Raw genomic sequence first — 56183 nt, 5'->3', positions numbered from 1 at the left:
GTTGACTAAATTCAACTCGTGACCATACTTGTGACGCCCGGCGTGAACGCAGAAGTGCGGATTCTCCAGACGCGGCAGAGGGCGACCCGATGACCTCGCCGAGTGGTGGTGCTGATCCTGCGACCGAGCCGATCGGTGTCGTGCGCGAAGAATCCGGCCGGGGCGACGTCTTACTCGAAGCCCGCGGGATGGGCGTCAAGGCGTCCTGGGGACACATCTTCGGTCCGACGGACCTCACGGTGCGTGCAGGTGGCGTCACCGTGCTGGTCGGTTCCGGAGGGCGGGGCCGCACCGCCCTGCTTCTGACGCTTGCGGGCCGGATGAAGCCGACGTCGGGCACATTGCACGCATTCGGGCGGGAGAACAACGCCCAGTACCTCTTCAATCGGGCCGGCTTGGCGTGGATCGACGAGGTCGACGGCATCGAGCAGACAATCCGGGTCCATGACGTGGTGACCGAGCAGATCCGCTGGGCGGCGAAGTGGTACAAGTGGGTGCCGCAATCCACGGAGGCAGATCTGGAACGGATCTGCCGGCCGGTCTTCGGCCCGTACTCGCTTCCCACCATGGACGCGTATATCGAGGAACTGCCCGAATTCACCGCTGCGTTGTTTCGGATTGCCGTCGCCAACATTCGCAAGCCGCCACTCCTCGTGGTCGGTGGAGTCGATCGTCTCACCCGGGTGGAAAGCGCCCACAAACTCCTCAATCGCCTGGTGGAAATCGGCCGTGAGCAGACGATCATCACCGCCGACGTCAACGGTGTGTTTCCCGACACCGGCGTGAGAGATGTTGTCCGAGTGCACAACTTGACAGACAACGAGTTCGTTCAACTCGAGACCGAGGATCGGATCTGACATGCTCGCAGCGTTCTCCCCAGGCAGCGATTTCAAGCGCTACTACCGGGGCCGGATGCCCCGGCTCGCCCTCATCGTGATCATTCTGATGCCACTCATGTACGGCGCCCTGTACCTGTGGGCCTTCTGGAACCCGTTCAACGCCGTCGACAAGCTTCCGGTGGCGCTGGTGAATGCCGACGTAGGCGCCACTGTGCAGGGCCAGCCCCTCAAAGCGGGTGAGCAGGTCGCGCAGGGGCTGATCGACTCGAAGCAACTCGACCTGCACCTCGTCTCGGAAGAGCAAGCAGCCGAAGGCGTCAGGGACGGAAAATACTACTTCTCCATCACTCTGCCCAAGGACTTCAGCGAGGCGGTCGCCTCACCGACGGGTGACAACCCCCGCTCCGCGCCGCTGATCTTCACCTACAACGACGCGAACAACTACCTGTCCACCGTGATGGGCCAGGATGCGGCGTTGCAGATCGTGAATACCGTCGGAGCCCAGGTGGGGGCGCAGACCTTCGACATCGTGCTCAGCGACGTGTCCAAACTGATTCCGCAGATCAAACAGGCACAAGCCGGTGTGAACCAGCTGAACACCGGCATGAAGCAGGCCAACACCGGTGCCCAGGAACTCGCCACGAACCTGGTGACCGCCAAGGACGGCGCGGCGCAACTCGCGGGTGGACTCGATCAACTCGACACCGCGCTCACCGGCGCCACGGCGCCGTTGCTGCAGGCCCTGAACAATTCCGGTACCAACGGGGTCAGTCCGGCGCAGCTCAACGCGACCGCTCAGAGGCTCGGTAACAACACCCAGGTGGTGACCAATCAGCTGACCGTCGCCGCCAACGCGCAGTCACAGGCGAGCCAGATCGTCGACAGCGTCGTGGCCCAACTGCTCGCCAGTCCCGACCCGAACATCCAGAACATCGGAAACGCTCTCGCACCCGTGCGCAGCTACTTCCGCACGCAGGGCCTCGGCCCGGATGCGAACAATCAGCTCACCCAGGTGAGATCCGACGTCGAGGTGCTGTCGGCGCAGGTCAACAATCCGCAGAGTCCGCTACGACAGGCTCTTGCTCTGTTCGAGAGCGGAAAGCTCAAGAGCGACATCCTGGCCGCCCAGGGTGCGGCCAACGAACTCAGCTCGGGTGCCAACCAGCTCAGCACCGGTCTGGTGGAACTCAGTAACGGCGCCGATCAGCTTGCCACCGGCACCACACAGTTGGCCGCGGGCACACAGCAGTTGGCCAACGGCGTCAACGACGGAGTGAAGGACATCCCGAAGTGGTCGAGCAAGCAGAAGGAACAGTTCGCCAATGCTCTGGCGAAACCCGTTGCGCTGCAGGAGAACACGCTCAATGAAGCGAAGACGTTCGGCACCGGTTTCACCCCGTTCTTCTTCGGGCTGGCGCTCTTCGTGGGCAGCATCATCGCGTGGATGCTCTTCACGCCGCTGCAGGCGCGCCCGATCGCGCAGGGCCTCAACTCCGTGCGCGTCGTACTCGCCTCGTACGCGCCGACATTCTTCGTCGGAGTGCTGCAGGCGCTGATCCTCTACCTGGTGGTGGTTTTCGCGATCGGGCTGCGGCCGACACATCCGGTGGGCACATTTGCCTTCATGTTGTTGATGGTGGCGATGTTCCTGGCGATGATCCAGATGTTCAACGCCTTGTTCGGGCCCGCGGTGGGCCGAGTGGTGACCCTGGCGTTCCTCATGATCATGCTCACCTCCGCGGGTGGAATCTATCCGGTACCCACCACGACAAAACCGTTCCAATACATCCACTGGGTGGACCCGATGACGTACACGGTGACCGGGTTGCGCCAACTCACCGTGGGCGGCATCGATTCCAGATTCTGGATAGCCCTATCCGTGGTCGCGGCCATGACGCTGGTCTTCCTCGCGATCACCACCTGGGCCGCCCGAAGAAACCGGCAATACACCATGGATCGGCTCTATCCGCCGGTCGAAGTCTAAGGGGCGCTGAGCCCTTGCCCTTCCGCTACGACGAAACGTCCATGACCACATCACGCCCAGAAAACCGAACAGTTCATTCACAACACTCCTGAGGAGGAGAGCATGACCGAGCGTAAGCATACGAATGCGCGAGCGACCACGAACACATCCGAGTCAGTCATTCTCAACCCTGTATTCGTCCGGCCGGGCGAGGCGACCGAGTATCCGAAGTTCACCATCCCGGACTCGATGAGCCTGCCGGAGACCGCGTATCAGATCGTCCACGACGAGGCGATGCTCGACGGAAACGCGCGTCTGAATCTCGCGACATTCGTGTCGACGTGGATGGATGACGAAGCGCGCAAGCTGTATTCGGAAACCTACGACAAGAACATGATCGACAAGGACGAGTATCCGCAGACCGCGGCCATCGAGGACCGCTGCTGGAAGATCATCGCCGATCTGTGGCACGTTCCCGACGTGGACAATGCGATCGGTACCTCGACGATCGGATCGTCGGAGGCAGCCATGCTCGGCGGCCTGGCCCTCAAGCGTCACTGGCAGCAGCGTCGCAAGGCCGAGGGCAAGCCCATCGACAAGCCCAACCTCGTGCTGTCGACCGCGGTCCAGGTGTGCTGGGAGAAGTTCCTCAACTACTTCGAGGTCGAACCGCGCTGGGTACCGGTCTCGGAGGAGCATTTCGTCTTCGACGGCCACGAGCTCGAAAAGTACGTCGACGAGAACACCATCGGCGTCGTCGCGATCGTCGGTGTCACCTATAACGGTCTCTACGAGCCGGTGAAGGCGATCTCCGAGAAGCTCGACGAGATCCAGGCGAATACCAGCCTCGACATCAAGATCCACGTCGACGGTGCATCCGGTGCCATGGTGGCCCCGTTCTGTCAGCCGGAACTGGAGTGGGACTTCCGCGTTCCGCGCGTGGTCTCGATCAACACCTCCGGCCACAAGTACGGCCTCGTCTATCCCGGATTGGGCTGGATCATCTGGCGCGATGTGGAAGCGCTGCCGGAGAGCATGGTGTTCCACTGCAGCTACCTCGGTGGGAACATGCCCACCCTGGCGCTGAACTTCTCGCGTCCCGGCGCACAGGTTCTGTTGCAGTACTACAACTTCCTGCGTTTGGGTCGCGACGGATACCGGGCCATCCAGCAGGGGTCGATCGACGTCGCGACGTATCTCTCCTCGTCGATCGCCAAGCTCGGTCCGTTCGAGTTGGTCAGTCACGGTGACACCATTCCGGTGTTCGCGTGGAAGCTGAAGGCGGGCTACACCGACAAGTGGAACCTGTACGACCTTTCCGATCGGCTGCGGCTCAAGGGATGGCTGGTGCCGGCGTATCCGATGGCCGACGGCCTGGCGGACTGGACGCTGCAGCGCATCGTGGTCCGTGCCGGTCTGAGCCACGATCTGGCGACCGCGCTGCTCGCCGACCTCGAGAGCGAGGTGGCCTTCCTCGACGCGTTGGAGTCGCCGTTGCCGCGCGAAGGCACCGGATCGCACTTCCACCACTGACCGGCCGGCCACCGACCGGGTGGGCGACGGGGAGCCCACCCGCTCGGGCCGGTGGTCGAATGACGCCGCACTTCAAGGAAGCCGTACTTCAAGGAATAGGAAGCGATCAGGTGAGCACAACCACCGCCCGGGAGCCATCCTGGCATCGTGCGTTGCTGACCCCCACACTGAACAAGCAGTGCTGGGGATTCATGATCGGTTCTGCACTGTTCGCGCTGGGATCGGCGCCATGGATCGGTATCTGGATGGGCGCGGCCAACGCGAACATCTGCTACTTCATCGGCGCGTGGTTCTTCACCGCCGCGGGTCTGGTGCAACTGTTGCTGAGCGGGGCGATGACCGTTCCCGTCGACTATGCCCCGGGAACCATGGTGCGCGCAGAATGGCTTGCCGCGGCAACCCAGTCCTTCGGCACCCTGATGTTCAACGTCAGTACCTCCGCAGCGTTGGCGGCGCACACCGTGCCCGCGGAGAAGCACCTCGTCTGGGCGCCGGATGCGGGCGGTTCGGTGGCGTTCCTCATCAGCGGCGCCTTCGCGATCGTCGCCTACTGGCGGGTGAAGAAGCTATGGAATCCGAGTGATTCCGGCTGGTGGGCCACCCAGATCAACATGCTCGGCTGTATCGCCTTCGGCGTGAGCGCGGTAGCCGCCTACATCACCCCCGACGGCAACACCATCGACAACGTGCTCGCCAACAGCTGCACCTTCGTCGGTGCTGTCTGCTTCTTCCTCTCGTCCCTGATCGTGCTGCCGCGACGTTCCGCTGTACCGGGTGCGACCTCATGACCGCCGTCTCCGTCGACCAGGCCCCAGAGGAAGGGCTGACCCCGCAGATCGTCGCCGATTGGCGCAGGCGTATCGGCTCCTCGATGACGCCCGGACCCAACCCGACCCGACACTTTCATCGGGTCGGTGACCGAGGCGTGGCGAACTACATTCCCGCGCTGCAGGTGACTCCGTACGGTGACACCCCATTCGAGGAATACGTCTACTGGCGACCCTTGTCGGTGATCCTCGTTCACGCACTGCTCCGAACTCCGTGTACCACCAGTCGCACGCCCTCGGTGGTCGACGAGTTCCCCTCGGATTTTCTGCTGGTCAACACGTATTCGATGCCGGGTAACAGTCTGGTTCGACAGGACGGCGTCGATCACTTCTTCAACAACCAGCAGCACCTGGCGATGGCCGACAACCGAGCGGTCTACGACCAGACGTCGTTCACCGTCAATGATCCGGTCGGCATCTGGATTCCGACCGAACTGCTGGCGAATGAGCTGCCCGAGGGCAGTTCCGCACTTCCGCCCGTCGTGTCGGATTCCCCGCTGGCGCGTGCGACCGCGGCCTTCATCAGGGGTTTCGCCTGCGAAGCCGCCGTGCGGGGGATGGATGTCGACATGGAAACCGAGCTGGCGGCAGTCGACTTGGTGCGCAACGTCATTCGTCAGCAGGATCTGCGCTCGCTGCGCTCCGGTGACAACGCGGTCTTCGTGCGGGAAGCGTCCAGACGGCTCGTCGAACAGCACTTCCGCGACCCGGACTTCACCGCGGATTCGATTGCGCGCCATCTGCACCTGAGTCGCCGTCAGCTCTACCGCCAGCTCGCCGGATTCGGGTTGTCGCCGGCCGCGATGATCGCCGACCGCCGGCTGCGGCGCGCGGCGCGGCTACTCTCCGGACCGGATCAACTCAGTCTCGAACGGGTCGCGGAGGCATCGGGGTTTGCGACCGTGGCCACGTTACGCAACCGATTCAAGGCGCAGTTCGGGATGACGCCCGACCAGTATCGCCGCGTACGTCCCGCAACGCCGACAACTGAGAACGGGACGGTATAGCGATGTATGTGGTGAGCAGGGAAGACGGACTGGACCCGGCACGAGTTGCGCAGTGGCAGAATCGAATCGGAATCGATCCACATTCTCCCGGTGCAGACAACAGGATCGTGTTCCGCGGCCGGGAAGGCCTCGCCACCTATTCGCAACAGTTCTCCCGTGTCACGGTGCGTGACCCCGACGCCTTTGAGTGCATCATGTACCACCGCAGTCTGTCCATGATCCGGGCGCACTGCGAATTGTGCACTCCGCGCCGCTCCGAGCGTTCCGCCGCCCGAGCGGAGGCCGAGGTGGACACCCCCTATCTCATGGTCGCGGCGCACCGGCTCAACGGGCAATTCCGTGTCACCCAGTTCGGCCGCCAACACACCTACGAGTCCGGGCAGTTCATGGTGCTCACGACGGCCAGCCCGTTCACTGCCGAGATCACATCGGTCTGCGAGACCGCGATGCTCCTGTTTCCCCAAGACGTGCTCGGCGGTGACGTGGTGAGTAATCGGCTCCTTCTGCCGATGGCCGCGGACTCCACGTTCGCCAGGGCCACCGCTCAGTTCCTGTTCCGGTTCACCTACGACGCCGCGGGCCGCAACCTGGACATCGACCCCGAGGCGGAGATGGCCGCCATCGAACTGGTGCGAGCTGCCCTCGGACACTTCACCTACTCCACGCGCCGGTTGGCGAACAATGCCATGTTCATCCGCGAAGCGGTCCGCGATCTCATCGAGCATCACTACGCCGACCCGGATTTCTCGGCGCATTCCATGGCCGACATCCTGCACATGAGCCGTCGCCACCTGTACCGGCGGTTTGCCGACGCAGAAGAGTCTCCGACCGACCTGATCAACGCCCGGCGCCTCGTCCACGCCCGCGAGCTGCTGAGTGCGCAGAACTCGATCCCGCTCGACGAGGTGGCGCGGCAGTCGGGTTTTCGCTCGGTGGCCACGTTGCGCAACCGTTTTCGCGCCGAGTACGGCACCACACCGAGTGCGTTCCGTGCGGAGGCAGGCTTGACGCGGTGATGTCCCCATTTCAGCGGCCGGGATGACAGGTGGTGGCCGATATGCGTTACTCGAACTGTGGATGACACCGCCGACACCGACACCCTGGCCGCCCGCGTCGCGAACCTGATGCCGCAGGCCCGCACCGACCTCGCGGAGATGGTCGCCTTCCGTTCGGTCTTCGATCCAGGTGGCAAGCCTCCCGAAGACTGCGACGCCATGGTGGACTGGCTGATCAACGCGTTCACCGAGGTCGGGTTGCACGACGTGGCCGCACATGTGACGTCCGACGGCAGCAAGTCGGTGACCGGGCACATCGACGGCCCGCCCGGCGCCCCGACTGTGTTGCTGTACTGCCATCACGACGTCCAGCCGCCGATGGACGAGCAGGCGTGGACATCACCGCCCTGGACGCTCACCGAACGCGACGGACGCTGGTACGGGCGCGGCGCCGCCGACTGCAAGGGCAACATCGCGGTGCACCTCACCGCGCTGCGCGCGTTGGCCGGTACCGCTGGTGTGAACATCAAGATCGTCGCCGAGGGCTCCGAGGAACTCGGCCTGGGTGGGCTCGAGCACCTGGTTCCCGAACGGCCCGAACTGTTCGCCGCCGACGCCATCCTCATCGCGGATTCCGGAAATTTCCAGGTGGGCACACCCACGTTGACCACCAGCCTGCGCGGCGTCGCCGACGTGGTGGTGAGCGTCGAAACCCTCGAGTCGGCGATGCACTCCGGCATGTTCGGCGGGGCAGCGCCCGACGCTCTGGCCGCGCTGATCGCGATGCTGGCCTCGCTGCGTGATGAGGCGGGCAACACAACGGTCCGCGGCCTTGCCAACGATGCGGTGTGGCCGGGAATCGATTATCCCGCAGACAGATTCCGCCGTGACGCCACCGTTCTCGACGGCGTCGACGTCATCGGGTCCGGCCGCGTGTCGGACATGGTGTGGGCGCGCCCCACGGCCACGGTCCTCGGGATCGATTGCTCCCCGGTGGCCGGGTCGACGGCGTCGGTGACGCCGCGGGCGCGGGCGCGGATCAATCTGCGGGTTCCGCCGGGCATGGATCCGGTGGCCGCGCAGGACGCGCTGATCGAGCATCTGCGTGCCGTGGCGCGGTGGAATGTGCGGGTCGCCATCGAGCGAGAGGCGATCGGGGCGCCGTTCTCCGGTTCCACCGGCGGACCCGCTTTCGATGCGATCGTGGCGTCGATGGGCACGGCCTACGGCAACGACGTGGTGTTGCAGGGTCAGGGCGGTTCGATCCCCCTGTGCACCGTGCTGCAGGACACCTTCCCCGACGCGGAGATCATGCTCTTCGGTGTGGAGGAGCCGCAGTGCCTCATCCACGCGCCCAACGAGAGCGTCGATCCCGGCGAGATCGAGCACATCGCCCTTGCCGAGGCGCTCTTCCTCCGTGACTACCAGCGGCCGTGACCGCGCGCTCTGCGGTCGTGTGCCGGGCTGCGGTATCAGGGCCGGGGAGCGTGCAGATCCGCGGCAGTGCCGCTGAATCGTTGCAGCAGTAGGCCTTTGAGTTCGGGGCGGCTGGCCGCGACGAGGGTGAACATGGCCTCGCGCGCCAGCCGGTCGGCGTCGCTGCCCCGGATCAGGGCGCGCCCTCCGTCGGCGGCGACAAGTGCGGCGGCGGCGTCGACCGCGAGTTGCGCGCCATCGGCACGTGCCGACAGCAGGTGCCCGGAGTCATCGAGTGATCGATCGAGCCGGGCCCGGATCTCACCGGCGCGTTCCCGCAGCCGTCGGGCCTCTGCCACGTCGCCGGCCCGCTCGATGAGGGCGGTGCAGCGGCGAACGAGGCCGAAGGGCAGGCTGCCGTTGAGTCGAATCCCGGTGTTCTGGGTGGCGAAGAATTTGTCGAGCGGGGTCCGGCCGACGACGAACGCGTCCGGCACGGTGAGGTTGTCCACCCGCACACTCACCGTGTGAGTGGCGTTTCCCGCCGTCAGCGCGAGCGGGGACACCGAGATCGCCGCCGACATGGGATGGGTCGGCACGATCACCGCGATCACGTCGTCGGTCTCCACGTCACGCGCCGAGATCTGCAGGATGTCGATGTACCCCCAGCCGCTGACGAACGGGGCATACCCCGACAGCGACCAGCCGTCGGCAGTGCGCGTGGCCCGCATCCGCGGCGGCGTGGGCACCGCACCCGCGTACGCGACGCCGGCGCGCAACCGTCCGGCGATCGCGTCGTCGAGCAACTCTGCGCGCAGCGGCTCGTTGTCGGTGGACGACAACGAGATCACCACCCCGTGATGCTGGAGCCAGGTGAAGGCGGTGGACAGGCAGCCGCTGGTGAGGACCTCGATGATCTCGATGACCTGCGCGAGGTCGAGGCCGCAATCCGGGGCGGCGATGCCGAAGAGGCCGGCATCGGCCAGCGCCGACCAGTGGGTGACGGGGATCTCGCCGGTGCGGTCCACCTCGGCGGCGTCGCCGAACAGCATATCGTCGGCGATGCGGTAGGCGGACTCCACGAGCACGGCCGGGTCGGGTGTCCTCGTCACCCAACCCAGCCTAGTGCCGTCGCATCGATACCCCGGGCCGGAGGGCCCGACGACTCAGACGGTGCAGAGCGGCGAGTAGTCGCTTCGTCCGCCCGTGGTGGGTGAGATCAGGAAGGTGCACGAATTGAAGCCGAGCTTCTCGGTCTGCGTCTTGAGCATCCGGAGGTCCTCGGTGGTCAGCACCTGCTTGCGGGAGAGCACGAAGCCGGAGACGCGGAAGGGGTCACCCACGATCGCGTACTCGTACGGGCCCTTCGGGTCCTTGCCGTCGGCAACCCACGCGATCACGTAGTTCGGGAAGTTGCCCGAGTTGATCGTGTTGGGGACACCGGGGAACGAGACGGCCAGCGCTGCGTTGCTCTTCTCGGGGTCGACGACGGTGGCCTTGCCCTTGATGCCGTCGGGTTGCCGGGTGAAGCTGGTGCACCGATTGTCGACGCTGACAGTGGTGGGGTTGATCAGGCCGTAGGTGGCGTTCGTGTCCTTGGCGCAGCGGATGCCGTAGAAGGACGGAATAGTGGCCTGCTGCCACCAGGTTCCGAGGTACCGCGCAACCTCGAAGTTCTTCACCGGCTGCAGCGAGGTGTCGGCGCGTGCCGGTGCGGTGGTGGCGACGAGGCCGGTGACGACGAACAGCGCAGCCGCGAGTGCGGCCAGGATTCTTCTCGAGTGGGGCATGGTGCCTTCCTGACGGTCGACTCGGTCACCGGGTGACCGGTCATAGGGGATCAGTCGTGTGAACGCACAGCCATTCGGTCCCGGCCGCCTCGCGGATGGGCGGTCAGTCCCGCGCGTAGGTGATCGCCGGCTGCCAGGTGGCGACCGCCCAGATCACGATGAGGTCGACGACGATGATCAGGATCGCCCACGCCGGGTAGTACGGCAGCCACAGGAACTGGGCGATGATCGACAGTGAGGCGATGATGATCGCGGCGATGCGCGCCCAGTCGGCGCCCACTGCCAGCGCACCCGCGACGATGATCGCGATGATGCCGATGATCAGGTGAATCCAGCCCCACGTGGTGAGGTTGAACTTGTAGATGTAGTCGCCGTCGAGGACGAAGAGCTGGTCATTGGCGATCGCGGAGATGCCGGTGAAGATGCCCACGATTCCGGCGGTGAACAGCAGCGCGGCTGCGACGAGGGAGATGCCGAACGCGAATCCCTGTTTCGCGGAACTCTCGGCTGCCGCGTCATCGAACTGTGTGCTCATCGTGGTGCGCCTTTCTGACCGGTTGTCAATGTGTGATGCCTCCAACACTATCGACATCCGATGGCGGCACCGGCCATATGGCCACGTCGGATGAAAAGCGTCCCGAAATCGTGGCACGGGAGCTCAAATCCGCAGTCGGTGTTGATCGCGTCGCGGTGTGACCAGCCGATTTAGTTCGCGCACGGTGGTGGGGGTAAGCTATCGCAGGTTGCACACGGGGTGTGGCGCAGCTTGGTAGCGCGCTTCGTTCGGGACGAAGAGGTCGTGGGTTCGAATCCCGCCACCCCGACTCGTTGGTTGAGACGACAGCAGGGCCCCTGATCGGCAGGAATGCAGGTCAGGGGCCTTACTTGTGCCGCGGCCACCCGATTCTTCTCTGTGGTCTCGAGGCCGGTGGTGGCCGGTGTCCACCGATTGGGGGAGGTGGGATTCACCCGGTTGATCGGCTTGTCGGGGGAGTTCGGAAAGGGTGTTGGAGCGGCAAAGTCAGTGGTGTCAGAAGGAAGTCCCCGGCCCGCCCGGACCGGATCACCCAAGGAGTCACCATGAGCACCATCACCTCGAAGATCACCTCCCGCCGGGTTGCCGCTGCGGTGGCCGGAGTCGCCATCGCCGGCGGACTGGCCACGGCCGGTGTCGGCGCCGCACATGCGGGCACGATGCCGATCAACCGTCCCGGCGAACCCACCACGGCGATGACCATCACCAATCACACCGACCGCTACGAGTGGCTGGTCAGTTCCACCCCGGGTAGCGGGCAGTGGGTCAACGCCCCCCAGCAGGTGCTGGCGCCGGGGGCGACCGAGGTGGTCACCGCGAACGCGCCGATGTCCCCCTACCTGACCAGCTTCGTCAACTACCGCGTGGGTGCCTTCGGTCCGATCGCGACCTACAACGTCGCGAACATCCGCGGTGACGTGAACACGGCCATGACCGGGGTCAACGGGCAGGGATCGGGTCAGTACTGGATCAACGCCAACGTCGCCACCGGCCACCCGAACGTCAACGTCTCCTACAACCTGTGGTGAGACACCCCTGATATGCCACAACTCCGCCTCGGGCAAGACGTCCTCCGACGACGTCTTGCCCGAGGCCTGTGTCGCCCGAGGCCTGTGTCGATCGCCTGTTGTGGATGCTCAGACGCCGAGCCTGTCGGCGAGGTCGAGGACGTCGCCGGCGTGCACGTCGTTCGCCGGTGAGCCGGAATCGTCCTTTGCCGCGCCGCCCCATTCGTCCGGGCGCGCGACGAAGGCGGTGCGCAGACCGTTCGATCTCGCTGCGTCGAGATCACTTTGGTGGGTGGCCACCATCATCACCTGTGCAGGCTCCACCTGCATCAGGCGTGCCAGTCCCAGATAGGTTTCGGGTGACGGCTTGTAGTGCTGCCACAGATCCGCGCCGGCGGCGAGATCCCACCCGAAGTCGTTGTGGCGGGCCAGATCCACCAGGAGCCGGACGTCGCCGTTGCTGAGCGCGCAGACGACGAAGCGCGTGCGGAGTCTGCGGATACCCGGGGTCGCGTCCGGCCAGGCGGGGAGCTCGTGCCAGGCCCGAACCAAGCTCGCGGCGGCGTCGTCATCAACCTCGACGCCGAAGTGGTGGGCCGTATCGCGCAGCGTGATGTGGTGCAGCGCATCGAGATTCGCCCACGGCAGTTCACCCGACTCGACCCGGGCCAGTATCGGGGCGTAGCGGCTGCGCCAGTCGCGTGTGAACTCGGCGGGATCGACGCCCAACCCCGAGCGGGCCACGGCATCGCTGATTCCGGTGAACCAGTCGGTGAGTGTGCCGAAGGTGTCGAAGGCCAGGACGCGGACGCCGTCGGCGGTCACCTGTTCTCGGTGGCCAACTGCGGCAGCGAGTGCTCCTCGTCGAACTCCGCATCGCCGTGGGACACCGGCGTCAGGGTCAGCAGGTTGGCCTCGGGACGACAGCAGAACCGTGCGGGCGCCCATGGTGAGGTGCCCAGACCGGCGCTCACGTGCAGTTTCATCGTCGAGCCCCAGGCCGACGGGCCCTTGACCCGGGATCGGTCGATCTCACAGTTGGTGACGAGCGCTCCCACGAACGGCAGGCACAGCTGACCGCCGTGGGTGTGACCCGCCATCACCAGGTCGTAGCCGTCGGCGGCGAACCGGTCGAGCACGCGGGGTTCGGGGGAGTGGGTGAGGCCCAACCGCAGATGTGCGAGCGGGTTGGGCCGTCCGGCGATGGTCTCGTAGCGGTCGCGTTCGATGTGCGGGTCGTCGACTCCGGCGGCCACCACGCGCACGCCACCGACCTCGAGTTCACGCACGGTGTGCGTCGCATCCAGCCAACCGCGCTCGATGAACGCCGCGCGTAGGTCTTGCCACGGCAACGGGGCGCCGTGGGTGCGTTCATGGTGGCTGTCGAAGTACTGGAACGGATTCTTGGGGCGCGGGCCGAAGTAGTCGTTGGACCCGAACACGAACAGTCCGGGCCGCGACAGCAGGCCGCCGAGTGACTGGATCACCGCCGGTACCGCCGCCGGGTGGGCGAGGTTGTCGCCGGTGTTGACCACCAGGTCGGGTTCGAGTGATTCCAGCTCGGACACCCACGCCTGCTTGACGCGCTGGTTCGGTGTCATGTGGAGATCGCTGATGTGCAGCACACGCAGCGGCGTCGCGCCGGGTTCGAGAACCGCCATTGTGGTGTGCCGCAACGTGAATGCGTTGCGTTCGATGACCGTCGAGTAGAACAGGCCGGCGGCCGCGACGCCCGCGGCGGCGCCGAGCGAGCGGGCGACACCGGTGGAGGTCAGGTCGGCGCGGCTCGGGCGCCACGCGGATCCGGAGTCGGCTTTGTGCATCTCACCAGGATACCCGCAGCCCGCCGCCGGTCACGGCGGTGAGCGAAACGGGCGACGACGTCAGCCGGGAAGCTGGATCACCACCGGCCCGACGCCGGGCACCTGCACCGTGGTCTGGGTGGGACCGTTGCTGTCGCCGCCGGATTGCTGTCGGCCATTGCTCACATAGATCGTGATCACGCTGCCGGGCATCGCCGCATCCGAGGGAGCGGTGAACACCACGGTGCCCTGCGGACGGCTGCTGTCCACTTCGAGCTGGTTGACCTTGAACCCGGCCGACTGCAGCCGGGCGGTGGCATCACTTGCCTGCAGACCGCTCACCTGGGGTATCCGGCCCCGGTCGTTTCCGTTGAGGTAACGCGGGTCGGTGGGCGGCAGACTGATCGGACCGTACTTGGTGGCCACCGGCATCACGGCCTGATACCAGGTGCGCGCCGGTTCCATGCCGCCGTAGATGTCGCCCTCGCCGCACAGCCGGGCCGGACCCGAGCACACCCCGGACGGGTTGGGGCCGTCGGAGTAGACGTAGGCGGCGCCGGCGAGTTCGTTGGTGAAGCCGACGAAGGCGGCCGACCGGTGGGCCTCGGTGGTGCCGGTCTTGCCGGACATGGGGTAGCTCCAGCCCACCGACCCGGCGGCACCGGCCGACGTGCCGCCGCCCTTGTCGTCCTGGCTCATCGCATTGGCGAGGGTGTTGGCCAATCCGGCCTCGACCACCCGCTCGCACTTGGGTGCGTTGAACGGGATGGCGCTCACGGCCGGCTTGCCGTCCGGACCCATCACCGGGTTGCCGTACTGATCACGCTTGATCTTGCTGATCGACTTGATGGGGTTGGGCGGGCACCACACGCCACCCGACGCCAGGGTGGCAGCGACGTTCGACAGCTCGAGCGGGTTGATGGGCCACGGTCCGAGAGTGAACGAACCGAGGTTGCCGTCCTTGACGTACTGGGCGACGCTCTTGTCGCCGTAACCCGACGAGCCGGGCACGGTGTAGGACCGCATCCCCAGCCGCACCGCCATGTCGACGGTCGGTTTGACGCCCACCTGCTGCAGCAATTTGACGAACGCGGTGTTCGGGGACTGCGCCAGCGCCTGGGTGACCGACATCGACGCCGGATACTTGCCGTCGTTCTTGACGCAGTAGTAGTTGGCGGGACAGCCATACGCGCCGCCGCTGTCGCCCATGCCTTCGACCGCGATCGAGCCGGGCACGGGGATGTTGGAGTTGATCGGGAGGCCCTTCTCCATGCCCGCGGCGACGGTGAAGATCTTGAACACCGACCCCGCGCCGTCGCCGACCAGCGAGAACGGTTGTGGCTGGACGGTCTGGTTCGCGTTCGCGTTGAGGCCGTAGTTGCGGCTCGACGCCATCGAGACCACGTCATGCGAGTTGGTGCCGGGCCGGATGGTGCTCATCACGTCGGCCACGCCGTCGGCGTCGGGGCTCGCGTTGTTCTTGACCGCCCGCACCGTGGTGCGCTGGACGTCGGGGTCCAGGGTTGTCTGGATGATGTAGCCGCCACGCATCACCGTGTTGCGGGACATGCCGTTCTCGGCGAGGAACTGCATGGCGTAGTCGCAGAAGAAGCCGTTGTTGTCGGCGGCGATGCAGCCCTGCGTGGGTATCCGCGGCGACGGCACCACCCCGAGGGGGGTCTTCTTGGCGGCGACGAGTTCGTCTCGACGATTGGGGAAGTTCTCGATCATCGTGTCGAGCACGACGTTGCGGCGTGACAGCGCGGCTTCGGGATTGGTGTAGGGATCGAGCGCGGAACTCGACTGGACCATGCCCGCCAGCAACGCGGCCTCCTGCACCTGCAGGTCCTTGGCGGGCTTGCCGAAGTAGGTCTGCGCCGCGGCCTCGATGCCGTACGAGTTGTTTCCGAAGGGCACCACGTTGAGATAGCGGGTGACGATTTCCTTCTTGGCCTCCTGCTTGGCGGCGGCGTCGTCGAGACCCTTGCGTTTGGCCTGATCGGTGAGCGACTGCTCCATGGTCAGCGCCATCCGCACCTCGCGCAGCTTGCGGGCGGGGGTGGTCTCGATGGCCGCCTGCCGGTCGGCCTCGGTACGCGCGAGCACGAGCAACTGATAGTTCTTGATGTACTGCTGGTCGAGGGTGGACGCGCCCTGCTGCACCTCTCCCGACGACGAGTTCTTCAGGGCCGCACGGATGGTGCCCTTCCAGTCGACGCCGTCGTGCTCGAGGAAACGGCGGTCTTCGATGGAGATGATGGCCCGGATCATGTCGGGCGCGATGTCGTTGTAGCCCACCTGGTAGCGGTACTGGTCGAAGAGCTGCGCGATCGGCTTACCCGACACGTCGGTCATCGTGGTGACCTCGGGCAGAGTTCCGGTCAGCAGATCCGACGAGACGTTCTCCACCGCGGAGGCCGCGCGGTTGGACGCGAGACCGACGCCGCTGGCCACGGGATAGAGCAATCCGGCGACGAGCACGCCGGCCAATGCGCATGCACCGGCGAGCGGACCCAGCTTCTTCGACATCGGCACAACGGACAGGATACGGGTGATTCCTGAGACGCAGCTCAGCCCCGCCGCAGAGGGTGTTGCGAATCGGTGACGCCGCGCGATTCGACGGAGATCGCGGCCCGATCTCGGTGTCTGCACGATGGTGCCACTTTTTTCGGGCCGGGGGTTGCGTCGCAATGCACATAACCCTAGATTGAGGGCTGAATGTGACTCAGTTAACATTCCTCAGATGAAGTGGCCGGGATATCTCGGTGACGACAGAACAGGGGTCGGAACATGGCAACAGCGGCGGTATCGACCAACGAAGCGCGATTGACCTGGGTGTCCAACGCGCGCTGTCGCGGCGAGAACCCCGACGATCTGTTTGTTCGGGGGGCCGCGCAACGCAAGGCCGCGACCATTTGCCGTCATTGCCCGGTGCAACTGGAATGCGGAGCCGATGCTCTCGACAATCGTGTCGAGTTCGGGGTGTGGGGTGGGATGACGGAGCGTCAGCGGCGTGCGCTGCTGCGTCAGCACCCGGAGGTGACCTCGTGGGCGGCGTTCTTCGCCGCGCAGCGTCGTCGCCAGCAGGCCAGCGCTGTCTGATCAGCGCCACAGCGGTGGCGGAAAGCCGTTCGGTAAGAACGAGATCAGCAGCGCGTTGACGGCGTCGGGCTGCTCTGCCGGAATCATGTGAGAACCCGGCAGCACGGCCAGTCGGGCCCGCGGGATCGCCGCCACCACCTCTTGGCTGTGCTCGAGGGTGACCTCGTCATGGTCGCCCTGCATCACCATCGTGTCGGCGGCCACCGAACGCAGCGTCGTGAGGTCGATCTCGGGTCCGACGTCGAACATCGCGATCATCTTCTCGTGGAACACCGGGAAATGGTCGGGTCCGTCGGGGGAGAGTGCTCCGTACTGCGCGCGCAGCGACGCCGTGACCTGCGGCGACGACAGTGCCGAACGCAGTGGGCCGCCGGTGGCGCGGCCGGAGGAGTTGTAGTACTGCCCGATCAGCACCAGACGTGACACCAGGTCGGGGCGATCGCGGGCGGTGAGCAGTGCCACCGCCGCACCGTCGCTCCAGCCGACGAGATGGGCCGGCTTGCCGACGTGCCGCTGCAGATAGGCGATGGTGTCGTCGGCCATCGCCGCGTAGGTGATGGGTCCGGCGACATCGGGAGTGCGGGCGTGGCCACGACGTTCGGGCACGTGCACCTCGAATCCGGACTCCGCCAACCGCGGCGCGGTGAGCGCCCAGGACGCCGCGCCACCGAATCCGCCGTGTAACAACACAACCGGCGGCCCGGTGCCGGCCACCTCACGCCATTCGCGGTGTCCGGCGACGTCGACGTAGCCGCCGTCGAAGCCACGCAGCCTCGGTGCGGGCGTGCCCGCCGGGCGCATCGTCGGGTCAGCCCCGGCCGGTGATCTGCTCGGCCACCGCGCGCAGCGCCTCCATGTCGGCCACCTCGAACGGCAGCGACGGCACGCCGACGATCGGCACCGTCGGGTGCGACGCGGTGAAGCGCTGCAGCAGGTGCAGTTCGCGTTTACCGGTCTCCGCGCGATCGGCGTGCACGTGCAGCACGCCGCGGGTCAGCTCGTCGGACACGCGCGTGAGCGCCACCTGGGCCACCTCCTCGGAGATGGAGGTGAGATTGGGATGTGTTCGGTTGAGGATGAGTCCGGCCAGCGGCATCCTCTCCTCGCTGAGCCGGTCGACGAAAAACGCCGCCTCGCGCAGCGCATCCGGCTCGGCGGCCGCCACCACCGCGAACCGGGTGCCCGGCTGCTTGAGCAGCTCGTAGGTCTTGAGCGCCCGTTCCTGGAAGCCGCCGAACATCGAGTCGAGGGATTGGACGAAAGTGGCCACGTCGCGCAGCATCTCGCCCCCGATGATGGTGGACACCCCGCGCATCGCCAGACTCATCGCACCGGTTACCATGCGGCCCACGCCGCGGCCGCCGCCGACGAGCACCTTCATCAGCCGCCCGGACAGAAACGAACCGAGACGCGCGGGAGCGTCGAGAAAATCCAGCGCGTTGCGCGACGGCGGGGTGTCGACGACGATGAGATCCCACCGTTTCTGTTCGAGGAGTTTGCCGAGCTTCTCCATCGCCATGTACTCCTGCGTGCCGGAGAACGACGAGGCGACGGTCTGGTAGAAGGAGTTCTCCATGATCGCCTCGGCGCGTTCGGGAGTGGAGTACTCGAGCACCATCTCGTCGAACGTGCGCCGCATGTCGAGCATCATCGCGTCGAGCGTGCCGGGGCCGTCCATGGGCACCGGCTGCGGATCGTTGGTCAGTTCGCTCATCCCCAGTGACTGCGCGAGGCGGCGGGCCGGGTCGATGGTCAGCACCGCCACCGTGCGCCCGTGTTCGGCCGCGTAGAGCGCCATCGCGGCGGCGGTGGTGGTCTTGCCCACTCCACCTGAGCCACAACAGATCACGACGCGGGTCTCGGGGTCGGTGAGGACCGAACCCATCTTGAGATCGAGTGGCATCACGCCCCCGCCTTCTGCAGCAGATCGGCCAGTTCGTAGAGCGAGCCCAGGTCGATGCCGTCGCCGAGGGCGGGAAGTTCGAGCGTGGGGATCTCGACCTCGTCGAGCTGCGCCTTGGCCACCTGCTGCGCCTGCAGCCGTGTCGCGTGCTCGATGGTCTCGGTGAGCAGCCCGGCCAGGTCGGCGTCCGACACCGGCACCCCGGCCTCGGCCAGACTCGACGCGACGCGGGGGGCGTCGATGTTGCCTTCGGCGATGGCGTCGATCTGATCGGCGGGTAGGTGAACGGGGCTGACCCGGTTGATGATCAGGCTGCCGATGCTGACGTTGTTGCCGCGCAGTTCGTCGACCGCTTCGATCGTCTCGGTGATCGGCATCGCCTCCAGCAGGGTCACCAGGTGAACCACCGTCTCCTCTGAGTGCAGCAGTCGCGCCACCGACTCGCTCTGGTTGCGGATCGGGCCGGTCTTGGCGAGGTCGGCCATGGCGGTGGTGACGTCGAGGAAGCTGCCGATCCGGCCGGTGGGCGGGGAGTCGACCACCACCGCGTCGTACACCCGGTTGCCGCGCCTGTCGGTGTGGATGATGCGTTCCTTGATCTTTCCGGTGATCAGCACGTCACGTAGTCCCGGCGCCACCGTGGTGACGAAGTCGATGGCGCCGATCCGCTTCATCGCCCGGCCGGCGAAGCCGAGGTTGTAGAACATGTCGAGGTATTCCAGGAGTGCGTGCTCGATGTCGATCGCAAGTGCCGACACCTCACCGCCGCCCTCGGCGGTCGCGATGCGGGTGTCCTGCGGCGGCAGCGGCGGCATGTCGAAGAGTCCGGCGATCCCCTGACGGCCCTCGCACTCCACCAGCAATACCCGTTTGCCGTCGGCGGCCAGCGCCAGGGCGAGGGCGGCTGCGACCGTGGTTTTCCCGGTGCCACCCTTTCCGGAGACGAAGTGCAGGCGCGCCCGTGCCGCGCTCTCGGGCCAGACGTTGTCCGTTAGACCGTCGGTGTCTGAGACGGGGCTTGTGTCCACCACAGGTTCACATTAGCCATCCGGAGCCACCAGATAGTCTGGGTCCATGACTGAAGTGACCGTGTGGGAGTACGCGACGGTGCCTCTCCTGACGCATGCAACCAAGCAGATCCTCGACACCTGGGGCGCCGACGGCTGGGAACTCGTGAGCGTTCTGCCCGGTCCCACCGGCGAGCAGCACGTCGCGTACCTCAAGCGACCGAAGGGATGACGGGAGCAGCCATGACCTGGACACAACGTCTCGCCGACCTCGGCATCGCGCTGCCGCCGGCGCCGAAGCCGGTGGCCAACTACGTACCCGCGGTCCGCGTGGGCAACCTCGTGTACACCTCGGGACAGTTGCCCTTCGTGGGCGGCCAACTCGAGATCCACGGCAAGGTCTGTCACGGGGCAGAGGGAGTGGTGAAACCGCCGGAGGCCGAAACCGCCGCCCGGCATTGCACGATCAACGCGCTCGCCGCGATCGACGGGCTGGTCGGCATCGACTCGGTGACCCGGATCGTGAAGGTCGTGGGCTTCGTGGCATCGGCACCCGGCTTCACCGATCAGCCGCTCGTGCTCAACGGCGCATCGGATCTGCTCGGCGAGATCTTCGGCGAGGCCGGTGTGCACGCGCGGTCGGCGGTCGGCGTCGCGGAGTTGCCGCTCGGGTCCCCGGTCGAGATCGAACTCATCGTCGAGGTGACCCCGGAGTCCTGACGTGACCACTTCGCCCGGCACTCCCGACCCGGTGGCCGTGCACCCGGCCTACGGCGTGCTGCGGGAGGTGACGCCATTCGCCTCGGTGTTGCTGTGCGACAACCCCGGGATGATGGAACTCGACGGCACCAACACCTACGTGTTGCGCGCTCCGGGGAACCCCGAGTGCGTGATCGTGGACCCCGGTCCGCGCAAGGCCAAGGATCACGTGGGTCGGATCGCAGAGCAGCCCGGGATTGCGCTGACACTCATCACCCACCGGCACTTCGACCACACCGGGGCCATCAAGGCGCTGCACAAGAAGACGGGGGCGCCCACCCGGGCCCGGCTGCGGGAGTTCTGCCGGGGCGGGGGGCAACCGCTGGCCGATCGTGAGGTGATCGAGGCCGCCGGACTGCGGATCACCGTGTTCCACACGCCCGGGCACACCGGGGATTCGGTGAGCTTCCTCGTCGAGTGCGACGGTGCGGTCGAGGGCGATCGGGGTCGCGCGATGCTCACCGGCGACACGATCCTGGGTAGCGGGACAACCGTCCTCGACCCGTCCGACGGCGGTCTGCGCGACTACCTGAACTCCCTCAACAGGCTCATCGTCGAAGGGGCCGATGCGGCGCTGCTACCCGCGCACGGGCCCGACCATCCCGAACTCGAACCCGTGGCGCGCTTCTACAAGACGCACCGCGAGGAACGCATCGACCAGATCACCGCCGCCCTCGAGAAGATGGGTGTCACCGCCGGCGACGCCAAGCCGATGAAGGTGGTCCGCACCGTGTACGCCGACGTCGACAAGAAACTGTGGCCTGCCGCGCGGATGTCGGTGAAGGCCCAACTGGCCTACCTGCGCGGCGAGTGATCTCGACAGGCTCGATCAGCGGGAAAACAGCCGCTGGTTGAGCTGCTCTTCGCTGGTTGAGCTTGTCGAAACCACCCCTCCGAGGGCCGAAAACCTAGCGTGCGCGGCGGGCGAGGCGTTCCGAGTCGGCGATCAGCACGCTCTTGCCCTCCAACCGGAGCCACCCGCGCTGCGCGAAATCGGCCAGGGCCTTGTTCACGGTCTCACGCGAGGCGCCCACGAGTTGAGCGATCTCCTCCTGGGTGAGGTCGTGGGTGACGCGCAGCGCGCCGCCCTCCTGGGTGCCGAAACGCTGCGCGAGCTGCAGCAGCTGCTTGGCTACACGACCGGGCACGTCGGTGAAGATCAGGTCGGCGAGGTTGTTGTTGGTGCGGCGCAGGCGGCGGGCCAACACGCGCAGCAACTGCTCGGCGATCTCGGGACGGTCCTTGATCCAGGCGCGCAGCGCGTCGCGATCCATGGACACGGCGCGGACCTCGGTAACCGTGGTCGCCGACGAGGTACGGGGGCCCGGGTCGAAGATCGACAGCTCACCGAACATGTCCGACGGCCCCATGATCGTCAGCAGATTCTCGCGACCGTCCGGGGAGCGGCGGCCCACCTTCACCTTGCCCGACAGGATGATGTACAGCCGGTCGCCCGGCTCTCCCTCGTGGAAGATGACGTGTCCGCGCGGAAAATCCACGGGCTGGAGCTGATTGGTGAGCGCCGCGACGGCAGTGGGCTCGACGCCCTGGAAAATTCCCGCCCTCGCCAGTACTTCCTCCACCTGGGAACCTTTCTGATCCTTGCGCACGCGAACCCCACGCGCACCACACAACTCTAGTCTGCCGCCCAGCATATGTGTTGAGTGCGTCACTGGCGGACCTTTGGGTGCGCGAGCGTGTTCGCGGCACAACGGCCGTCTCAGGAAGGGAGCACGGCGTCCGCGGAGTGGAATGTCAGCCGGCGCGGCGTTCCCGCAGTTCGTCGAGTGCCGCCGGGAAACCGTCCCTGGCGAGGGTGTCGACGTTGTGGGCGTCGGCGGACTGCAAGAATTCCTCGACGTTGTCCCGGGTGACGCTGAGCCGGTCGGTGCGGGCCTGGACCCGCTCCATGCCGAGTGCGAAGAGCATCAACACGGCCGGGAAGAGCAGCACGGCGAGTCCTTGCATAGCCAACAGTAAACACCGGGCGTCGACGGACGGCCTAACCGGAACGGCCGCCTTGATGGAGTTGTTACCAACCGTCTGCGACCTGTCCACTGCGCCCGATGGCTAACCTGAAACAGATGAACGCACGTAAGGCCGCCACCGATAACGGTGGACCCGCCGCGGTCGGCCGGCAAGAAACCCGTCTCGGCCTGGTGCGGCGTGCACGCCGGATGAACCGGACGCTCAAGGTGGCGTTCCCTCACGTGTATTGCGAGCTCGACTTCACCACGCCGCTCGAGTTGTCGGTGGCCACCATCCTCTCCGCGCAGTGCACCGACGTGCGGGTGAACCAGGTCACCCCGGCGGTGTTCGCCCGATACCGCACCGCCGCCGACTATGCCGCCGCCGACCGCGTCGAGTTGGAGGAACTGATCCGTTCGACCGGCTTCTACCGCAACAAGGCGAACTCGATCATCGGACTCGGTCAGGCGCTGCTCGAACGCTTCGACGGACAGGTGCCGCACACGCTGCCCGAACTGGTCAGCCTGCCCGGCTTCGGCCGCAAGACGGCGAATGTGGTGCTGGGAAACGCGTTCGGCGTGCCCGGCATCACCGTCGACACCCATTTCGGCAGACTGGTGCGGCGGTGGGAATGGACGTCGGAAACCGATCCGGTCAAGGTGGAGCACGCGGTCGGGGAGCTGATCGAACGCAAGGAGTGGACCGACCTGTCGCATCGGGTGATCTTCCACGGCCGTCGGGTGTGCCACTCCCGCAGACCGGCGTGCGGTGTGTGCGTGCTGGCCAAGGACTGCCCGTCGGTGGGTCTGGGGCCGATGGACAAAGCGGAGGCCGCCAAGCTCGTCAAGGGGCCCGAGACCGACCATCTGCTGGAGTTGGCAGGGATTTCCGCGTAGTGGACGCACCGTCGACGACACCCGCACCCGGGTCGGATACCCCGCGTCCCGACCCGTCCGCGGAGACCACCTCCCCGCGATCTCCCCGATTTCCGCCGGCCGCGCGGTGGACTCTGGTGTTCGTCGTCGTGATGCTCGCCCTGATCGTCGCGATCTGGCCGCGCGGCGGTTCCGACCCGTCGTCGGGCACCGGGATCGCACCGCCGTCGGGGGTCCCCGCAGTGCCCAGCGCGCAGGTCGGCGACGAGCAGCTCGCGCAGGCCCGCGCCGCCGCCGCTATCGAACCGTGCCCGCAGACGGGCCTGCCGGAGGTCGCCGCAGCGGCGCTGCGAGGCGTCGTCGCCCCGTGTCTGGCGACGGGTGCGCCGTACGATCTGGGAGTCGGTACCGCGGGAAAGCCGCTGGTGGTGAACATGTGGGCGGTGTGGTGTCTGCCGTGTCGCCGGGAGTTGCCGGTGTTGGCCGACTATGCGCGCCGCGCCGGCGACAAGGTGACCGTTCTGACGGTGCACGACCGTCAGGGCGCCACGAATCCCTACCTGGTGTTGCAGTTTCTGCAGGAGGTGGGCGTGCATCTGCCGGTCGTGCTCGACGTGGACGGCGCGGTGGCCGCGGCGCTGCGGGCCCCGCGTGTGTATCCGTCGACGATCCTGATCCGGCCGGACGGGTCGGTTGCCGCGGTGGAGCCGCGAGTGTTCGACGATCCCGACGAGGTGGCCGCCACGGTCCGCGAGCATTTGGGCGTGACCACGTGACCCCCGATCACCGGGTGGGACCGTTGGTCCCCGAGGACCGGATCCCGCCCTGGCTGCGCCGGCTCACCGGGGATGTGGGTGCGGTCTCCGACGCCGTGTTGAACCGGGGCGGTGATCGCACGCGGTGGGCGGCGATGCTCGGCAGCAACCGCAGAGACGCCGCCGTGCTCGTGTTGTTCGGTGGCGCCTGGACTTTCGACCCCACCTACCCCGGAGGCCTGCCCACCGACGCGGATGTGCTGCTCACCGAGCGCGCGTCGACCCTGCGTCAGCACAGCGGACAGGTGGCGTTCCCGGGCGGCGCCGCCGACCCCGGCGACGACTACCCGGTGGGTACCGCACTGCGCGAGGCGACCGAAGAGACCGGGCTGCTCGATTCCGGTGTCGACGTGGTGGCCACCCTGCCGAGTTTTCCGGTGCCGGTGTCGGGTTTCGACGTGGCGCCGGTGGTGGGGCACTGGCGGGAACCGGGACCGGTGCGGGTGATGGACCCCGGGGAGACCTCACGCGTGGTGCGGGTCAATCTGCGCCGGATGCTGGCCCCCGAGAACCGATTCCAGGTGCGCCGATCGGTGCTCGGCGCCAAGGCGTATCAGGGTCCGGCGTTCCTGGTGGACGGGCTGCTGGTCTGGGGTTTCACCGGAGGGCTGATCGACGCCATCAGCCAGACCGCCGGGTGGGACGTGCCCTGGGATCGCTCCGACGTGCGCCCCCTCGAGGAGACGATCGAACTCGCCGGTTCCCCGCAACGCAGCGGCTTTCCGTTCTCGGGCGGTGACCGGTGAGCGGATCCACCTGGGTCGACCTGATCGTCATCGGGATCGCGCTGCTCGCCGCGGTCAGTGGCTGGCGGCAGGGAGCCGTCTCGTCGGCACTGGCCATGATCGGGGTGATCCTCGGCGCGGTAGCCGGAATTCTGCTTGCGCCCCACATCATTTCGCGCTTCAGCGATCGCGAGACCCGACTGCTGGTCGGGGTGGGTCTGGTGGTGGCGCTCGTCGTGGTGGGCGAGGTGTCGGGGATGGTCCTCGGGCGCGCGGCGCGCGGCGGCATCCGCTCGTCGGGGTTGCGGCACGTGGACAGCGTGATCGGTCTGATGCTCCAGGTGGTGGCGGTGTTGGTGGCGGCCTGGCTGCTCGCCATCCCGCTGCAACGTGCGACCTCGCCGGAGATCGCCAGTGCGGTACGGGGTTCGGCCGTGCTCGGCGGGGTGGACTCGATGGCACCTACCTGGTTGCGGGATCTGCCGCGAAAGCAACTCGGTCCGCTGCTCGACGATTCGGGTCTGCCGGAGGTGATCGGTCCGTATGTTCAGACGCCGGTGACCTCCGTGGGTCCACCCGACCCCGGTCTGATCGGCCTCCCGGTGGTGGCGCAGGTCCGTCCGAGCGTGGTCAAGATCGAGGGCGTGGCACCGAGTTGTCAGCAGGCGCTCGAGGGCAGCGGATTCGTGGTGTCGCCCGAGCGGGTGATGACCAATGCGCACGTGGTGGCCGGTACGCGACGGCTCCAGGTGGAGACCACCTCCGGTGTGGTGCGGGCCGCCAAGGTGGTGCTCTTCGACAGCCGCAACGACGTCGCGGTGCTCGACGTACCGGGCCTACGTGCCCCCGCTCTGCAGTTCGCCGCCACCCCGGCGTCGAGTGGTGCCGACGCCATCGTGCTCGGCTACCCGGAGGCGGGCCCGTTCACCGCCACCGCCGTGCGCGTCCGCGAGGTGATCAACCTGTCGGGACCCGACATCTATCGCGGGCAGCAGGTACTGCGCGAGGTGTACACCGTGCGTGGTCAGATCCGTCAGGGCAACTCGGGCGGGCCGATGATCAATGCCGGTGGCGAGGTGCTCGGCGTGGTGTTCGGTGCGGCCGAGGATACGGCCGACGACACCGGGTTCGTGCTGACCGCCAAACAGGTACAGACCGATTTCGACGTCTCCGAGAAGCGCACCGCGCGCGCGAGTACCGGAGAGTGCGTGCATTCGTGACGACCGTGCACCGTGACGACCGTGCACAGTGATGGGGCGACGCCGGTCGGCGGAGGTGCCGACCGGCGTCGTGGTGTCCGGTGATCAGCGATGTGCGCCGCTGCCGGTGGGGATGGCTGCGTGCGCTCCGACCTCCGCAGGAGTGAGGTTCGCCGCCACCACCGCCTGATACGAGGCATGGTCGGTGTAGAGCTCCTGGGTCAGCGGATTGAGCTTGCGGCTGACGATCCGGTACACCTGGTAGACCGCCACCGCCACGTTCACCGCGAGCGAGACCAGCGACACCGTCCACAGCGCGGCCGGATCATGCGAGGCCTGCACCGAGAACGACGATGTGCTGACGAACGCCGGCACCGCCATGGTGAACATCATCCACAGCGCCAAGGTGGAGGCGCGGAACTGCATCCACCCGCCACGCTTGATCAAGAACGCCGGGATGGTGCACGAGATCAGAAGTGCCGCACCGGCATAGAACGAGTGGTCCCCGACGCAGTTGTAGACGTAGGCAAAGTTCCACAGGTCGTAGGCGATGATCCAGAACCACATCATGTCCGGCCAGATCATGTCTCGGCTCTTGTCGCGTGAGACGAAGATTCCCATCCACCCGCAGATGGTGAGCAGGTTCAGCAGACCGGCGATGCCGTTGAGGTAATTCCACGGTCCCGACACCATGAACACACCGTCGACCACACCGTCGGCGTGCATCGCTCCCACCTGGAAGTCGCGGATGCATGCCTCGAGGATGTTGATCGCCAGGATCGCGGGCGGGAACATCAGCCACCACCGGTTGGCGGCGAAACGCGGCACGTACCGGATCGCCATGAAGCCGAGCACACCGGCGAGCGACGAGTACACCTTCACCCAGTGAAACCACGTTCCGGTGGACGTTCCCGCGGCCGAGGTGACCGGCCAGACGAAGATGGTCAGGACGATCGGCAGCGCCACGAAGAACGCCATTCCCACCCACTTCCATCGGCGGGTGACCTCGTTGAGTCCGATCAGTGCGCCGAGAACGACGAACCAGGCGATCCACGAATACCAGGGGATCGATTCGTAGAGGAACATCTTCATCACATCCCGCGCCGTCGTCGAGGAACTGTTTGGCCCTGCGACCGGCGATACTTGTGATGGTAGGTCCGGCGCGGACCACCACACCATGGACAGATCGGCCGATGTGTCAGGGCCGGGGCGGACGGGAGAGGTGCGGTGACCCAGGACGCGCGGCGTACCGAGGAGTTGCTGGCCGCCGCCCTCACAATTGCACTGGAAACCACTCCGTTGGCCAAGGTCACCGTCTCGGGTCTGGCAACAGCGGCCGGGGTGTCGCGGCAGACCTTCTACGCACACTTCTCCGACGTCTACGACCTGGCGGCGTGGATGTTCCGGGTGGAGGTCGCCGATCAGATCATGGCCCGTGCCCACTACGACAGCTGGGCCGACGGATTGCTCGAGATGTTGAGATACATGTGCAGCCACCGCGAACAGGTGCATGCGGTGCTGCGCTCGTTGCGGTTGGCCGAAACCGAACACTTCCTCTTCGGACAGCTACGACAGATGATGAGCGCGATCGTCGACGAGGTGCAGGGCGATCTGGTGCTCTCGCCCGCCGACCGCGACTTCGCGATCGACCATTACACCCTCACGGTGCTGGGTCATGTGCTGCATTGGCTGGCGCGCGACATGCGCGACGATCCGGGCCGATTGGTCGCCGACCTCGAGTACGTTCTGCACGGGTCGGTGCGAGAAACCTTGACGCGCTTGGCCGCCCGCCCGATCTGGGATTGAGTTGGGTGGACCGCGCTGCGTGTACCGGTCGCCGGGTCAGTCCGCCGGCGGCCGTTCGAGGAGCTCGGCGACGAGGTCGGTGACCTGCTCGGGCTGCTCCTGATGCGCGAAGTGGGCGCTGCCGTCGATGTCGCGGTACCGCAATTCCGGAGCCCACCGGGCGCTCGACGTCATGACGTCGGAGGTGATGAACGCGTCGTCGGCTCCGCGCAGGGCCAGGACCGGAATGTGCAGCGGCCGATCCATCAACTCCATGAACCGGTACCCGTCCGGGCGGAACTGTGACCGAAACGCCCAGCGGCGGTATTCCAGACTGGAGTGGGCCACACCGGGAATCTGGATCGCGGACCGGTTGTGTGCCACCGCGGTGGCGTAATCGTCTGTGCGCTGCCATGATTCGCCCGCACGCCGGGCGAAGTAGTCGGCCACGAAGGCGCCGTCGTGGCGGGTCAGTTGCCGCTCGCCCAGCCGCGGCAGCTGATTGCGCAGGAACCCGCCGAGAAAGGCGTCACGCTGTGGCCGGTCCCGCACCACGTCGTGGCGTAGTGCCCGCGGGTGAGGTGACGCGATCACCGCGATCGCCCGCACCACACGCGGATGCAAGGTGGCGGTGGCCCAGCACACCAGGCCGCCGTCGGCGTGGCCGACAAGGGTCGCGTCGGTGTGCCCGAGCGCCCGGATGAGGCCATTGGCGTCACCGGCCAGGGTCCATCCGTCGTAGCCCCGCGGCGGTTTGTCGGAGTCGCCGTATCCGCGCAGATCGACTGCGACGGCCCGATATCCGGCTGCCGCCAGGTCGGTGATCTGGTTACGCCAGCTCCACCAGAACTCGCCGAACCCGTGTAGCAGCAGCACGAGCGGGCGGTCGACGTGTGCGGGGGAGTCGGAGCTTTCCACTGCGTGGAATCTGACCCCGTTCGCGCGGACGTCGAAATGCCGCCATGGTCCGGGCAGCCGGACACTCGACGGATCAATCCCGACCGCCAACCCTCACCCCTCGCGAGCCGGCGGAATCTTCGGGTGATCACTCAATGGGTCGGTGGCGGCACCCGAGCGCACCGGGGCGGCGAGATCGTTGTGACGACCGGGGAGCACGGTCTGCACATCCTTGACGCTCTCAATGGTCTTCTTGGGCCCACGCACCCGCTTGAAGAAGAGATACCCGACGAACGCGGCGATCAGCGTGACGAGCACCAGCAGCAGGAACACGATGAGGAAGGCCAGCCACCGCGACACCCAGGTGTCGAGGAGTTCGGCGAGAAAGATGAAGAAGAACAGGCTCGCGTACAGCGCCATGACGCCGGCGACCGCGAGCAGGCCGGTGCCGGCACCGGCCTTCTTCGCCTCCTGCACCACCTCGGCCTTGGCCAGGGCGACCTCGGACCGGAACAAGGTGGACACGCTCGTCGTCGCGTCCTTGACCAGGGCACCGATGCTCGGCTCCGCGCCCGACGGCCGGTCGGCATCGGTGAGCGGAATCGACGGAACCGCGCCGGTCGACCCCTTTCCCGCGGAACTACCGTTGATGGTCTGGCCGGGTTCGCTCACTGCATCCTCCGTGTCTGACGGTCTCCCCGGCTATGTTGCCATGCGGCGCGTCCGGGGGTGGCGGGCCACCCGCAGATCTGCGGGTGGCGCCGATGTCAGGCCTTGCGTGCGCGGATCGCCTCGAACACCGACGGATCGACAAGTGTCGAGGTGTCGCCGAGGTCACGGCCCTCGGCCACGTCCTTGAGCAGGCGCCGCATGATCTTGCCCGAGCGGGTCTTTGGGAGTTCGGGCACCACATTGATCTCGCGGGGTTTCGCGATCGGGGAGATCTCCACCGACACCTGTTCGCGCAGCTCGGCGATCAGCTGATCGCCGGAATCGATGATGCCCTCCCGCAGGATCACGAAGGCCACGATGCCCTGCCCGGTGGTCTCGTCGGCGGCGCCGATCACCGCGGCCTCGGCCACCCCGGAGTGACCCACCAGTGCCGACTCCACCTCGGCCGTGGAGATCCGGTGGCCCGACACGTTCATGACGTCGTCGACGCGGCCGAGCACCCACAGCGCGTGGTCGTCGTCGTAACGAGCACCGTCGCCGGCGAAGTACCAGCCCTGCTCGGCGAAGCGCGACCAGTAGGTCTCGCGGAACCGGTCGTCGTCGCCCCAGATGCCGCGCAGCATCGACGGCCACGGCTTGTCGAGCACCAGGTAACCCTGCTCGCCGGCGCCCACGGGGGTGCCGTTGTCGTCGACGATGTTGGCGCTGATGCCGGGCAGCGGCGCCATCGCCGACCCGGGCTTGGTGGCGGTGACACCGGGCAGCGGGGAGATCATGATCGCGCCGGTCTCGGTCTGCCACCAGGTGTCGACGATGGGACAGCGGTCGCCGCCGATCACCTCGCGATACCACTTCCAGGCTTCCGGGTTGATCGGCTCACCGACCGAACCGAGCAGCCGCAGCGTACTCAGATCGTGTGCATCGGGAATGGCACGACCCCACTTCATGAAGGTGCGGATCAGTGTGGGCGCGATGTAGTAGATGGTGACGCCGTAGCGTTCGATGATCTGGAAATGACGGTGCTCGTCGGGTGAGTTCGGGGTGCCCTCGTAGACCACCTCGGTGGCGCCGTTGGAGAGCGGGCCGTAGACGAGGTAGGAGTGTCCGGTCACCCAGCCGATGTCGGCGCCGCACCAGAAGACGTCGCGCCCCTCTTTGTGATCGAAGACGTAGTGGAACGTGTAGCTGGCCTGGGTGAGGTAGCCACCCGACGAATGCACGATGCCCTTGGGTTTGCCGGTGGTGCCCGAGGTGTAGAGCAGAAACAGCGGATGCTCCGCGTCGAAGGCCTCGGGTTCGTGGTGATCCGAGGACTCGCCGACGCTGTCCTCCCACCACACGTCGCGCCCCTGCACCCAGTTGAGATCGGGGTCGTGATTGGTGCGGCGCACCACCAGCACCTTCTCCACCGACGCCGCGGCGTCGGCCCCGGTGCCGAGCGCCTCGTCGACGGCCGTCTTGAGAGGGGCCGGCTTGCCGCGGCGGAACTGGCCGTCGGTGGTGATGACGAGTTTGGCCTCGGCGTCGTCGACCCGCGAGCGCAGCGCGCCCGCGGAGAATCCGGCGAACACCACCGAATGGGTGAGGCCCAGACGCGCGCAGGCCAGCATCGAGATGATGGCCTCGGGCACCATCGGCATGTAGATGGCCACGCGATCGCCGGCCTGCAGGCCGATCTCGGTGAAGTAGTTGGCCGCCTTGGACACCTCGGCGAGCAATTGGTTGTAGGTGAGGTCGCGGGTGTCTCCGGGTTCGCCCACCCAGTGGATGGCCACTCTGTCGCCCTTGCCCGCCGCGACGTGGCGGTCGACGCAGTTCACCGACACGTTGAGCTTGCCGCCGACGAACCATCGCGCGAACGGTGCGTCCGACCAGTCGAGTACCTCGCCGAAGTCGGTGTCCCAGTCGAGACGCCGGGCCTGCTCGGCCCAGAACTCGAGACGGTCGGCGTCGGCGTGTGCGTACATCTCTTCGGTGGCGTTGGCCTGGGCGACGAAGTCGGGCGACGGGGGATACGACTGGGCGGGGTGGGTGGTGGTGGACATCTGGTGCACAGGCCTTTCACTCTCGACGACTCCGGTTCACCGGTGGTGACGCGACCGGATGCGGGCTCTCATTGTGAGGGTAGTCACGTTGGAAAGCGGTTGCAGACACCTCCTCCCGGTCCCTGCGGGGAGTGGCTGTTCTGGCGCGACGAACGGTACGGCTACCGTTGCACGAGTGACCGACGATCCGCTGGCGCCCCTGCTCGACCTGCCCGGCGTCGTCGCAGCCGCCGGCGAGGCGCGCGATGCGGTGACCGCCGTCCACCGGCATCCGGCGAACTTGCGGGGGTGGGACAAAACCGCCACCGAGGCGTCGTGGCGGGCCGGGCGTTCGTCGGCGGCGATCGACGGCGGCAGTGTGGAACTACGACGTGACGGTGACTTCGACGATCCGATCCTGGCCGGTGCCATGCGGGTTGCGCAGGCGCTCGATGGTGAGGCGCTGGAGTCGCTGACGTCGGTGTTCCGCCGCGCCCCCGCGCAGGCGTTCGCGCGGCTGCACGTACTCGCGGCCGCCGACCTCGTCGACGATCCGGAGGCCCTCGGACGTCCGCGACCGGGCGCGGACGTGGCCGCCCGCCTGGACCTGTTGGGTCAGCTCATCACCGGGGCCACGAGTGCGCCGGCGCCCGTTCTGGCCGCTGTGGTCCACGGTGAATTGTTGAGCCTGAACGCCTTTGAGACGGCGAACGGTGTGGTTGCCCGGGCCGCGTCACGGCTGACCAGCGCGGCGACGGGCCTCGATCCGCACAATCTCGGCGTGCCCGAGGTGACCTGGCTCAAACGGGTCGGCGAGTATCGCGAATTGTCGGCGGCATTCGGCACCGGCGACCCCGACGCCCTTCGGCGCTGGATCATCTTCTGCTGTGAGGCGTTTGTGGCCGGCGCCGCCGAGGCCCGGTCGATTGCGGACGCGGCGCGTTCCGCCTGACTGGCAGCACTGAGGTTTTTGAGTGCACAGCACTGAGGTTTTGGGTGCACAGCACTGAGCTTTTTTGAGTGCACAGCACTGCGGGCGGCCGGCCTGCCATGTGGCAGGTCTGCCGCCCGCGTAGCACGGACCCAAGTTACCAAGCGTGCTCAGGTGGGTTGTGGTCACCGCCTCGGCGATTGACCGCGATTCCGTCCGTTGGTCTCCTTCGTCGCGCTGCCACTTTCGGCCCAGTCACGACTCCCGTCGACGACGGTTGTCGGACAACATGGTGGGGCGCGGGGGCGCTGCCGTGTCCGGAGATACTCGATGGATTCGCGATGTCGCAGGCGCACAACACTTCTGCCTTATTGCGGCGCGCTCCGCGTGGGTGCTTGCCGCCCGTGCTGGGAAGTGCTCGGTTGGGGGCTCGGCCCTTCTCTTCCGGATCGAACTTTGCCTTCCGAGGTTTCCTGATTCTGTTGTACACCGTGATGCGCGTCACAATCAAGGGGCGAATGGCCCGGTTTCGTTTTCTCGCTTCGGAGGGTGGATCGGGATTGTTAGTGCAGCTTGCAACTACTTAGGGGCGGTGTATAATTCTTGGTGACTGGCTTTTATGTCGGTCCCCTTTCAGCCCGACCCCCCGGGGCTGAAAGCAGACAACCCCGGCCTCCTCCCCCCCTGGCCGGGGTTGTCCTCTGTCTGGGGCCAAAACCGTCGAGCGTGCCCACTTCCGGGTTGAGCGTGCCCACTTCCGGGTTGAGCGTGCCCACTTCCGGGTTGAGCGTGTCCACTTCCGAGTTGAGCGTGCCCAGCGGCCGCGGTTTGGGCACGGTCGACGGGATTGTGGGCACGCTCGACGGGATTGTGGGCACGCTCGACGGTGGCGTTTGGCGCGATGCACAGACTCCGATTGGTCCCCAGATTCGCGGCGGCGACCGGTCGCGGAGAGCCCACGACGGCCTCCCGGTCCGATGCTGGTGGCATGTCCGACGACTTGCTGGCGCTGGTGAGCGCCGATCTTCACGACGATGTGGCGCGATGCGCCGCCGCTGCCGGCTATCGAATGCTGGTCGGCGACGCGCATGCATGCCGTGGTGAGTGGTTGCGGGCGCGCGCGGTGACGCTCGATGCCGAGGCGGTGGAGGTTCTGCTCGATTCGGCGCTTCCCCGTCGTCCGGGTGTGGTGCTCGTGTCCGACGGCGAGCCCGCCGCGCCGGTGTGGCGGGCAGCGATGGATCTCGGCGCCACCGATGCCGCGGTGCTGCCTGTTGACGACGAACATCTGGTGCGCACGCTGAGCGACATCCGGTTGCCGCGCATGCATCCCGGTGGCGTCCTCGCTGTGATCGGCGCCCATGGCGGGGCGGGTGCCTCGGTTCTCGCGTCGGCTGTCGCGCTCACCGCGATCGACGACGGTTCCCACGTGCTGCTGCTCGACCTCGACGAGCTCGGTGCGGGGATCGACCTGCTCTTCGGCATCGAATCGAGACCCGGACTGCGCTGGCAGGATCTCGCTCTCGAAGGTGGGACGGTCAGTGGCGCAGCCCTGCGCAACGCGCTCCCGCGGGTCGACGATCGGCTGTCGGTGCTCACCGGACGCCGCGACGACGTGCGTCCGATCGCACCCGATGCGGTGCTGGCCACAATGGATGCCGGCAGGGCCCACGGCGACCTGGTCATCGTCGACCTCCCGCGCGCGGACACACCCGTCATCCGCGCGGTCGCCGAGTCGGCCGATCTCACCGTAGTGGTCACCACCCCGACCGTCGCCGGGTGCGCCGCTGCCCGCCTCGTCGTCGATCGAGTCCTGAACTCTTGTGCCGCAGTCGAATTGGCGGTGCGTGGACCGGCGCCCGGAGGTCTGCGGGCCAGTCAGATCGCGTCGGCGGTGGGAGTGCCGCTGCTGGCTGCGTATCGCCCCGACCCGCGTCTGCCCGCACGGCTCGAGGTGGGCAAACTGAACATCGGTTCACGCACTCCGCTGGGTCGGGCGGCTCGTGCCGTGCATCGTGGGTTCACTCGCAGCCGATCGGTGGCGGCATGACCGGCCTCGGCGGCGAGGACGCGTTGATCGACCGGGTCAGGGATCGGCTCGCCGCCGATTCCGCCGAGCCCACCGCGGCCGTGATCGCCGACGCCATTCGCGCCGAGTCCGGAGGCGTCCTCGGCGACACCGACCTGCTCTCGGCGTTACGACGCCTGCAGACCGAACTCACCGGCGCGGGACGGCTCGAGGAACTGCTCGCCGAACCCGACATCGCCGACGTCCTCGTCGTCGGCCCGCATCGGGTCTGGGTGGATCGTGGTCGCGGGCTGCGGCCCACCGGCATCACCTTCGACGACGATGCCGCGGTACGACGGCTCGCCGGTCGCCTCGCGTTGGGCGCGGGCCGTCGCCTCGACGATGCGCAGCCGTGGGTCGACGCGCAGCTCACAAACCTCGGTCGCCGGGGTTACACCGTTCGCCTGCACGCGGTCATCCCGCCGCTGGCCGCCGACGGGACCTGTATCTCGCTGCGCGTACTACGCACCGCGGGAAAGGATCTCGATGCACTCATCGCATCCGGCGCCATTCCCGACGAGGTGGTCGACACGGTGGCCACCATCCTGTCGGCTCGGCTGGCGTTCCTGATCGTCGGCGGTACCGGATCGGGAAAGACGACGCTGCTCAATGCGATGATCGGCGCGATGGACCCGGCGCATCGGGTGCTGTGCGTGGAGGACGCGCTGGAATTGACCCCGAACCACCCGCACGTGGTGCGCCTTGTGGCCCGAACCGCGAACGTTGAAGGCGCAGGCGAGGTTCCGGTGCGGGTGCTGGTGCGTCAGGCACTGCGTATGCGACCCGACCGCATCATCGTCGGCGAGGTGCGTGGTGCGGAGGTGATCGATCTGCTGACCGCGCTCAACACCGGACACGAGGGCAGCGGCGGCACGCTGCACGCGAACTCCACTGCCGAGGTTCCGGCGCGAATGGAAGCACTTGCCGCGCTGGGTGGCATGAATCGGGTGGCCCTGCATTCGCAACTGGGTGCCGCGGTCCAGGTGGTGCTCGGGGTTACCCGCACCGCCGACGGGACGCGTGGACTCGGTGAGATCGGTCTGCTCGTCCGTGATCCGGAAGGGCAGGTACACGTGGTGCCGATGTGGTTGCGGGACAGTGGTTTCACACATCACCGTGTTGCTTTCGACGAGATGGTGGCGGGCCGGTGATCGCGCTGGTCCCGCTGACGCTCGCCGTCGCGGTGCTGTGGTGGCCGCGCAGCCGGGTGGAACACCGCCTCGGCGCTCCGGCGAACCGCGATGACCGGCGCGGCAGCACCGGTCTCCGGTGGATGCTCGCGGGCGCGGCGCCGGTGGCCGCGCTCGTGCTCAGTGGCCTGGCCGCTGCGGTGTCGGCGTCGATCGTGGCGGGCGTGATCGGTTGGCGAATGCGTCGGCGTCGCGCCCTCGCCCGAGACGACCGCGAGCGCGACGACCTGCTCACCGCACTCGCGCTGATGATCGCGGAGTTGTCGGTGGGGACTCCGCCGGCACGTGCATGTGCCGTGGCCGCGTCCGAGATCGTTGCGCGCGAGGATGATGGCGCCGAGATCTCCGGCGCTCTCCTGATGCTCGCGGGGCGCGCGGAGCTCGGCGGTGATGTCATGGGTGGTCTGGCGGCCACCACGGGCGGTGAATCCCACACGGGCGGTGAATCCCACACGGGCGGTGAATCCCACACTGGCGACGACGCGGGGGACCGATCCTGGCAGCGGATCGCGGTGGCATGGCACACCGCCGACCGACACGGCGTGCCGATGGCCGAACTGCTCGCGGCTGTCCGTGACGATCTCGCGGCGCGGCGCGCATTCGTCGATCGCACCCGCGCCGGACTGGCCGGGCCGCGGGCGACGGCCACGGTGCTGGCCGGGCTACCGCTGCTGGGCATCGCATTGGGACAGGCGACCGGCGCGAACCCGCTTCGGGTGCTGCTTGGCGGCGGGTTGGGCGGAATCCTGCTGGTGGTGGGCACCGCTCTTGCTGCGGCGGGCCTTGTGTGGACCGAACGCATCACCGACAAGGTGCTCTCCGGATGACCTCTCTGTCAGCAGCTTTCACGCTCGTGGCCGCCGCACTGCTGGTGCTTCCGGCGCCTCGATGGACGATGTACCGGGTGATTGATCCACCCGCGTCGCCGCCGCGCAAAGCGCGCTGGCTGGGTGTTCGGCGTCGCGACGATCCCTTTGCCGTTGCTGCAGCTCTCGACCTCTTCGCGGTGTGTTTGCGTGCAGGGTTGCCGGTACCCGGTGCGGCGCGTGCGGTTGCCGCGACGGCGCCCACCTCGCTTGCTGCGCCGTTGGCGGCCGCCGCCGAGCTTCTCGAACTCGGTGCGGAACCGCAGCGAGCCTGGACGGCGGCACTCACCGACCACGCGTCTGATCCGAACGGCCTGGGCGCAAACCATTTTGACGATCTGGCGATGCTTGCGCGACGCTCGGCACGTTCCGGCGCGGCACTCTCGGCGGGGGTCGCCGAGTTGGCCACCGACACCAGACGCGCGGCCCACGACGACGCGCTCGCCCGCGCCGAGCGAGCGGGCGTCTTGGTCAGCGGTCCGCTCGGGTTGTGCTTTCTCCCGGCCTTCGTGTGCCTCGGCATCGTGCCCGTGGTGATCGGGCTCGCTCGCGTCACCCTCGGCGGACTGTGAGATCCGGCATCGATGAGCTCGAGCGCGGATCCTTTCGCCGTTCCGGCACGTCCAAGTATTCACCGACACCCCCGATGAGGAAGGTCAGAAACCATGACACACAACACGAATGACATCATTAGTCGGATCCGGTCCGGGCTGGACTCGGTCACCGAGGCCACCGCCCGTCTCGTGGCCGACGACGAAGGCATGAGCACCGCAGAGTACGCCATCGGCACCATTGCGGCGGCCGCGTTCGGTGCCGTCCTCTACACGGTGATCAGCGGCGACAACATCGTCAGCGCGCTCACCGGCATCATCAACAAGGCGCTCAACACGTCGGTGGGCTGAGGTGCGCGTGCTGCGGCGTCTCGCGGCCGACGACGAGGGCATGGTCACCGTCGAAGGCGCGTACGCCATTGCCGCAATCGTCATCACGGTGGTGCTCGCGGTGGCCGCGATCACCGCGGTGACCACGCAGATCCGATGCACCGACGCCGCGCGTGAGGTGGCCCGACTCGCTGCCGCGGGCGACGCGGCACCCGGGTCGGCGGGGCAGCGGATCGCCGGCGACGATGCGCAGATCTCGATCTCCGAGCAGCCCGACCGGATCGTGGTGCAGGTGCGGCGGGCGGCACCGCTGTTGCCGGGACTGACTCTCTCGGCGCGTGCCGTCGCGGCCCCCGAACCCGACGCCGACGATCAGGTCGACTTCGCTCCGGGAGTGCACCGATGACGGCGGGCGCCGCACTCGTCCGCGACGAGCGCGGGTATGCGACGGTGGCGGCGGCAGGCGTCATCGCGGGTCTCGCCGCCATCCTCGTGCTGGTGATCTACGTCGGCGCCGCCGTCCTGGCGCGACATCGCGCTCAGTCGGCTGCCGATCTGGCGGCACTGGCCGCGGCTGTCCAACACGTTGCGGCCCAACCAGATCCGTGTTTGGCGGCGCAGGAGGTCACCCGGGCGCAGCGCCCCGAGGTGATCCTCACGCGGTGCCGGATCACGGGCGAGGATGTGGTGGTGACGGTGCGCGCACCGGTGAGCCTCGGGGCGCTCGGGCAGCGATATGCCACCGCCGACGCCCGGGCGGGTCCGGTCGAGTAGTCGCGGTGCCGGGGGAGGTTCGGCCGGTGGCCGGAATCAGCCGGCGCTCTCCTCGTCGAGCATGATCGGGCGCGGATAGACGCGAGCGGAGTGCATCGGCGCGAACCACAGCCGATGGAAATGCACGGCCGTGTCGCCGCGGTATGCCAGTGTCAGGGCATCGCTGTGACGTCCTCCCAACACCATCGGCGCCACGGCGTGCACGAACGGCGACCAGTGCGTCAGTTCGCCTTCGGTGAGGAAACCGCCCGCCGCCGCCCAGGTCTCGTTGGTGCCGCGGTCGGTGGCGGCAAGGTAGACCTCGCCGAGTGCGGGGGCGAGTCGTGGCCCCACCATCGCGCTCTGCAGATACCACTGCGCGGACTCGACGGCGCTGCCCAACTCGGCGACCCGCGCGTGGCACCACGCGAAGTGCACGTCGAGCGCGTCGAGGGCCTCTTCCTCGCTGAAGAACACGTCGGGCTCACCGATCGTGGCCGGAAACCGGTCGGGCGTCTCGGTGGGCCGGGCCAGGATGAAGAAGGCGGCTCGGGCCGTACTGATGTCCCGGACGGGCCGTGCGCGTCCGGAAAACGCGTCATGCATCGTTTCAGTATCGCTCAGCGAGTAGGGAAAGCACGGTTTCCGCGCCGGGTTTGTCGAGAGGATCGTTGCCGTTGCCACACTTGGGTGACTGCACGCACGAAGGGCACCCGCTCTCACACCGGCAGTCGGCCACCGCGGCTCGGGTGGCGTCGATCCAGGTGGCGAAGGCCTCGAAGCCACGCTCGGCGAACCCCGCACCGCCCAGATATCCGTCGTAGACGAATACGGTGGGCAGTCCGGTGTCGGGGTGCAGGTTGGTCGACAGGCCCCCGATATCCCACCGATCGCAGGTCGCCACCAGTCCGAGCATGCCGATCGCGGCGTGCTCGGCGGCGTGCAGCGATCCGGGCATCCGCACAGCGTCGATGCCGACCTCCGCGAGCACCTCGGGGGTGAGCGTGTACATCACCGCGCGGGTGGGCAACGTCTGCCGCGGCATGTCGAGTTCCACCGCGTCGAGCACTTCACCGGTGAGCAACGTGCGCAGATACCCCACCACCTGGTGGGTCACGTCCACCTCCACCAGCGACACGGTCAGCGGACCCCGATCGACGGATTCGATCACCCGGGTGATCGCGATCTCGGTGGTCTCCCGAGCCGACGTGGTCCAGTCCGGCTCCTCCGGATGCGTCAGCGCCAGGCCGTCGTCGAGATCGAGTTCGTCAACCACATACGACTCACCCTGATGGATGTGCACCGCCCCGGGATGGACGGTCGACGGCGCACGCCCGGCGTCGACCGTGCCCAGCAGGCGCGACGACGTGTGGTCGACGATCAGCACCTGCGCGCCGGACCCGCCACGGATGTCGACGTCGGCGTACGGGTCCACACCCGCCGCCGGATACCAGCCGGCCTTGCGACGTTTGAGTAGCCCGTCGGCGGCCAGCGCGGCCACCGCATCATGTGCTCGCCATGCCTCGATCTCGTTGTCGCGCAACGGCAACTCCGATGCCGCGCATAGCAGATGGGGGCGCAATACGTACGGATTGGTCGGATCGATCACCGTCGCCTCGACCGGGGTGGCCAGCAGCGCCTCGGGATGATTCACCAGGTAGGTGTCGAGCGGATCGTCGCGGGCGACGAGCACCACCAGGGCATCGCCCGACTCCCGTTGGCGGCCCGCCCTTCCCGCCTGCTGCCAAAACGACGCGACGGTCCCCGGGTAGCCGCCCACGATCACCGCATCGAGCCCACTGATGTCCACCCCGAGTTCGAGCGCGTTGGTGGTGGCCACGCCGACCAGTTCGCCGGTGGAGATCGACGCCTCCAACCGGCGACGATCGTCGGCGAGATACCCGGCGCGATAGGCGGCCACCTTCTCGACCAAATCGGGAGCGCTGTGCGACAACAGGTTACGGGCACTGAGCGCTGTCACCTCCACGCCGCGACGACTGCGACCGAAGCACAGGGTACGGGCCCCCTCGATGACGAAATCGGCCAGCAGCCGCGCCGATTCGGCACCCGCCGACCGTCGTACCGGCGCACCGTGCTCGCCGGTGATTCCGGGCACGAAAGGTGGCTCCCACAGTGCCACAGTGCGTTCGCCGCGCGGTGCGCCGTCATCGGTCACCGCGACGGCAGGCTCGCCGATGAGTCGGGTCAGGGTGGCCGCGGGGTCTGCGGAGGTGGCGCTCGCGGCGATGACGGTGGGGTCGGCGCCCGCAGCGCGCGCCAGGCGCAGCAGTCGGCGCAGGATCAGCGCTGTGTGCGAGCCGAATACACCACGGTAATGATGTGATTCGTCGACCACCACATATCGCAGATGCCGGAAGAACTGGCGCCATCGTCCCGGAACCGCGGCCCCGCCGGTGAAGCCGGCGCCGGGCGTGGTTGCGCCGGAGAGAATACCGACGTGCAGCATGTCGGGATTGGTGAAGATCCAGCGGGAATGAGCGCGCGCCCACTGCCGTAGATCCGGATCGGTGTCACCGTCGTAGGCGCACGGCTGCAGATGCGAGAACGCCGGACGACCGGAGATGATCGACGCCACCGCCTTGATCTGATCACTGCCGAGCGCCTTGGTCGGCGAGATGTAGAGGGCCGTCGCGTGTGGGTCGTCGAGAAGTGTGGTCAGAATCGGCATCTGGTACGACAACGACTTGCCGGACGCTGTTCCGGTGGAGATCGCGACGTGGTGACCGGCGAAGGCGAGATCGGCCGCGGTGGCCTGGTGGCTCCACGGCCGCTCGATGCCCGTTGCGGCGAACGCGTCGCGCACCGGATCGGGCACCCAGGTTGGCCATTGGGTGAAAGTTGCTGCGCGAGAACTGATCACCGACACATGGGTGAGCGGACTCAAGTCCGGATCGGTGCCGGCGAGGGAGCGCTGGAGGAGGTCGGTGCCAAAGGTGTGAGGATGCATCGTGAATTGATCCGAACGGACGACACCGGCTCCGCCGGGGTGGCGCATGGTGAGGGGTTGTCCGAGCTCAGGTGATGTTACCTGCCGATGTCGTTCGGCTGAAATCTGCGAGGCTTTCATTCAGTGTGGTTGCAGTGACTATCCTTTGCGGCTCGAACGTGATTGACTGATCTGGGCCGCAGCTCCCGGGTGGCCATCGCTCTACGCGGTGATCGTGCGGGATCGGGTTGCAGCCGTGGTACTGAAGTTGTCAGGCGGAGCGGTGTTCGTCCACGAACTCTCCCATCGGCGTTCTCCGAGGTATGGCGGTAAGACCGGCCACGACACGTGACCAGCGTGTCGGGACAGTTTGAATGTATGAAAAGGATTGCAGGAATGGCACAGGGAACTGTGAAGTGGTTCAACGCGGAGAAGGGCTTCGGCTTTATTGCTCCCGACGAGGGCAATGACGACGTGTTCGTCCACTACTCGGAAATCCAGGGCAATGGATTCCGTACCCTCGAGGAGAACCAGCGGGTCGAGTTCGAGGTCGGTCAGGGCACCAAGGGACCGCAGGCGACGGGCGTCCGCGCCGTCTGAGACCACGCGGCTCCTCACAGAGCTTGAACACACCGCTCCCGCCCTCACGAGGGCGGGAGCGGTGTGTTGTCGGGGGGTGTTCTCGCTCGCGTGAGCACCCGCCGTGTTTGCCGCCCGGCGGGTGTGCGGGCAAGTAGTCTCGTTGCGTGGCGCAGTTGGCGTTCTTCTCCGCGGAGATCGACGAGCCGGCGATCGACGACCTCACCGGTCTGCTCGCCGCGCACGGTCAGTCGTCGGTGTCCGACGCGGGTTCCCGCATCTCCATCGTTGTCGGCGACGCGTGGCGGGCCGAGGCGATCGTCGAGGCGATCCGGCAGTGTGGGCTCGTCGCCGAACTGACCGCGTCCGACGAGGGCACCCCGCTCGCGAGAACCGAAGCCACCCCACGGCTCACCGCGCTGCATCGAGCCTGGTCACGGGGTGCGGTCAAGGCCATGCCCGCCACCTGGGTGCCCACCGGCCGGGCACTGCGGATGTGGGTGCTGGCCTCGGGACGCCGCGACGGCGATCGCTACCTGCTCGGTCTCGACCCGCACGCCCCCGAATCCCATGCTCCGCTGGCCACGGCGTTGATGCGGGCGGGTATCGCCCCCACTCTCGTGGGCACACGCACCCATTCCCATGCCTTGCGTATCGCCGGCCGCAGGCGCCTGGCCCGTCTGCTGGAATATGTCGGTGAACCGCCGGAATACGCCGACGCGGCGTCGGCGTGGCCGCATGCAGACGAATTCTGATCCCCGGACCTGCGCTTTTGTCCTCCGGTCAGCGGAATATGTCACAGTCGGGGTGGTTGACCGAAATCAGAATGTGCACGGGACGCTATACATAAGGTACAAACCTCAGACGAGAACAGATCTCGCTCCGGCGTGCGAAAACCGCGCGCGGGGCAGGTCAGAGACGAAGGACACCCGTTGGCCGACACCAGCACCACAGCACCCGCGGGGGGTAAGTCGATTCGACGATTGGTGATCGTCGAGTCGCCGACCAAGGCGCGCAAGATCGCCGGATACCTGGGGTCGAACTACGTGGTGGAGTCCTCGCGCGGACACATCCGCGACCTGCCCCGAGGTGCGGCCGACGTGCCGGCCAAGTACAAGGGACAGCCCTGGGCGCGCCTCGGGGTCAACGTCGACGACAACTTCGAACCGCTCTACGTGGTGTCGCCGGACAAGAAGTCGACGGTGTCCGAACTCAAGTCGCTGATGAAGGATGTCGACGAGCTCTACCTGGCCACCGACGGTGACCGCGAGGGTGAGGCGATCGCCTGGCATCTGCTGGAGACGCTGAAACCGAAGATCCCGGTCAAGCGGATGGTGTTCCACGAGATCACCGAACCCGCCATCCGGGCCGCCGCCGAAAACCCCCGTGACCTCGACATCGACCTGGTGGATGCGCAGGAGACCCGCCGCATCCTGGACCGCCTCTACGGCTACGAGGTGAGTCCGGTGCTGTGGAAGAAGGTCATGCCGAAGTTGTCGGCGGGCCGCGTCCAGTCGGTGGCCACCCGCATCATCGTCGAACGTGAGCGTGAGCGGATGGCGTTCGTCTCCGCCGAGTACTGGGACATCGACGCCACTCTCGACGCCGGACCCGACGTGTCGCCGCGCTCGTTCACCGCACGCCTCGTGGGTGTCGACGACGCGCGCGTTGCCACCGGCCGCGACTTCGACGCCCGGGGTGCCCTCAAGCGCGCCGACGGTGTCGTGGTGCTCGACGCCGCCCGGGCCGGTGCGCTCGCCGAGGCGCTCGACGGCGCCGGCATGACCGTGACGTCGGTGGAGGAAAAGCCCTACACACGTCGGCCCTACGCGCCGTTCATGACGTCGACCCTGCAGCAGGAGGCGGGGCGCAAACTGCGCTTCTCGTCGGACCGCACCATGCGCATCGCGCAGCGGCTCTACGAGAACGGCTACATCACCTACATGCGTACCGACTCCACCACGCTGAGCGAGTCGGCGATCAACGCGGCCCGTGCTCAGGCGCGTGAACTCTACGGCGACAACTTCGTCCACCCCACCCCGCGCCAGTACAACCGCAAGGTCAAGAACGCGCAGGAAGCACACGAGGCGATCCGCCCGGCGGGCGAGTCGTTCCGCACTCCCGGCCAGGTGGCCGCGCAACTGCAGGCCGACGAGTTCCGGCTCTACGAACTGATCTGGCAGCGGACGGTGGCCTCCCAGATGGCCGACGCCCGCGGCACCACGTTGAGCCTGCGGATCGCGGGTACCGCGAGCAGCGGCGAGCGATGCACGTTCGCCGCATCGGGCCGCACCATCACGTTCCCGGGATTCCTGTCGGCGTACGTGGAGACGGTCGACGAGAACACCGGTGGCCAGGCCGACGACGCCGAGACGCGGTTGCCGCAACTGCGTGAGGGTCAGGAGCTCACCGCCACCGACCTGTCCGCGGACGGTCACTCCACCAACCCGCCGGCCCGCTACACCGAGGCGTCGCTGGTCAAGGTGCTCGAGGAACTCGGCATCGGGCGGCCGTCGACGTATGCGTCGATCATCGGCACCATCCAGGACCGCGGTTACGTGGTCAAGAAGGGCAACGCCCTGGTGCCGTCGTGGATCGCGTTCGCGGTGGTGGGCCTCATGGAGGCGTACTTCCGCAACCTCGTCGACTACGACTTCACCGCGGCGCTCGAGGACGACCTCGACCAGATCGCGAGTGGCAACGAGAATCGCACCCGCTGGCTGACGGAGTTCTACTTCGGCGACGAGGCGCCCGGCGCGGAAACCGATGCGGAGATCGAGAATTCCGACATCGCCAAGCACGGTGGCCTCAAGAAGCTCGTCGGGCTGAATCTGGAGGAGATCGATGCCCGCGAGGTGAACTCGATCCGCCTCTTCGACGACGAGCAGGGGCGCCCGGTCTATGTGCGCGTGGGTCGGTTCGGGCCCTACCTCGAACGTAACGTTGCCGACGACGGCGCCGAACCGGATCTGCAGCGTGCCAACCTGCCCGCCGACATCACTCCCGACGAGTTGACTCTCGCGGTGGCGGAGAAGCTGTTCGCCACCCCGCAAGAGGGCCGCACCCTCGGTACAGACCCGGCGACGGGCCACGAGATCGTCGTCAAGGAGGGCCGGTTCGGGCCATACGTGACCGAAATCCTGCCCGACGAGGACGACGAGGACGGGTCGGGTGGTGCACCCGCGACGATCCCGGCCGGACCCACTCCTCGTGACGGGGATGCCGGCGGCGGGGTGGTTCCGCTGGACGAGACCCCGGCAGGTGGCGGGGCCGCCACCAAGACCGTCGCGAAGAAGACAGCGAAAAAGGCGGCCAAGAAGGCCGGACCCAAGCCTCGCACCGGCTCGCTGTTCAAGTCGATGGACATCGCGACGGTCACCCTCGACGATGCGCTGAAGTTGTTGTCGCTGCCGCGGGTTGTCGGCGTCGACCCGGAGTCGGGTGACGAGATCACCGCGCAGAACGGACGGTACGGGCCGTATCTGAAGAAGGGCACCGACTCGCGGTCGCTGACCGGCGAGGACCAGCTGTTCACCATCACTCTCGATGACGCGCTGAAGATCTATGCCGAGCCCAAGCGTCGCGGCAGGCAGGCCGCCGCGCCGCCGCTGCGCGAGCTGGGCAACGACGAGGTCAGCGAGAAGCCGATGGTGATCAAGGACGGCCGTTTCGGTCCGTACGTCACCGACGGTGAGACCAACGCCAGCCTGCGCAAGGGCGACGAGGTCGCGACCATCACGCCCGAGCGTGCGATGGAGCTGCTCGCCGACCGTCGTGCCCGGGGACCGGTCAAGAAGAAGGCGGCGGCGAAGAAGGCTCCGGCCAAGAAGACCACAGCGAAAAAGACAGCTGCCAAGAAGACTGCAGCGAAGAAGACTGCGGCGAAAAAGACAGCTGCCAAGAAGACCACAGCCAAAAAGACCACCGCGAAGAAGACACCGGCGACGAAGGCCCCGGCCAAGGAAACCGCTGCCGCAGACCCTCCGTGGGACTCTGAGGACTAGACTCTGAGGATTAGTTGACAGCGATGGAGTCCGGCCGCGCACTGATCGGTTTTTTGGCGGTGTGGGCTGCCGCGCTGACCTCCCCGCTGACGGCGTCACTGATGCCGGTCCCAGCGTCGGATCTGGTGTTCACCGGGCTCCTGATCCTGACCGCGGTGGCAGCGGTGCTCGCGGTTCGGGCACATCGTCGAATCCCGGTCTCGCTGTACCGCAGCGGAATCAGGTTGCCTCGGCCGCCGACCGTCGTACTCGACGTTCTGGATCCGGATCATCCCGACGGCTCCGGCCGTCCGCGTCCGCGTGCACCGACAGTGCCGGCGTGAGTCGCCCCTCCACTGTCACTTTTCACGTTGAGGACCCTTTGTCATGTCCACGTGTTCATCCACGCTTGACTACATTCGCTCGACCTATGCCCGAATCGCCGGATATGTCACGTATCTCGGGGTGGTGCTGACCGCGCTGAGTTGGCGCATCTACCTCAGCGCCAGCGCCTTCATCGGTGTCGAGGTGATGCTCGGTCTGTTGTCGTTCACCGCGATGCTGCCGTCGATACCGTTCATCATCGTCGGCCTGGGGCTCGTCGGGTTCGTTTGGCAGAAGTACCGTTCGCGTCGCAGCGACTGATGGGCCACACTCGATGAGGTGACCGCAGTCGACGTCCCGTTGACGTTGCAGACCGCACTCACCTCGTGGCGGTGGGACCTGCCGTCGATCCTGTTGCCGTGTGCCGCTTTTGCCGCATATGCGCTCCTGTGGCGTCGGACGCCGACACCGGTGGCCCGCCTGGCGCTGTTCGGTGCGGGAAGCGCGATGTGGGTGGTGGCGGGATCGTCCTTCGTCGGCGTCTACAGCGACGTCTTGTTCTGGGTCCGTGCACTGCAGTTCGTGTTGCTGCTGATGGTTGCACCCCTACTCCTCGCCCTCGGCACCCCGGTCGCGGTGCTTCGCGACGCGTCGCCGGGGTATCTCCGCGCGGCCGGCGCCCGAGTGTTCGCGAGCAGACGTGTTCGTGTGTTGGCGCACCCGATCACCACGTCGGCGGGTCTGCTCGTCACACCGTGGCTGACTTACCTCACGCCGTGGTATCCCGCGCTGCTCGCCCACCACGGGGCGATGCGGTGACCCGAATCCTGTTGATCATCATCGGCTTCGGGTACTTCTATGCGCGCCTGCAGATCGATCCGGTGCCGCGGCGTTACCCACAGGTGACGTCGCTGCTGGTGACGCTCGTCGAAACCCTGGGTGACGGTGTGCTGGGCGTGGTGCTCTGGCAGGGATCAGTGGTCGCTGCGTCGTATTACGAAGGGCTGCACCGTACCTGGGGACCCTCGATCCGCACCGATCAGACCATCGGAGCAGGCGTGTTCTGGATTCTCGGTGACGTCGTCGGGCTGCCGTTCCTGATGCTGCTGCTGGGTCGGTTCCGCGCCGACGAGCGTGACATCGAAGCCAGGGTCGACGCGGAGCTCGACGTCGCCGAATCCCGCGCGCACTCACGTCGGACCGTTGATGAACCCGACGACGGACTGTGGTGGCAGCGCGATCCGCGGTTCGAGAACCGCTTCCGCTGACGGTGACCAAGCGCAAACGGTGAACGATTCGGCACACGGTGGCGCTACACCATCACCGTTTGCCGAATCGTTCACCGTTCTCGATGCCCGGCGACGGTAAGGACGACACGGCGGGCACGGGATCCGGTCGGGCCAACAGGGTTTCGATGCCGCGCCCGCGCAACTCGACGCCTTCGCCGATCTCCCAGTGCTCGGCCTCGGCGGTCGACGCGAGGAACACCGCGCGAGCCGATCCGAGTACTCGTCCTGGCTCGTCCTTGGCGAGTTCGGTCAGTCGGGCCGCCTCGTTCACCGGGTCGCCGATGACGGTGTACTCGAGCCGCTTCTCCGAACCGATGTGCCCGGCGATCGCCTTGCCCGCCGACACCCCGATGCCGATGTCGGTGTCGCCGAGCACTTCGTAGAGCTCCTGTCGCATCTCGCGCGCCGCGGCCAGGGCCTTGCCGGCGAAGTCGTCGAGATCGAGCGGCGCACCGAAGATCGCCAGCGCGGCGTCGCCCTGGAACTTGTTGACGAAGCCGCCGTGGCGACCCACGATGGCCACCACGACGCGGAAGAACTCGTTGAGCAGTTCCACCACCTCGCGGGGAGGGCGGTTGACGGCCAGTCGCGTCGACCCGACGATATCGACGAACAGCACCCCGACGTAGCGTTCCTGTCCGCCGAGTTCGGTGCCCGTCTCGATCGCCTTGCGGGCGACGTCCTCGCCGACATAGCGGCCGAAGAGGTTGCGGAGCGTCTGGCGTTCGCGCAGGTCGGCGACCATGTCGTTGAACCCGGCCTGCAACAGTCCGATGTCGCTGCCGTCGTAGATCTTGACCGCGACGTCCAGATCGCCCTCGCTGACCTTGGCCTGGGCGCGCCGCAGCTGCTTGATGGGGTCGTTGATGGCGCGGACCACCCGCACGATGGCCAGCAGGCTGAACGCCAGCGCCGACAGCGACATCCACAGGATGGGCCGCATCAGGCCCTCGGCGTCGGTCTCGATGAAATGGATGCGCTGCAGGGTGATCAGCCCGACGATCACCGCCATCGGCGCCACCACGCTGATCACCCAGAACACCGCGATGCGCGTGGTCACGCCGGGTGCGATCGCGTCGTCGGGGTTGTTGGCCATGGCGGCCACCGTGATCGGCCGCAGCACCTTCTCCGCCTGCAGAAAACTCAACACGCACGTCACCAGCGCGCCGATGCAACTGGCCATGGCGACGATGAACGCGTTCTTGTGCGAGGCGGTGAAGTTCACCGCGGTCAACACGATGCCGCCGATCAGCCACAGGCCGACGTTCACCGCCGAGAGCAGCACCGGCAGCTTGAGGGCACGCGTCCGCGCGGTCTCGTTGTCCAGGCGGGTACGTCGTCGATGCCACACCAGCACCGGCAGACTGAGCTGGATACTCAGCGCCCCGCCGACGATCATCGCGATCACGAGATAGCCGAAGAAGATGACCTGATTGAGAGCGGTGATCTCGTCGAATCGGAATGAATCCTGGGCCGGCATGCCGAAGCGGAGGAAGCCGAACGTGAACAGCGCGCCGACGAGATTGGCCCGCAGCATGTCGAGGGCGAGGATCGGCCACGGGGTACGGATCAGCCAGCGCCCCAGATGTAGGGCGCGCGACCACCGAGACCGACGTTCAACCACGAGGTCAAAGGTAGCTGGCTGCTTGCAATTGTTAAACGACGTTGTCCACCGGGACGTGTCTGCGCTGCGCATTACCCTGGCGGTGTGACGAACGTCTTCGATCGCCTGATCGGTCAGCACGCCATCGCCGAAGAGTTGACCGGCGCCGCACGTGCGGCCCGCGTGCTCTCCGATCGGCTCGACGGCGGTACTGACGCAGCGGCGGCGCTGATGCCGGCGGGGGCCTTCGAAGGTCTCGGTGCCCCGTCCGGTGCCCTCGATCCGCCCGAGGCCGGTGCGCGTGCCTCGATGACCCATGCGTGGCTGTTCACCGGACCGCCCGGCAGCGGCAGATCGGTGGCGGCCACCTGTTTTGCCGCGGCGCTGCAATGTCAGAGTCCCGACGTCATCGGGTGTGGTGAGTGCCGCGCGTGTGTCACCGTGATGGCGCAGACCCACGCCGACGTGCGTCACATCGTGCCGCAGGGGTTGAGTCTCTCGGTGGATTCGATGCGCGAGATCGTGCAGGCGGCGTCTCGTCGTCCCGGGACGGGCCGCTGGCAGGTGGTGGTGGTCGAGGACGCCGACCGCCTGACCGAACAGGCCGCGAATGCGTTGCTCAAGGTGGTGGAGGAACCGCCGTCGCGCACGGTGTTCCTGTTGTGCGCACCCTCGGTGGATCCGGAGGACATCTCGGTGACGTTGCGCTCGCGCTGTCGGCACGTCGCGTTGACCACGCCGTCGGTCCCCGACATCGCGCGGGTTCTCATCGAACGCGACGGCATCGATACCGAGGCCGCGCAGTGGGCGGCGTCGGTGTGTGGCGGTCACATCGGCCGGGCCAAACGCCTGGCCACCGACCCGGACGCCCGTGAGCAGCGCGAACAGGCGCTGGGCCTGGCCCGCGCCGCCACCCGGGATTCGACCGCCTATGCCGCTGCCGAGCAGTTGGTGCGCTCGGCCGACGCCGCGGCCAAGGCGATCAGCGCCGAACTCGACGAACCCGAGACCGAGGAGATGAAGACGGCGCTCGGAGCGGGCGGCACCGGCAAGGGCACCGCGCGGGCCCCCCGCGGCACCGCGGGAGCCTTGAAGGACCTCGAGAAACGCCAGAAGTCGAGGGCCACCCGGGTCGGCCGCGACGTCCTCGACCGTGCGCTGGTCGACCTCGCCGCCCTCTACCGCGACGCCCTGGTGGTCTCGGTGGGTGCGCACGTCACCCCCATGCACCCCGACAAGGCCGCGGATACGGTCGCACCGATGGCCGATTTCGCCACCCCCGAACAACTGCTGCGTTGTGTCGAAGCCGTTCTGCACTGCCGCGAGGTCCTCGATCAGAACGTGAAGCCCAAGTTCGCGGTCGACGCGATGGTGGCCACCATCGGGCAGGCGATGCGCGCGCGATGAGCCGCGATCCACGCTGTCTGCCTGCATGAATAGCCCGTGACAACCGGGGTTACGCATCGTTAATCCGACAGCAACACCGGCCGCTTAGCGTCGCCATACATGACATCGGGCCAGGGGGCGCCGGGAACGTCGACGAGGCCGCTCGGTACGGGCCTCGACATCTCGGGGCTCACCAAAACGTTCACCTCCAGGTCGGTGCGCGGGTCGTCGGCAACCACCGCGCTCGACGACGTGACCCTACGCACCTCGGAGGGCACCTTCCTCTCGCTGCTCGGGCCGTCGGGGTGCGGCAAGTCGACCGTGCTGCGGATCCTCGCCGGGCTCGAGGAGCCCACGTCGGGCACGGTGCTGATGAACGCCCAGTCGCCGCTGGATCTGCAGCGCACCCACTCCCTGGGGATCGCCTTCCAGGATTCCGCTCTGCTGCCGTGGCGGTCGGTGGAATCCAACATCAAGCTGCCGCTGCAGGTGGGGCGGATGCCGTCCGACGACGCTCTCGTCGCCGATCTCATCAACCTCGTCGGACTCACGGGGTTCGAGAAGGCCAAACCCGCGATGCTCTCCGGCGGCATGCGCCAACGTGTGTCGATCGCCCGTGCTCTCGTGGTGCGCCCCACGGCGTTGCTGCTCGACGAACCGTTCGGCGCCCTCGACGACATGACCCGCCAGCGCCTCAACGTCGAACTGCTCCGGATCTGGACCGAGAAGCCGGCCACCACACTGATGGTGACCCACGGAATCGCCGAGGCCGTGTTCCTCTCCGACGTGGTGGCCGTGATGAGTCCCCGTCCGGGCCGGGTGATCGAGATGGTGGCCATCGACCTGCCGCGACCCCGCGTTCCCGAGATGATGCGCACGCCTGAATTCCACGCCATCCACGACCACTTGTCGGGTCTGCTCTTCGGTACCCGTGCCGAGGAGCGGGCACAGGCGGCGGAGGCGGCGAGTGGCTAGCGTCGCGGTGGGTCGGACCTCGGCCACCCGGTTCGTGCCGGCGGCCGACCGTTGGCTCGGCGGTGTCGTCGGCATCGTGGGCATCATCCTGCTGTGGTGGATGGCCGGCGCAATGCAATGGTTCCACGGAACCATTCCCACGCCCGGTGCGGTGCTGTCCACCATCGCCGACACCGGTACCGCCTTCTACACCGAGAACTTCTCGGCCACAATCGAACTCGCGTTCCGCGGCTTCTTGTGGGGCAACGGCCTGGCCATCCTGCTGGCCGTCCTGGTGATCCTGATCCCACCGGTCGAGGGTCTCGCCACCCAGTTGGCCATCATCTCCTACTGCACCCCGATCATCGCCGTGGCACCGATCGTTCAGGTGGCATTCGCCCAGGTGCAGACCATGATCGTCTTCCTCGCCGCGATCTCGGTCTTCTTCACCACCATGATCGGCACACTCACCGGGCTGCGTTCCCCGCACGCGAGCAGTCTCGACCTCATCAAGGTGTACGGCGGCGGACGATTCGCGCAGCTGTGGCGGGTCCGGTCGGTCGCGGCGATACCGAACACGTTGGCGGCCATCAAGATCGCTGCTCCCGCCGCGGTTCTGGGCGCGGTACTCGGCGAGTTCCTCGCCATGCCCGACAAGGGTGCGGGACCGGCGATGATCGTCGCGCAGCAACGCGGCGACATCCCCCAGGTGTGGGCCATCGCCCTGATCAGCGGCGCCGTCGCGGGCATCGGCTACGCGATCGTTGCGGTGATCGCGCGTTTCGCCACGCGCTGGGCGTCGGGTCAGGCGGTGCTGGGATGAGCGCGTCGACCACCGACATCGTGCCCGTGTCCGCGGCGGGCGCGCCGGCCACCGAGGAGAACGGGTCGAACATCGGCGGATTGGCGTGGGAGATCGCCAAATTCCTCGGTTCGTTGCTGATGTCGTTCGTCTTGATCCTGGTGATCTGGTGGCTGTTTCTGCTCGCCTTTCCCGACATCGGACCGATCATCGGCCGCACACCGGTGCAGGTGTTCCAGTTTCTGTTCACCGAACCCGAGTCGGCGCAGGCGCGGGCCGAGATCGTCGACAATCTCTGGATCACGTTGACCGACGCCGCCATCGGCTTCGTCACCGGTATGACGGCGGCACTGCTCACCGCAGCAGTGTTCGTGGTGTCGCGTCCGGCCGCGCAGACCTTCATGCCCATCGCCATGCTGTTGCGGTCGGTGCCGCTGGTGGCGATGACCCCGCTGATCACCCTGGTCGTCGGGAGGGGTGTCGCGGTGGTGGCGGTGATGGGCGGGATCGTCGTGTTCTTTCCCGCACTGGTGATGATCATGACCGGGCTGGCCAACGCGCCCCGCCACATCAACGACGTCATCGCGGTCTACGGCGGCGGTCGCTGGACGGCGTTGCGCCGCGCGGCGATTCCGTCGGCGGTGCCCTCGCTGTTCGGTGCGGCCAAGATCTCGGTGCCCGGCGCGCTCATCGGTGCCACCGTCGCCGAGTGGCTGGGCACCAACAAAGGTCTGGGCGCCACCCTGCAACAAGCCCTACCGGCCGCCGCCTACAACGAACTGTGGGCTTCGGTGCTGGTGATCACCGTCTCCTCGATCGTGCTGTACGCGATCGTGGGCGTCATCGAATCGATCGTGCTCGCCCAGATGGGCATGCAACAGAACTGAATTCAGTCACAACTCGAGAGGATCATCAATGAGCAACATCCCCGGACCCCGCGTCGCTGTGGATCGACGGTCTTTCCTGCGGTATTCGATGATGGCCGGAGGTGCCGCAGGTGCACTGGGTGTGTCCGGGGTGCTCGCCGCCTGTAGCAGTGGTGGCAGCTCGTCGAGTGGGGCGTCGTCGACCGATCCCAAGGTGCAGCTTTCGTGGCAGAAGAACATCGAGTTCGCCGGGGAATACTGGGCATTGGAGAAGGGCTACTTCAAGGATGCGGGCGTCGGCACACCCCAGTTGATCACCGGAGGTGGTGCGGGTACCGGTGTGGAGACCGGGCTCACGTCGAACAAGGTGTGGATCGGTATGACCGCACCGCAACTCACCGCGCCGGTGATCCTGCAGGGCGCCAAGCTGATGAGCGTGGCGGCGACGTATCAGAAGAATCCGTTCTGCATCGTGTCGTCGGCAGGGAAGCCGATCAGGACCCCACAGGAGATGGCGGGCAAGAAGATCGGCGTGCAGGCCTCCAACGAGAACGTCTTCAAGGCGCTGCTCACCGCCAACGGGATGAAAGAATCCGACGTCCAGAAGATCACCGTGCAGTACGATCCCACGCCGCTCACCAAGGGGGAGGTGGACGGCTGGACCGCCTACATCACCAACGAGCCGATCACCTTGGCGGCGAGCGGTTTTGCCAACACCAACTTCCTGTTCGCCGACTTCGGTCTGCCGCTGGTGGCCGAGACGCTGGTGGTGCGCCAGGACACCATCGACAACGAACGCGACAAGGTGAAGGCATTCCTCAAGGCCGACATCCAGGGCTGGTACGACGCGGTCGCCGATCCGCAGGGCTCGGCCAACCTGGCCGTCACCAAGTACGGCAAGGACCTCAACATGGACCTCGGCGAGCAGACCAAGGAGGCCATCGCGCAGAACGCGCTGGTGATCTCCGCCGACACCAAGGCCAACGGTCTGCTCACCATGACCGACGCCCTCATCGAGCAGAACATGGAGGCGCTCGCCAAAGCGGGTTACAACCTCAAAGCCGATCAGATCTTCGACATGTCGCTGATCAACGAGGTCTACCAGGAGAACCCGGGGCTGAAGAAGGCGTAGGGACGGTCGCGGCGTCGCCCTGTGGGTGACGGCGATTGTAGGGTTGAGGCGATTGTAGGGTGAGGGAAAAGCACGGTGGGATCAACCGTGCAGCCCAGGGTTGCCGCGAGGAGCACAGATGTCGGACTTCATCAAGAAGATCAAGGAAGACGCGAAAGCCGTCGAGGCCGCGATCGACAACGAGTTGACGGTGCTCGAGGGTGTGCCCGGATACGATCCGCTCGCCGACGAACCCGCCGAGGACGACACGCCCGGTGACGACGCGGCCGCTGCCGACCCTGCAACCTCGACCTCCGACGAGAAATAGGGGCGGGCGGCGCCCGTAGACTCGGGTCCATGTCCGTCATGTCGCGAATTCCCGGTTCTCTCGCGTGGGCCGTGCTCGTCCTCGCCGTGTGCCAGGCGGCGGCCGTATCGATCCCGCTCACCCTGTTCGGTGGCCAGCCCAACAGCTCCGACGTCGATCTGCTGATCAGCCCGGCCGGTTACGCGTTCGCCATCTGGGCAGTGATCTATGTGCTGACGATCGTGGTGGGCGCGATGTTCGTGAAGTACCGGGCCACCGGAACCGGCTCGGCCCGGCGGCTTGCCATCGACATCGCCGTGGCCTGCGCGGCCGCAGCCCTGTGGCTGGTGGTGTCGGCGGCGAACTGGACCTGGGTCACCTCGGTGCTGCTCACCGTGATGGCGGTGGTGTTGCTCGACGCGGCGCGGATCGCCGCCGGCCCGGCCGACGAGCAGGCGGGTCCGGTGAACACGATGGTCCGGGTGACGGTCGGCATCTATGCGAGCTGGGCCACCGCGGCGGTGTTCCTGAACTGGGCGTCGGACTTCGGCAAGACCGTCGCCGACCCGGCCGCACTGGGCTGGCAGCTGATCTTCCTGATCGGCGCGGTCGTCGTCGGCCTGGCCGTCACCATCGGCTACGGCGCGGTCCTGCCCGCGTATCCGGTGGTGTTGATCTAGGCATTCGCCGCCATCATCGTCAACGCCTGGTCGGCGAGCACCGTCGTGGTGGTGCTGTGCATCGTCGCCATCGCACTGGTGGTCGCGGGATACCTGGTGTCGGTGCGGCGCCGGGCGCAGTTGGTCGCGGCAGGTGCCGAGTGATCGGCTCCGCTACGGGGTGGACGCGGCCGGCCAGATGCCGCCTGGATGTCTAGATGTACAGCGGCCCCGGGATGTTGACCCACTGCTGATTCGAGTAGGCCACCCCGTGGGGCGTGTTGCACTGCATCTGCACCCGGTACGCGAATGGGAAGAGCACATTTGTCCTGGCCTGGCGATCGCTGGGCCCGTCTCCTTCCAGGGGGGGCTGGGTGGGTATGGGTCGCCATCCGAAGTTCAGCCCGCCCGGCATCACCAGTAGAGAGCATGATGTCGCGTCACGAGGGGCAGTCGTCGTCGATGCGGCGATGGTGAACCCGGCTGCGATGGTGTCGATGATGAATGGCGCCGGTTTCGAAGGTGCCGGTTTCGGGGGTGCCGCGTGCGCCGCCGGAGTCGACGCCACGCCGAGCAGTGCGCCACACGCGGCTACCGACGCGATCGCCACCTTCACGCTCGAATGTCTTGACGATGTCAGGTGTCCCATGGCGGATACCCCTCTCGGTGCCCGGGGAACGTGCTGTCAGTCCGGTCTGAGGTCACTGGCACGGCGCGATCTCCGCACATCCAGCTTAGCGAGGCGGCGAATCAGGTTTCCGAGACTTCGTAATTCGAGGACCTTGTACCCGCGCGGGTAGGTATGAGGTCGATGCGCCGATGCGGAGCCGAAGATGGCCGAAGGCGTCCAGCGCGAGATCGATCCACTCGGGCTCGGCGACCGTATCCGAGTCAAACTGATACCACCGAAAGGATGACCGTGAAGTTCGATGTGATTGGTGGGTGGGGTGACCGCGTGGAAAGCCTTGACGGCGTCGCCCGGCGCATGGTGTCGACAGCAGCCCAGGTGCCGACACCGGAGTCGTCCCGGTGGGTGGTCACCGAGTCGAAAGGACGCCGAGTCGAGCTCGTCGATGTAGATATGAGCGAACTCGCCGATGTAGCCGGGCACATCGAGCGCACAACCGAACGCCTCTGGAAGGGGTGAATCGCCCCGGGTTTGCTGGAGGCTCGGTTAGTTGGTTCCAGCGTTTGCGGGGACCGGGTTCTCACGGTAGCTGGTGACGGTGTGGGTCGACC

56 protein-coding genes, 1 tRNA gene and 1 pseudogene are annotated in these 56183 nt (G+C 66.9%); 40 read left to right on the top strand and 18 right to left on the bottom strand.

The features are described 5' to 3' along the window. The first annotated feature begins 89 nt into the window (after positions 1-89). From ACWDSI_RS05565 to ACWDSI_RS05535, 7 genes are all read left to right on the top strand, one after another. On the top strand, positions 90-857 hold the full coding sequence (locus ACWDSI_RS05565) for an ATP-binding cassette domain-containing protein (protein WP_449747351.1): 768 nt from the start codon (positions 90-92) through the stop codon (positions 855-857). A 1-nt stretch (position 858) separates the two neighbouring features. Then, positions 859-2823 carry a YhgE/Pip family protein gene (locus ACWDSI_RS05560; protein WP_449747352.1) on the top strand — a complete coding sequence of 655 codons (1965 nt, stop codon included), beginning with the start codon at positions 859-861 and terminating at the stop codon, positions 2821-2823. Positions 2824-2925: 102 nt separating this feature from the next. Continuing rightward, entirely contained in the window at positions 2926-4335 is a 1410-nt protein-coding gene (locus ACWDSI_RS05555) for a glutamate decarboxylase (protein ID WP_449755907.1), read from the top strand. 191 nt (positions 4336-4526) lie between these two features. Further along, entirely contained in the window at positions 4527-5123 is a 597-nt protein-coding gene (locus ACWDSI_RS05550; protein ID WP_449747409.1) for a hypothetical protein, read from the top strand. Continuing rightward, on the top strand, positions 5120-6169 hold the full coding sequence (locus tag ACWDSI_RS05545; RefSeq protein WP_449747354.1) for a helix-turn-helix domain-containing protein: 1050 nt from the start codon (positions 5120-5122) through the stop codon (positions 6167-6169). The genes ACWDSI_RS05550 and ACWDSI_RS05545 overlap by 4 nt, the downstream gene beginning before the upstream one ends. 11 nt (positions 6170-6180) lie before the next feature. After that, a complete protein-coding gene (locus ACWDSI_RS05540; protein ID WP_449747355.1) occupies positions 6181-7185 on the top strand; it encodes a helix-turn-helix domain-containing protein in 1005 nt (334 codons plus the stop codon). A gap of 57 nt (positions 7186-7242) precedes the next feature. Continuing rightward, positions 7243-8601, top strand: coding sequence for a M20/M25/M40 family metallo-hydrolase (locus tag ACWDSI_RS05535; protein ID WP_449747356.1), 1359 nt, complete (start codon positions 7243-7245; stop codon positions 8599-8601). A 35-nt stretch (positions 8602-8636) separates the two neighbouring features. Here ACWDSI_RS05535 and ACWDSI_RS05530 read toward each other — a convergent pair whose 3' ends face one another. From ACWDSI_RS05530 to ACWDSI_RS05520, 3 genes are all read right to left on the bottom strand, one after another. After that, a complete protein-coding gene (locus tag ACWDSI_RS05530; protein WP_449747357.1) occupies positions 8637-9692 on the bottom strand; it encodes an acyl-CoA dehydrogenase family protein in 1056 nt (351 codons plus the stop codon). Between the two features lie 54 nt (positions 9693-9746). Then, positions 9747-10370 (bottom strand): lipocalin family protein, encoded by a 624-nt coding sequence (locus ACWDSI_RS05525; protein WP_449747358.1) that lies wholly within the window; start codon positions 10368-10370, stop codon positions 9747-9749. 103 nt (positions 10371-10473) lie between these two features. Further along, a complete protein-coding gene (locus tag ACWDSI_RS05520) occupies positions 10474-10905 on the bottom strand; it encodes a DUF7144 family membrane protein (RefSeq protein WP_449747359.1) in 432 nt (143 codons plus the stop codon). A gap of 215 nt (positions 10906-11120) precedes the next feature. On the opposite strand from ACWDSI_RS05520, the gene ACWDSI_RS05515 reads away from it, so the two are divergent. Both ACWDSI_RS05515 and ACWDSI_RS05510 read left to right on the top strand, forming a co-directional pair. Further along, positions 11121-11194: transfer RNA gene (locus ACWDSI_RS05515), tRNA-Pro, on the top strand. 256 nt (positions 11195-11450) lie between these two features. Then, positions 11451-11933 (top strand): hypothetical protein, encoded by a 483-nt coding sequence (locus tag ACWDSI_RS05510; protein WP_449755906.1) that lies wholly within the window; start codon positions 11451-11453, stop codon positions 11931-11933. Positions 11934-12041: 108 nt separating this feature from the next. Here ACWDSI_RS05510 and ACWDSI_RS05505 read toward each other — a convergent pair whose 3' ends face one another. From ACWDSI_RS05505 to ACWDSI_RS05495, 3 genes are read right to left on the bottom strand one after another with little or no spacing between them, the layout of a single operon-like run. Then, positions 12042-12737, bottom strand: a complete 696-nt coding sequence (locus ACWDSI_RS05505) for a haloacid dehalogenase type II (protein ID WP_449755905.1) — start codon at positions 12735-12737, stop codon at positions 12042-12044. Continuing rightward, positions 12734-13735, bottom strand: a complete 1002-nt coding sequence (locus ACWDSI_RS05500; RefSeq protein WP_449747361.1) for a metallophosphoesterase — start codon at positions 13733-13735, stop codon at positions 12734-12736. The genes ACWDSI_RS05505 and ACWDSI_RS05500 overlap by 4 nt, the downstream gene beginning before the upstream one ends. 60 nt (positions 13736-13795) lie before the next feature. Beyond that, a complete protein-coding gene (locus tag ACWDSI_RS05495) occupies positions 13796-16243 on the bottom strand; it encodes a penicillin-binding protein (RefSeq protein WP_449747362.1) in 2448 nt (815 codons plus the stop codon). Between the two features lie 261 nt (positions 16244-16504). Here ACWDSI_RS05495 and ACWDSI_RS05490 point away from each other — a divergent pair, with 261 nt between their 5' ends. Further along, positions 16505-16816 (top strand): WhiB family transcriptional regulator, encoded by a 312-nt coding sequence (locus ACWDSI_RS05490; RefSeq protein ID WP_449755904.1) that lies wholly within the window; start codon positions 16505-16507, stop codon positions 16814-16816. Here the strand turns inward: ACWDSI_RS05490 and ACWDSI_RS05485 are convergent, their stop codons facing one another. Genes ACWDSI_RS05485 through ACWDSI_RS05475 form a run of 3 tightly spaced genes read right to left on the bottom strand, consistent with a single transcriptional unit; the run spans position 16817 to position 19750 of the window. Beyond that, positions 16817-17617, bottom strand: a complete 801-nt coding sequence (locus tag ACWDSI_RS05485) for an alpha/beta fold hydrolase (protein ID WP_449747364.1) — start codon at positions 17615-17617, stop codon at positions 16817-16819. It abuts the gene before it with no gap. Positions 17618-17624: 7 nt separating this feature from the next. After that, positions 17625-18719, bottom strand: coding sequence for an ArsA family ATPase (locus tag ACWDSI_RS05480; RefSeq protein ID WP_449747410.1), 1095 nt, complete (start codon positions 18717-18719; stop codon positions 17625-17627). Beyond that, complete coding sequence (locus ACWDSI_RS05475; protein WP_449755903.1) at positions 18719-19750, bottom strand: ArsA-related P-loop ATPase; 1032 nt, start codon at positions 19748-19750, stop codon at positions 18719-18721. The genes ACWDSI_RS05480 and ACWDSI_RS05475 overlap by 1 nt, the downstream gene beginning before the upstream one ends. Before the next feature lie 43 nt (positions 19751-19793). On the opposite strand from ACWDSI_RS05475, the gene ACWDSI_RS05470 reads away from it, so the two are divergent. The 3 genes from ACWDSI_RS05470 to ACWDSI_RS05460 are packed head-to-tail and all read left to right on the top strand — an operon-like array spanning position 19794 to position 21299. Then, the gene (locus ACWDSI_RS05470) at positions 19794-19958 is read left to right on the top strand and encodes a hypothetical protein (protein ID WP_449747366.1); all 165 of its coding nucleotides are present in this window, start codon (positions 19794-19796) and stop codon (positions 19956-19958) included. An 11-nt stretch (positions 19959-19969) separates the two neighbouring features. Then, positions 19970-20446 (top strand): RidA family protein, encoded by a 477-nt coding sequence (locus ACWDSI_RS05465; protein ID WP_449747367.1) that lies wholly within the window; start codon positions 19970-19972, stop codon positions 20444-20446. Position 20447: 1 nt separating this feature from the next. After that, positions 20448-21299 carry an MBL fold metallo-hydrolase gene (locus ACWDSI_RS05460; RefSeq protein ID WP_449755902.1) on the top strand — a complete coding sequence of 284 codons (852 nt, stop codon included), beginning with the start codon at positions 20448-20450 and terminating at the stop codon, positions 21297-21299. Positions 21300-21393: 94 nt separating this feature from the next. Here the strand turns inward: ACWDSI_RS05460 and ACWDSI_RS05455 are convergent, their stop codons facing one another. Next, a complete protein-coding gene (locus ACWDSI_RS05455) occupies positions 21394-22068 on the bottom strand; it encodes a Crp/Fnr family transcriptional regulator (RefSeq protein ID WP_449747369.1) in 675 nt (224 codons plus the stop codon). Positions 22069-22240: 172 nt separating this feature from the next. Beyond that, the gene (locus ACWDSI_RS05450; protein WP_449747411.1) at positions 22241-22453 is read right to left on the bottom strand and encodes a hypothetical protein; all 213 of its coding nucleotides are present in this window, start codon (positions 22451-22453) and stop codon (positions 22241-22243) included. A 116-nt stretch (positions 22454-22569) separates the two neighbouring features. Here ACWDSI_RS05450 and nth point away from each other — a divergent pair, with 116 nt between their 5' ends. The 4 genes from nth to ACWDSI_RS05430 are packed head-to-tail and all read left to right on the top strand — an operon-like array spanning position 22570 to position 26088. Continuing rightward, the gene (nth, locus tag ACWDSI_RS05445; protein ID WP_449755901.1) at positions 22570-23349 is read left to right on the top strand and encodes an endonuclease III; all 780 of its coding nucleotides are present in this window, start codon (positions 22570-22572) and stop codon (positions 23347-23349) included. Further along, a complete protein-coding gene (locus ACWDSI_RS05440) occupies positions 23349-24104 on the top strand; it encodes a TlpA family protein disulfide reductase (RefSeq protein WP_449755900.1) in 756 nt (251 codons plus the stop codon). Before nth ends, ACWDSI_RS05440 begins: the two co-directional genes overlap by 1 nt. Next, positions 24101-24889, top strand: coding sequence for an NUDIX hydrolase (locus ACWDSI_RS05435; RefSeq protein WP_449755899.1), 789 nt, complete (start codon positions 24101-24103; stop codon positions 24887-24889). The genes ACWDSI_RS05440 and ACWDSI_RS05435 overlap by 4 nt, the downstream gene beginning before the upstream one ends. Continuing rightward, on the top strand, positions 24886-26088 hold the full coding sequence (locus ACWDSI_RS05430; protein WP_449755898.1) for a MarP family serine protease: 1203 nt from the start codon (positions 24886-24888) through the stop codon (positions 26086-26088). Before ACWDSI_RS05435 ends, ACWDSI_RS05430 begins: the two co-directional genes overlap by 4 nt. Before the next feature lie 84 nt (positions 26089-26172). On the opposite strand, the gene ACWDSI_RS05425 is transcribed toward ACWDSI_RS05430, so the two are convergent. Then, the gene (locus tag ACWDSI_RS05425) at positions 26173-27153 is read right to left on the bottom strand and encodes a DUF5692 family protein (RefSeq protein WP_449755897.1); all 981 of its coding nucleotides are present in this window, start codon (positions 27151-27153) and stop codon (positions 26173-26175) included. 141 nt (positions 27154-27294) lie between these two features. Between ACWDSI_RS05425 and ACWDSI_RS05420 the strand changes: the two genes are divergently transcribed. Then, complete coding sequence (locus ACWDSI_RS05420; protein WP_449755896.1) at positions 27295-27873, top strand: TetR-like C-terminal domain-containing protein; 579 nt, start codon at positions 27295-27297, stop codon at positions 27871-27873. A 36-nt stretch (positions 27874-27909) separates the two neighbouring features. Here ACWDSI_RS05420 and ACWDSI_RS05415 read toward each other — a convergent pair whose 3' ends face one another. From ACWDSI_RS05415 to acs, 3 genes are all read right to left on the bottom strand, one after another. Continuing rightward, positions 27910-28860 (bottom strand): alpha/beta fold hydrolase, encoded by a 951-nt coding sequence (locus ACWDSI_RS05415; protein ID WP_449755895.1) that lies wholly within the window; start codon positions 28858-28860, stop codon positions 27910-27912. 3 nt (positions 28861-28863) lie between these two features. Further along, complete coding sequence (locus tag ACWDSI_RS05410; protein WP_449747377.1) at positions 28864-29421, bottom strand: phage holin family protein; 558 nt, start codon at positions 29419-29421, stop codon at positions 28864-28866. Between the two features lie 95 nt (positions 29422-29516). Next, positions 29517-31466, bottom strand: a complete 1950-nt coding sequence (acs, locus tag ACWDSI_RS05405) for an acetate--CoA ligase (protein ID WP_449747378.1) — start codon at positions 31464-31466, stop codon at positions 29517-29519. Positions 31467-31641: 175 nt separating this feature from the next. Between acs and ACWDSI_RS05400 the strand changes: the two genes are divergently transcribed. From ACWDSI_RS05400 to ACWDSI_RS05365, 8 genes are all read left to right on the top strand, one after another. Further along, positions 31642-32397, top strand: a complete 756-nt coding sequence (locus ACWDSI_RS05400) for an oxidoreductase (protein WP_449747379.1) — start codon at positions 31642-31644, stop codon at positions 32395-32397. Positions 32398-33364: 967 nt separating this feature from the next. Then, entirely contained in the window at positions 33365-34426 is a 1062-nt protein-coding gene (ssd, locus tag ACWDSI_RS05395) for a septum site-determining protein Ssd (protein ID WP_449747380.1), read from the top strand. Beyond that, positions 34423-35595: a TadA family conjugal transfer-associated ATPase gene (locus ACWDSI_RS05390; protein WP_449747381.1), complete on the top strand. Its 1173-nt coding sequence runs from the start codon at positions 34423-34425 to the stop codon at positions 35593-35595. The genes ssd and ACWDSI_RS05390 overlap by 4 nt, the downstream gene beginning before the upstream one ends. Next, on the top strand, positions 35595-36461 hold the full coding sequence (locus tag ACWDSI_RS05385; RefSeq protein ID WP_449756035.1) for a type II secretion system F family protein: 867 nt from the start codon (positions 35595-35597) through the stop codon (positions 36459-36461). The genes ACWDSI_RS05390 and ACWDSI_RS05385 overlap by 1 nt, the downstream gene beginning before the upstream one ends. Beyond that, positions 36458-37072: a type II secretion system F family protein gene (locus ACWDSI_RS05380; RefSeq protein ID WP_449747382.1), complete on the top strand. Its 615-nt coding sequence runs from the start codon at positions 36458-36460 to the stop codon at positions 37070-37072. The genes ACWDSI_RS05385 and ACWDSI_RS05380 overlap by 4 nt, the downstream gene beginning before the upstream one ends. 93 nt (positions 37073-37165) lie before the next feature. Beyond that, on the top strand, positions 37166-37402 hold the full coding sequence (locus ACWDSI_RS05375; protein ID WP_449747383.1) for a DUF4244 domain-containing protein: 237 nt from the start codon (positions 37166-37168) through the stop codon (positions 37400-37402). A 40-nt stretch (positions 37403-37442) separates the two neighbouring features. Continuing rightward, a complete protein-coding gene (locus ACWDSI_RS05370; protein WP_449747413.1) occupies positions 37443-37787 on the top strand; it encodes a TadE family type IV pilus minor pilin in 345 nt (114 codons plus the stop codon). Continuing rightward, a complete protein-coding gene (locus ACWDSI_RS05365) occupies positions 37784-38155 on the top strand; it encodes an Rv3654c family TadE-like protein (protein ID WP_449747384.1) in 372 nt (123 codons plus the stop codon). Before ACWDSI_RS05370 ends, ACWDSI_RS05365 begins: the two co-directional genes overlap by 4 nt. Positions 38156-38191: 36 nt before the next feature. Here the strand turns inward: ACWDSI_RS05365 and ACWDSI_RS05360 are convergent, their stop codons facing one another. Both ACWDSI_RS05360 and ACWDSI_RS05355 read right to left on the bottom strand, forming a co-directional pair. Next, positions 38192-38740, bottom strand: coding sequence for a hypothetical protein (locus tag ACWDSI_RS05360; protein WP_449747385.1), 549 nt, complete (start codon positions 38738-38740; stop codon positions 38192-38194). A gap of 4 nt (positions 38741-38744) precedes the next feature. Then, a complete protein-coding gene (locus tag ACWDSI_RS05355; protein ID WP_449755894.1) occupies positions 38745-41102 on the bottom strand; it encodes a DEAD/DEAH box helicase in 2358 nt (785 codons plus the stop codon). 375 nt (positions 41103-41477) lie between these two features. Between ACWDSI_RS05355 and ACWDSI_RS05350 the strand changes: the two genes are divergently transcribed. The 6 genes and pseudogenes from ACWDSI_RS05350 to ACWDSI_RS05325 all read left to right on the top strand — a co-directional run bounded on the left by ACWDSI_RS05350 (position 41478) and on the right by ACWDSI_RS05325 (position 47235). Next, positions 41478-41681, top strand: coding sequence for a cold-shock protein (locus tag ACWDSI_RS05350; protein WP_005171662.1), 204 nt, complete (start codon positions 41478-41480; stop codon positions 41679-41681). A gap of 146 nt (positions 41682-41827) precedes the next feature. Beyond that, positions 41828-42415, top strand: a complete 588-nt coding sequence (locus tag ACWDSI_RS05345) for a hypothetical protein (RefSeq protein ID WP_449755893.1) — start codon at positions 41828-41830, stop codon at positions 42413-42415. A gap of 177 nt (positions 42416-42592) precedes the next feature. Continuing rightward, positions 42593-45664: a type I DNA topoisomerase gene (gene topA, locus ACWDSI_RS05340; RefSeq protein ID WP_449755892.1), complete on the top strand. Its 3072-nt coding sequence runs from the start codon at positions 42593-42595 to the stop codon at positions 45662-45664. Between the two features lie 23 nt (positions 45665-45687). Then, entirely contained in the window at positions 45688-45987 is a 300-nt protein-coding gene (locus ACWDSI_RS05335) for a hypothetical protein (protein WP_449755891.1), read from the top strand. Between the two features lie 43 nt (positions 45988-46030). Next, positions 46031-46288: a hypothetical protein gene (locus ACWDSI_RS05330; protein ID WP_449755890.1), complete on the top strand. Its 258-nt coding sequence runs from the start codon at positions 46031-46033 to the stop codon at positions 46286-46288. An 18-nt stretch (positions 46289-46306) separates the two neighbouring features. Continuing rightward, positions 46307-47235 (top strand): annotated as a pseudogene (locus ACWDSI_RS05325) (cytochrome c oxidase assembly protein). A gap of 52 nt (positions 47236-47287) precedes the next feature. On the opposite strand, the gene ACWDSI_RS05320 reads toward ACWDSI_RS05325, so the two are convergent. After that, on the bottom strand, positions 47288-48793 hold the full coding sequence (locus tag ACWDSI_RS05320) for an adenylate/guanylate cyclase domain-containing protein (RefSeq protein ID WP_449756034.1): 1506 nt from the start codon (positions 48791-48793) through the stop codon (positions 47288-47290). A 171-nt stretch (positions 48794-48964) separates the two neighbouring features. Here ACWDSI_RS05320 and ACWDSI_RS05315 point away from each other — a divergent pair, with 171 nt between their 5' ends. The 8 genes from ACWDSI_RS05315 (at position 48965) to ACWDSI_RS05280 (ending at position 56091) form a co-directional block, all read left to right on the top strand. Beyond that, entirely contained in the window at positions 48965-50266 is a 1302-nt protein-coding gene (locus ACWDSI_RS05315) for a DNA polymerase III subunit delta' (RefSeq protein ID WP_449755889.1), read from the top strand. Between the two features lie 99 nt (positions 50267-50365). Further along, entirely contained in the window at positions 50366-51220 is an 855-nt protein-coding gene (locus ACWDSI_RS05310; RefSeq protein WP_449747390.1) for an ABC transporter ATP-binding protein, read from the top strand. A 100-nt stretch (positions 51221-51320) separates the two neighbouring features. Then, positions 51321-52022: an ABC transporter permease gene (locus tag ACWDSI_RS05305; protein ID WP_449756033.1), complete on the top strand. Its 702-nt coding sequence runs from the start codon at positions 51321-51323 to the stop codon at positions 52020-52022. After that, the gene (locus ACWDSI_RS05300) at positions 52019-52888 is read left to right on the top strand and encodes an ABC transporter permease (RefSeq protein WP_449747391.1); all 870 of its coding nucleotides are present in this window, start codon (positions 52019-52021) and stop codon (positions 52886-52888) included. Before ACWDSI_RS05305 ends, ACWDSI_RS05300 begins: the two co-directional genes overlap by 4 nt. A 28-nt stretch (positions 52889-52916) precedes the next feature. Next, the gene (locus ACWDSI_RS05295; protein WP_449755888.1) at positions 52917-53999 is read left to right on the top strand and encodes an ABC transporter substrate-binding protein; all 1083 of its coding nucleotides are present in this window, start codon (positions 52917-52919) and stop codon (positions 53997-53999) included. Between the two features lie 118 nt (positions 54000-54117). Next, positions 54118-54306: a hypothetical protein gene (locus ACWDSI_RS05290; protein ID WP_449755887.1), complete on the top strand. Its 189-nt coding sequence runs from the start codon at positions 54118-54120 to the stop codon at positions 54304-54306. Between the two features lie 29 nt (positions 54307-54335). Beyond that, a complete protein-coding gene (locus ACWDSI_RS05285) occupies positions 54336-54965 on the top strand; it encodes an MFS transporter (RefSeq protein WP_449755886.1) in 630 nt (209 codons plus the stop codon). Positions 54966-55857: 892 nt separating this feature from the next. Then, on the top strand, positions 55858-56091 hold the full coding sequence (locus ACWDSI_RS05280; protein WP_449755885.1) for a hypothetical protein: 234 nt from the start codon (positions 55858-55860) through the stop codon (positions 56089-56091). Positions 56092-56183 lie beyond the last annotated feature (92 nt).

Source organism: Gordonia sp. NPDC003429 (genome assembly GCF_053588575.1).
Note: the sequence above shows the minus strand (reverse complement) of the source record. Positions and strands in the feature narration are given on the sequence as shown.

What these genes read in the sequence shown, in the direction of transcription:
- ACWDSI_RS05565 (WP_449747351.1), top strand. Translation starts at nt 90, where the DNA reads ATGACCTCGCCGAGTGGTGGTGCTGATCCTGCGACCGAGCCGATCGGT.
- ACWDSI_RS05560 (WP_449747352.1), top strand. Translation starts at nt 859, where the DNA reads ATGCTCGCAGCGTTCTCCCCAGGCAGCGATTTCAAGCGCTACTACCGG.
- ACWDSI_RS05555 (WP_449755907.1), top strand. Translation starts at nt 2,926, where the DNA reads ATGACCGAGCGTAAGCATACGAATGCGCGAGCGACCACGAACACATCC.
- ACWDSI_RS05550 (WP_449747409.1), top strand. Translation starts at nt 4,527, where the DNA reads ATGATCGGTTCTGCACTGTTCGCGCTGGGATCGGCGCCATGGATCGGT.
- ACWDSI_RS05545 (WP_449747354.1), top strand. Translation starts at nt 5,120, where the DNA reads ATGACCGCCGTCTCCGTCGACCAGGCCCCAGAGGAAGGGCTGACCCCG.
- ACWDSI_RS05525 (WP_449747358.1), bottom strand. Translation starts at nt 10,370, where the DNA reads ATGCCCCACTCGAGAAGAATCCTGGCCGCACTCGCGGCTGCGCTGTTC.
- ACWDSI_RS05520 (WP_449747359.1), bottom strand. Translation starts at nt 10,905, where the DNA reads ATGAGCACACAGTTCGATGACGCGGCAGCCGAGAGTTCCGCGAAACAG.
- ACWDSI_RS05510 (WP_449755906.1), top strand. Translation starts at nt 11,451, where the DNA reads ATGAGCACCATCACCTCGAAGATCACCTCCCGCCGGGTTGCCGCTGCG.
- ACWDSI_RS05500 (WP_449747361.1), bottom strand. Translation starts at nt 13,735, where the DNA reads ATGCACAAAGCCGACTCCGGATCCGCGTGGCGCCCGAGCCGCGCCGAC.
- ACWDSI_RS05495 (WP_449747362.1), bottom strand. Translation starts at nt 16,243, where the DNA reads ATGTCGAAGAAGCTGGGTCCGCTCGCCGGTGCATGCGCATTGGCCGGC.
- ACWDSI_RS05490 (WP_449755904.1), top strand. Translation starts at nt 16,505, where the DNA reads ATGGCAACAGCGGCGGTATCGACCAACGAAGCGCGATTGACCTGGGTG.
- ACWDSI_RS05485 (WP_449747364.1), bottom strand. Translation starts at nt 17,617, where the DNA reads ATGCGCCCGGCGGGCACGCCCGCACCGAGGCTGCGTGGCTTCGACGGC.
- ACWDSI_RS05480 (WP_449747410.1), bottom strand. Translation starts at nt 18,719, where the DNA reads ATGCCACTCGATCTCAAGATGGGTTCGGTCCTCACCGACCCCGAGACC.
- ACWDSI_RS05470 (WP_449747366.1), top strand. Translation starts at nt 19,794, where the DNA reads ATGACTGAAGTGACCGTGTGGGAGTACGCGACGGTGCCTCTCCTGACG.
- ACWDSI_RS05465 (WP_449747367.1), top strand. Translation starts at nt 19,970, where the DNA reads ATGACCTGGACACAACGTCTCGCCGACCTCGGCATCGCGCTGCCGCCG.
- ACWDSI_RS05450 (WP_449747411.1), bottom strand. Translation starts at nt 22,453, where the DNA reads ATGCAAGGACTCGCCGTGCTGCTCTTCCCGGCCGTGTTGATGCTCTTC.
- nth (WP_449755901.1), top strand. Translation starts at nt 22,570, where the DNA reads ATGAACGCACGTAAGGCCGCCACCGATAACGGTGGACCCGCCGCGGTC.
- ACWDSI_RS05425 (WP_449755897.1), bottom strand. Translation starts at nt 27,153, where the DNA reads ATGTTCCTCTACGAATCGATCCCCTGGTATTCGTGGATCGCCTGGTTC.
- acs (WP_449747378.1), bottom strand. Translation starts at nt 31,466, where the DNA reads ATGTCCACCACCACCCACCCCGCCCAGTCGTATCCCCCGTCGCCCGAC.
- ssd (WP_449747380.1), top strand. Translation starts at nt 33,365, where the DNA reads ATGTCCGACGACTTGCTGGCGCTGGTGAGCGCCGATCTTCACGACGAT.
- ACWDSI_RS05390 (WP_449747381.1), top strand. Translation starts at nt 34,423, where the DNA reads ATGACCGGCCTCGGCGGCGAGGACGCGTTGATCGACCGGGTCAGGGAT.
- ACWDSI_RS05380 (WP_449747382.1), top strand. Translation starts at nt 36,458, where the DNA reads ATGACCTCTCTGTCAGCAGCTTTCACGCTCGTGGCCGCCGCACTGCTG.
- ACWDSI_RS05375 (WP_449747383.1), top strand. Translation starts at nt 37,166, where the DNA reads ATGACACACAACACGAATGACATCATTAGTCGGATCCGGTCCGGGCTG.
- ACWDSI_RS05370 (WP_449747413.1), top strand. Translation starts at nt 37,443, where the DNA reads ATGGTCACCGTCGAAGGCGCGTACGCCATTGCCGCAATCGTCATCACG.
- ACWDSI_RS05365 (WP_449747384.1), top strand. Translation starts at nt 37,784, where the DNA reads ATGACGGCGGGCGCCGCACTCGTCCGCGACGAGCGCGGGTATGCGACG.
- ACWDSI_RS05360 (WP_449747385.1), bottom strand. Translation starts at nt 38,740, where the DNA reads ATGCATGACGCGTTTTCCGGACGCGCACGGCCCGTCCGGGACATCAGT.
- ACWDSI_RS05355 (WP_449755894.1), bottom strand. Translation starts at nt 41,102, where the DNA reads ATGCATCCTCACACCTTTGGCACCGACCTCCTCCAGCGCTCCCTCGCC.
- ACWDSI_RS05350 (WP_005171662.1), top strand. Translation starts at nt 41,478, where the DNA reads ATGGCACAGGGAACTGTGAAGTGGTTCAACGCGGAGAAGGGCTTCGGC.
- ACWDSI_RS05335 (WP_449755891.1), top strand. Translation starts at nt 45,688, where the DNA reads ATGGAGTCCGGCCGCGCACTGATCGGTTTTTTGGCGGTGTGGGCTGCC.
- ACWDSI_RS05330 (WP_449755890.1), top strand. Translation starts at nt 46,031, where the DNA reads ATGTCCACGTGTTCATCCACGCTTGACTACATTCGCTCGACCTATGCC.
- ACWDSI_RS05320 (WP_449756034.1), bottom strand. Translation starts at nt 48,793, where the DNA reads ATGCTGCGGGCCAATCTCGTCGGCGCGCTGTTCACGTTCGGCTTCCTC.
- ACWDSI_RS05310 (WP_449747390.1), top strand. Translation starts at nt 50,366, where the DNA reads ATGACATCGGGCCAGGGGGCGCCGGGAACGTCGACGAGGCCGCTCGGT.
- ACWDSI_RS05305 (WP_449756033.1), top strand. Translation starts at nt 51,321, where the DNA reads ATGGCCGGCGCAATGCAATGGTTCCACGGAACCATTCCCACGCCCGGT.
- ACWDSI_RS05300 (WP_449747391.1), top strand. Translation starts at nt 52,019, where the DNA reads ATGAGCGCGTCGACCACCGACATCGTGCCCGTGTCCGCGGCGGGCGCG.
- ACWDSI_RS05295 (WP_449755888.1), top strand. Translation starts at nt 52,917, where the DNA reads ATGAGCAACATCCCCGGACCCCGCGTCGCTGTGGATCGACGGTCTTTC.
- ACWDSI_RS05290 (WP_449755887.1), top strand. Translation starts at nt 54,118, where the DNA reads ATGTCGGACTTCATCAAGAAGATCAAGGAAGACGCGAAAGCCGTCGAG.
- ACWDSI_RS05285 (WP_449755886.1), top strand. Translation starts at nt 54,336, where the DNA reads ATGTCCGTCATGTCGCGAATTCCCGGTTCTCTCGCGTGGGCCGTGCTC.
- ACWDSI_RS05280 (WP_449755885.1), top strand. Translation starts at nt 55,858, where the DNA reads ATGACCGTGAAGTTCGATGTGATTGGTGGGTGGGGTGACCGCGTGGAA.